The 54,864-nt window shown below is 69.2% G+C and carries 64 protein-coding genes, 1 tRNA gene and 1 pseudogene (1 of these 66 only partly in view); 37 read left to right on the top strand and 29 right to left on the bottom strand.

Annotated elements, in window-relative coordinates:
• From WFI52_RS00330 to WFI52_RS00320, 3 genes are all read left to right on the top strand, one after another.
• A protein-coding gene (locus WFI52_RS00330; RefSeq protein ID WP_336625559.1) for an alpha-amylase family protein crosses the window boundary here: on the top strand, positions 1-852 show its 3' end. The gene continues 1,038 nt to the left of window position 1, outside the view; only the last 852 of its 1,890 coding nucleotides appear in the window; its start codon lies off the left edge, out of view; its stop codon occupies positions 850-852.
• A 218-nt stretch (positions 853-1,070) separates the two neighbouring features.
• Positions 1,071-2,507, top strand: coding sequence for an NAD(P)/FAD-dependent oxidoreductase (locus WFI52_RS00325; protein WP_336625560.1), 1,437 nt, complete (start codon positions 1,071-1,073; stop codon positions 2,505-2,507).
• Entirely contained in the window at positions 2,504-2,860 is a 357-nt protein-coding gene (locus WFI52_RS00320; protein ID WP_336625561.1) for a cupin domain-containing protein, read from the top strand. Before WFI52_RS00325 ends, WFI52_RS00320 begins: the two co-directional genes overlap by 4 nt.
• 13 nt (positions 2,861-2,873) lie before the next feature.
• On the opposite strand, the gene WFI52_RS00315 is transcribed toward WFI52_RS00320, so the two are convergent.
• Entirely contained in the window at positions 2,874-3,281 is a 408-nt protein-coding gene (locus WFI52_RS00315) for a hypothetical protein (protein ID WP_336625562.1), read from the bottom strand.
• A gap of 174 nt (positions 3,282-3,455) precedes the next feature.
• Between WFI52_RS00315 and WFI52_RS00310 the strand changes: the two genes are divergently transcribed.
• A complete protein-coding gene (locus tag WFI52_RS00310) occupies positions 3,456-4,880 on the top strand; it encodes an APC family permease (protein ID WP_336625563.1) in 1,425 nt (474 codons plus the stop codon).
• 6 nt (positions 4,881-4,886) lie between these two features.
• Here WFI52_RS00310 and WFI52_RS00305 read toward each other — a convergent pair whose 3' ends face one another.
• Complete coding sequence (locus WFI52_RS00305) at positions 4,887-6,521, bottom strand: PucR family transcriptional regulator (RefSeq protein WP_336625564.1); 1,635 nt, start codon at positions 6,519-6,521, stop codon at positions 4,887-4,889.
• Between the two features lie 191 nt (positions 6,522-6,712).
• On the opposite strand from WFI52_RS00305, the gene WFI52_RS00300 reads away from it, so the two are divergent.
• Both WFI52_RS00300 and WFI52_RS00295 read left to right on the top strand, forming a co-directional pair.
• Positions 6,713-8,230, top strand: a complete 1,518-nt coding sequence (locus WFI52_RS00300; protein WP_336625565.1) for a CoA-acylating methylmalonate-semialdehyde dehydrogenase — start codon at positions 6,713-6,715, stop codon at positions 8,228-8,230.
• An 11-nt stretch (positions 8,231-8,241) separates the two neighbouring features.
• Positions 8,242-9,603, top strand: coding sequence for an aspartate aminotransferase family protein (locus tag WFI52_RS00295; RefSeq protein ID WP_336625566.1), 1,362 nt, complete (start codon positions 8,242-8,244; stop codon positions 9,601-9,603).
• Between the two features lie 106 nt (positions 9,604-9,709).
• Here WFI52_RS00295 and WFI52_RS00290 read toward each other — a convergent pair whose 3' ends face one another.
• Complete coding sequence (locus WFI52_RS00290) at positions 9,710-10,189, bottom strand: Lrp/AsnC family transcriptional regulator (protein ID WP_336625567.1); 480 nt, start codon at positions 10,187-10,189, stop codon at positions 9,710-9,712.
• A 113-nt stretch (positions 10,190-10,302) separates the two neighbouring features.
• Here WFI52_RS00290 and WFI52_RS00285 point away from each other — a divergent pair, with 113 nt between their 5' ends.
• Positions 10,303-11,541, top strand: coding sequence for a trans-sulfuration enzyme family protein (locus WFI52_RS00285; RefSeq protein WP_336625568.1), 1,239 nt, complete (start codon positions 10,303-10,305; stop codon positions 11,539-11,541).
• A 25-nt stretch (positions 11,542-11,566) separates the two neighbouring features.
• Here the strand turns inward: WFI52_RS00285 and WFI52_RS00280 are convergent, their stop codons facing one another.
• The 6 genes and pseudogenes from WFI52_RS00280 to WFI52_RS00255 form a co-directional block, all read right to left on the bottom strand.
• Positions 11,567-12,697 (bottom strand): Gfo/Idh/MocA family protein, encoded by a 1,131-nt coding sequence (locus WFI52_RS00280; protein ID WP_336625569.1) that lies wholly within the window; start codon positions 12,695-12,697, stop codon positions 11,567-11,569.
• 17 nt (positions 12,698-12,714) lie between these two features.
• Positions 12,715-13,539 carry a sugar phosphate isomerase/epimerase family protein gene (locus WFI52_RS00275; protein WP_336625570.1) on the bottom strand — a complete coding sequence of 275 codons (825 nt, stop codon included), beginning with the start codon at positions 13,537-13,539 and terminating at the stop codon, positions 12,715-12,717.
• A 110-nt stretch (positions 13,540-13,649) separates the two neighbouring features.
• Positions 13,650-13,991, bottom strand: a complete 342-nt coding sequence (locus tag WFI52_RS00270) for a DUF202 domain-containing protein (protein ID WP_336625571.1) — start codon at positions 13,989-13,991, stop codon at positions 13,650-13,652.
• Positions 13,988-14,353, bottom strand: coding sequence for a YidH family protein (locus tag WFI52_RS00265; protein WP_336625572.1), 366 nt, complete (start codon positions 14,351-14,353; stop codon positions 13,988-13,990). The genes WFI52_RS00270 and WFI52_RS00265 overlap by 4 nt, the downstream gene beginning before the upstream one ends.
• A pseudogene (locus WFI52_RS00260) lies at positions 14,350-15,170 on the bottom strand (formylglycine-generating enzyme family protein). The gene WFI52_RS00265 and the pseudogene WFI52_RS00260 overlap by 4 nt, the downstream one beginning before the upstream one ends.
• A gap of 102 nt (positions 15,171-15,272) precedes the next feature.
• Positions 15,273-15,509 carry a helix-turn-helix domain-containing protein gene (locus WFI52_RS00255; protein WP_336625574.1) on the bottom strand — a complete coding sequence of 79 codons (237 nt, stop codon included), beginning with the start codon at positions 15,507-15,509 and terminating at the stop codon, positions 15,273-15,275.
• Between the two features lie 620 nt (positions 15,510-16,129).
• Here WFI52_RS00255 and WFI52_RS00250 point away from each other — a divergent pair.
• The 19 genes from WFI52_RS00250 to WFI52_RS00160 all read left to right on the top strand — a co-directional run bounded on the left by WFI52_RS00250 (position 16,130) and on the right by WFI52_RS00160 (position 28,680).
• Entirely contained in the window at positions 16,130-16,348 is a 219-nt protein-coding gene (locus WFI52_RS00250) for a hypothetical protein (RefSeq protein ID WP_336625575.1), read from the top strand.
• Positions 16,345-16,623: a hypothetical protein gene (locus WFI52_RS00245; RefSeq protein WP_336625576.1), complete on the top strand. Its 279-nt coding sequence runs from the start codon at positions 16,345-16,347 to the stop codon at positions 16,621-16,623. Before WFI52_RS00250 ends, WFI52_RS00245 begins: the two co-directional genes overlap by 4 nt.
• A gap of 88 nt (positions 16,624-16,711) precedes the next feature.
• Complete coding sequence (locus tag WFI52_RS00240) at positions 16,712-17,017, top strand: hypothetical protein (RefSeq protein WP_336625577.1); 306 nt, start codon at positions 16,712-16,714, stop codon at positions 17,015-17,017.
• A gap of 116 nt (positions 17,018-17,133) precedes the next feature.
• On the top strand, positions 17,134-17,454 hold the full coding sequence (locus WFI52_RS00235) for a hypothetical protein (RefSeq protein WP_336625578.1): 321 nt from the start codon (positions 17,134-17,136) through the stop codon (positions 17,452-17,454).
• 75 nt (positions 17,455-17,529) lie between these two features.
• Positions 17,530-19,167 (top strand): hypothetical protein, encoded by a 1,638-nt coding sequence (locus WFI52_RS00230; protein WP_336625579.1) that lies wholly within the window; start codon positions 17,530-17,532, stop codon positions 19,165-19,167.
• Positions 19,168-19,226: 59 nt separating this feature from the next.
• The gene (locus WFI52_RS00225) at positions 19,227-20,324 is read left to right on the top strand and encodes a hypothetical protein (protein ID WP_336625580.1); all 1,098 of its coding nucleotides are present in this window, start codon (positions 19,227-19,229) and stop codon (positions 20,322-20,324) included.
• A complete protein-coding gene (locus WFI52_RS00220) occupies positions 20,321-21,907 on the top strand; it encodes a phage major capsid protein (RefSeq protein WP_336625581.1) in 1,587 nt (528 codons plus the stop codon). The genes WFI52_RS00225 and WFI52_RS00220 overlap by 4 nt, the downstream gene beginning before the upstream one ends.
• A gap of 21 nt (positions 21,908-21,928) precedes the next feature.
• The gene (locus tag WFI52_RS00215; RefSeq protein ID WP_336625582.1) at positions 21,929-22,258 is read left to right on the top strand and encodes a hypothetical protein; all 330 of its coding nucleotides are present in this window, start codon (positions 21,929-21,931) and stop codon (positions 22,256-22,258) included.
• Positions 22,255-22,629, top strand: coding sequence for a hypothetical protein (locus WFI52_RS00210; protein ID WP_336625583.1), 375 nt, complete (start codon positions 22,255-22,257; stop codon positions 22,627-22,629). The genes WFI52_RS00215 and WFI52_RS00210 overlap by 4 nt, the downstream gene beginning before the upstream one ends.
• A 5-nt stretch (positions 22,630-22,634) precedes the next feature.
• On the top strand, positions 22,635-23,048 hold the full coding sequence (locus WFI52_RS00205; RefSeq protein WP_336625584.1) for a hypothetical protein: 414 nt from the start codon (positions 22,635-22,637) through the stop codon (positions 23,046-23,048).
• A 3-nt stretch (positions 23,049-23,051) separates the two neighbouring features.
• Positions 23,052-23,558 (top strand): hypothetical protein, encoded by a 507-nt coding sequence (locus WFI52_RS00200; RefSeq protein WP_336625585.1) that lies wholly within the window; start codon positions 23,052-23,054, stop codon positions 23,556-23,558.
• Positions 23,558-24,631 (top strand): hypothetical protein, encoded by a 1,074-nt coding sequence (locus WFI52_RS00195; RefSeq protein WP_336625586.1) that lies wholly within the window; start codon positions 23,558-23,560, stop codon positions 24,629-24,631. Before WFI52_RS00200 ends, WFI52_RS00195 begins: the two co-directional genes overlap by 1 nt.
• A gap of 6 nt (positions 24,632-24,637) precedes the next feature.
• On the top strand, positions 24,638-25,012 hold the full coding sequence (locus WFI52_RS00190; RefSeq protein WP_336625587.1) for a hypothetical protein: 375 nt from the start codon (positions 24,638-24,640) through the stop codon (positions 25,010-25,012).
• The gene (locus tag WFI52_RS00185) at positions 25,009-26,676 is read left to right on the top strand and encodes a hypothetical protein (protein ID WP_336625588.1); all 1,668 of its coding nucleotides are present in this window, start codon (positions 25,009-25,011) and stop codon (positions 26,674-26,676) included. The genes WFI52_RS00190 and WFI52_RS00185 overlap by 4 nt, the downstream gene beginning before the upstream one ends.
• A gap of 9 nt (positions 26,677-26,685) precedes the next feature.
• Positions 26,686-27,471, top strand: coding sequence for a tail fiber domain-containing protein (locus WFI52_RS00180; protein WP_336625589.1), 786 nt, complete (start codon positions 26,686-26,688; stop codon positions 27,469-27,471).
• The gene (locus tag WFI52_RS00175; RefSeq protein WP_336625590.1) at positions 27,455-28,126 is read left to right on the top strand and encodes a M23 family metallopeptidase; all 672 of its coding nucleotides are present in this window, start codon (positions 27,455-27,457) and stop codon (positions 28,124-28,126) included. Before WFI52_RS00180 ends, WFI52_RS00175 begins: the two co-directional genes overlap by 17 nt.
• Positions 28,126-28,296, top strand: a complete 171-nt coding sequence (locus WFI52_RS00170; RefSeq protein ID WP_336625591.1) for a hypothetical protein — start codon at positions 28,126-28,128, stop codon at positions 28,294-28,296. The genes WFI52_RS00175 and WFI52_RS00170 overlap by 1 nt, the downstream gene beginning before the upstream one ends.
• A complete protein-coding gene (locus tag WFI52_RS00165; protein WP_336625592.1) occupies positions 28,293-28,490 on the top strand; it encodes a hypothetical protein in 198 nt (65 codons plus the stop codon). Before WFI52_RS00170 ends, WFI52_RS00165 begins: the two co-directional genes overlap by 4 nt.
• 7 nt (positions 28,491-28,497) lie before the next feature.
• Positions 28,498-28,680 (top strand): hypothetical protein, encoded by a 183-nt coding sequence (locus WFI52_RS00160; RefSeq protein ID WP_336625593.1) that lies wholly within the window; start codon positions 28,498-28,500, stop codon positions 28,678-28,680.
• Here the strand turns inward: WFI52_RS00160 and WFI52_RS00155 are convergent.
• The 4 genes from WFI52_RS00155 to WFI52_RS00140 form a co-directional block, all read right to left on the bottom strand.
• Positions 28,667-28,882, bottom strand: a complete 216-nt coding sequence (locus WFI52_RS00155; RefSeq protein ID WP_336625594.1) for a hypothetical protein — start codon at positions 28,880-28,882, stop codon at positions 28,667-28,669. The two genes, WFI52_RS00160 and WFI52_RS00155, sit on opposite strands and share 14 nt — an antisense overlap.
• Before the next feature lie 4 nt (positions 28,883-28,886).
• Positions 28,887-29,573, bottom strand: coding sequence for a tyrosine-type recombinase/integrase (locus WFI52_RS00150; protein WP_336625595.1), 687 nt, complete (start codon positions 29,571-29,573; stop codon positions 28,887-28,889).
• Positions 29,574-30,262: 689 nt separating this feature from the next.
• A tRNA-Arg gene (locus WFI52_RS00145) sits at positions 30,263-30,335 on the bottom strand.
• 66 nt (positions 30,336-30,401) lie between these two features.
• Positions 30,402-31,052, bottom strand: a complete 651-nt coding sequence (locus tag WFI52_RS00140; protein ID WP_336625597.1) for an asparagine synthase — start codon at positions 31,050-31,052, stop codon at positions 30,402-30,404.
• Between the two features lie 106 nt (positions 31,053-31,158).
• Between WFI52_RS00140 and WFI52_RS00135 the strand changes: the two genes are divergently transcribed.
• Positions 31,159-31,998, top strand: a complete 840-nt coding sequence (locus WFI52_RS00135; protein ID WP_336625598.1) for an SDR family NAD(P)-dependent oxidoreductase — start codon at positions 31,159-31,161, stop codon at positions 31,996-31,998.
• Between the two features lie 10 nt (positions 31,999-32,008).
• On the opposite strand, the gene WFI52_RS00130 is transcribed toward WFI52_RS00135, so the two are convergent.
• Positions 32,009-32,392 carry a DUF5684 domain-containing protein gene (locus WFI52_RS00130; protein WP_336625599.1) on the bottom strand — a complete coding sequence of 128 codons (384 nt, stop codon included), beginning with the start codon at positions 32,390-32,392 and terminating at the stop codon, positions 32,009-32,011.
• 210 nt (positions 32,393-32,602) lie between these two features.
• Here WFI52_RS00130 and WFI52_RS00125 point away from each other — a divergent pair, with 210 nt between their 5' ends.
• A complete protein-coding gene (locus tag WFI52_RS00125; protein WP_336625600.1) occupies positions 32,603-32,806 on the top strand; it encodes a hypothetical protein in 204 nt (67 codons plus the stop codon).
• 99 nt (positions 32,807-32,905) lie between these two features.
• On the opposite strand, the gene WFI52_RS00120 is transcribed toward WFI52_RS00125, so the two are convergent.
• From WFI52_RS00120 to WFI52_RS00105, 4 genes are all read right to left on the bottom strand, one after another.
• Positions 32,906-33,865, bottom strand: a complete 960-nt coding sequence (locus WFI52_RS00120; protein WP_336625601.1) for an aldose 1-epimerase family protein — start codon at positions 33,863-33,865, stop codon at positions 32,906-32,908.
• A 19-nt stretch (positions 33,866-33,884) separates the two neighbouring features.
• On the bottom strand, positions 33,885-34,733 hold the full coding sequence (locus WFI52_RS00115) for a sulfurtransferase (RefSeq protein WP_336625602.1): 849 nt from the start codon (positions 34,731-34,733) through the stop codon (positions 33,885-33,887).
• 9 nt (positions 34,734-34,742) lie between these two features.
• A complete protein-coding gene (locus WFI52_RS00110) occupies positions 34,743-35,363 on the bottom strand; it encodes a PadR family transcriptional regulator (protein ID WP_336625603.1) in 621 nt (206 codons plus the stop codon).
• 75 nt (positions 35,364-35,438) lie between these two features.
• Positions 35,439-36,506, bottom strand: coding sequence for an FUSC family protein (locus tag WFI52_RS00105; protein WP_336625604.1), 1,068 nt, complete (start codon positions 36,504-36,506; stop codon positions 35,439-35,441).
• Positions 36,507-36,712: 206 nt separating this feature from the next.
• Here WFI52_RS00105 and WFI52_RS00100 point away from each other — a divergent pair, with 206 nt between their 5' ends.
• On the top strand, positions 36,713-37,336 hold the full coding sequence (locus tag WFI52_RS00100) for a GTP pyrophosphokinase (protein WP_336625651.1): 624 nt from the start codon (positions 36,713-36,715) through the stop codon (positions 37,334-37,336).
• Here WFI52_RS00100 and WFI52_RS00095 read toward each other — a convergent pair whose 3' ends face one another.
• The 3 genes from WFI52_RS00095 to WFI52_RS00085 are packed head-to-tail and all read right to left on the bottom strand — an operon-like array spanning position 37,337 to position 40,504.
• Entirely contained in the window at positions 37,337-38,338 is a 1,002-nt protein-coding gene (locus WFI52_RS00095; protein WP_336625605.1) for a Gfo/Idh/MocA family protein, read from the bottom strand.
• A 22-nt stretch (positions 38,339-38,360) separates the two neighbouring features.
• Complete coding sequence (locus WFI52_RS00090) at positions 38,361-39,515, bottom strand: cystathionine gamma-synthase (protein ID WP_336625606.1); 1,155 nt, start codon at positions 39,513-39,515, stop codon at positions 38,361-38,363.
• On the bottom strand, positions 39,512-40,504 hold the full coding sequence (locus WFI52_RS00085) for a PLP-dependent cysteine synthase family protein (protein WP_336625607.1): 993 nt from the start codon (positions 40,502-40,504) through the stop codon (positions 39,512-39,514). Before WFI52_RS00085 ends, WFI52_RS00090 begins: the two co-directional genes overlap by 4 nt.
• A 222-nt stretch (positions 40,505-40,726) precedes the next feature.
• Here WFI52_RS00085 and WFI52_RS00080 point away from each other — a divergent pair, with 222 nt between their 5' ends.
• From WFI52_RS00080 to WFI52_RS00070, 3 genes are all read left to right on the top strand, one after another.
• Positions 40,727-42,031, top strand: coding sequence for an O-acetylhomoserine aminocarboxypropyltransferase/cysteine synthase family protein (locus tag WFI52_RS00080; protein WP_336625608.1), 1,305 nt, complete (start codon positions 40,727-40,729; stop codon positions 42,029-42,031).
• 136 nt (positions 42,032-42,167) lie between these two features.
• Positions 42,168-43,550, top strand: coding sequence for an aspartate aminotransferase family protein (locus WFI52_RS00075; RefSeq protein ID WP_336625609.1), 1,383 nt, complete (start codon positions 42,168-42,170; stop codon positions 43,548-43,550).
• A 187-nt stretch (positions 43,551-43,737) separates the two neighbouring features.
• The gene (locus WFI52_RS00070; protein WP_336625610.1) at positions 43,738-44,088 is read left to right on the top strand and encodes a DUF7882 family protein; all 351 of its coding nucleotides are present in this window, start codon (positions 43,738-43,740) and stop codon (positions 44,086-44,088) included.
• Positions 44,089-44,109: 21 nt separating this feature from the next.
• Here WFI52_RS00070 and WFI52_RS00065 read toward each other — a convergent pair whose 3' ends face one another.
• Complete coding sequence (locus tag WFI52_RS00065) at positions 44,110-44,436, bottom strand: DUF7882 family protein (RefSeq protein ID WP_336625611.1); 327 nt, start codon at positions 44,434-44,436, stop codon at positions 44,110-44,112.
• A 4-nt stretch (positions 44,437-44,440) separates the two neighbouring features.
• Positions 44,441-44,716 (bottom strand): hypothetical protein, encoded by a 276-nt coding sequence (locus tag WFI52_RS00060; protein ID WP_336625612.1) that lies wholly within the window; start codon positions 44,714-44,716, stop codon positions 44,441-44,443.
• Between the two features lie 139 nt (positions 44,717-44,855).
• On the opposite strand from WFI52_RS00060, the gene WFI52_RS00055 reads away from it, so the two are divergent.
• The gene (locus tag WFI52_RS00055) at positions 44,856-45,011 is read left to right on the top strand and encodes a hypothetical protein (RefSeq protein ID WP_170214286.1); all 156 of its coding nucleotides are present in this window, start codon (positions 44,856-44,858) and stop codon (positions 45,009-45,011) included.
• 33 nt (positions 45,012-45,044) lie between these two features.
• Here the strand turns inward: WFI52_RS00055 and WFI52_RS00050 are convergent, their stop codons facing one another.
• On the bottom strand, positions 45,045-46,154 hold the full coding sequence (locus WFI52_RS00050) for a fatty acid desaturase family protein (protein WP_336625613.1): 1,110 nt from the start codon (positions 46,152-46,154) through the stop codon (positions 45,045-45,047).
• Between the two features lie 137 nt (positions 46,155-46,291).
• Here WFI52_RS00050 and WFI52_RS00045 point away from each other — a divergent pair, with 137 nt between their 5' ends.
• The 3 genes from WFI52_RS00045 (at position 46,292) to istB (ending at position 49,092) form a co-directional block, all read left to right on the top strand.
• Positions 46,292-47,209: an ROK family protein gene (locus WFI52_RS00045; protein WP_336625614.1), complete on the top strand. Its 918-nt coding sequence runs from the start codon at positions 46,292-46,294 to the stop codon at positions 47,207-47,209.
• Between the two features lie 252 nt (positions 47,210-47,461).
• Entirely contained in the window at positions 47,462-48,283 is an 822-nt protein-coding gene (locus tag WFI52_RS00040; protein ID WP_336625615.1) for a Mu transposase domain-containing protein, read from the top strand.
• A complete protein-coding gene (gene istB, locus WFI52_RS00035) occupies positions 48,280-49,092 on the top strand; it encodes an IS21-like element helper ATPase IstB (protein WP_336625616.1) in 813 nt (270 codons plus the stop codon). Before WFI52_RS00040 ends, istB begins: the two co-directional genes overlap by 4 nt.
• Positions 49,093-49,269: 177 nt before the next feature.
• Here the strand turns inward: istB and WFI52_RS00030 are convergent, their stop codons facing one another.
• The 5 genes from WFI52_RS00030 to WFI52_RS00010 form a co-directional block, all read right to left on the bottom strand.
• Entirely contained in the window at positions 49,270-50,031 is a 762-nt protein-coding gene (locus WFI52_RS00030; RefSeq protein ID WP_336625617.1) for a LamB/YcsF family protein, read from the bottom strand.
• A 7-nt stretch (positions 50,032-50,038) separates the two neighbouring features.
• Positions 50,039-51,523 carry an amidase gene (locus tag WFI52_RS00025; protein WP_336625618.1) on the bottom strand — a complete coding sequence of 495 codons (1,485 nt, stop codon included), beginning with the start codon at positions 51,521-51,523 and terminating at the stop codon, positions 50,039-50,041.
• A gap of 32 nt (positions 51,524-51,555) precedes the next feature.
• On the bottom strand, positions 51,556-52,839 hold the full coding sequence (locus WFI52_RS00020; RefSeq protein ID WP_336625619.1) for a cytosine permease: 1,284 nt from the start codon (positions 52,837-52,839) through the stop codon (positions 51,556-51,558).
• 116 nt (positions 52,840-52,955) lie between these two features.
• Positions 52,956-53,618 carry a GntR family transcriptional regulator gene (locus WFI52_RS00015; protein ID WP_336625620.1) on the bottom strand — a complete coding sequence of 221 codons (663 nt, stop codon included), beginning with the start codon at positions 53,616-53,618 and terminating at the stop codon, positions 52,956-52,958.
• Positions 53,619-54,018: 400 nt separating this feature from the next.
• Positions 54,019-54,333 (bottom strand): hypothetical protein, encoded by a 315-nt coding sequence (locus WFI52_RS00010; protein WP_336625621.1) that lies wholly within the window; start codon positions 54,331-54,333, stop codon positions 54,019-54,021.
• A 70-nt stretch (positions 54,334-54,403) separates the two neighbouring features.
• On the opposite strand from WFI52_RS00010, the gene WFI52_RS00005 reads away from it, so the two are divergent.
• Positions 54,404-54,673: a hypothetical protein gene (locus WFI52_RS00005; RefSeq protein ID WP_336625622.1), complete on the top strand. Its 270-nt coding sequence runs from the start codon at positions 54,404-54,406 to the stop codon at positions 54,671-54,673.
• Positions 54,674-54,864: the final 191 nt, after the last annotated feature.

Raw genomic sequence — 54,864 nt, 5'->3', positions numbered from 1 at the left:
CCGCTGCAGATGGCGCTCACGTGGGAGGCGCTCGCGACGCGCGACGGGCGGCTCCTGCAGGACGCCCTCGAGGAGCGCCACGCCCTGCCCACCGGCACGGCGTGGGTCAACTACGTGCGCAGCCACGACGACATCGGGTGGACCTTCGCCGACGAGGATGCCGCGCGCTACGGCATCGACGGCTACGCGCACCGGCAGTTCCTCAACCGCTTCTACACGGGGCGGCACGACGGCACGTTCGCGCGCGGCGTCGCCTTCCAAGAGAATCCGACCACCGGGGACGCGCGTGTCACGGGAACGACGGCGTCGCTCGCCGGAATCGAAGCGGGCGACGCGGGCGGCGAGGACCGGGTGGTGCTCGCTCACGCGTTGGCGCTGTCGACCGGCGGCATCCCGCTCCTGTACTTGGGCGACGAGGTCGCCCAGCTCAACGACTACTCCTATCGTGACGACCCGGTGCGCCGGGGCGACAGCCGCTGGGTCCACCGCGGCAATCGACCGCGCGATCGATACGCCGAGCGGACCGACGTGAACACCCCCGCCGGGCGCGTCTTCCGCCGGCTGACGAAGCTCATCGCCGTGCGGCAGCAGGCGAGCGAGTTTGCGGGCGGCGAGCTCATCGGGTTCCGCACGCCGCACCCCTCGGTCATCGGCTACCAGCGGCCGGGCGCGCAGACGCGCGTGCTGGCGCTCGCCAACGTCGGGGATGCCGAGGTGCAGATCGATCCGCTGACGCTGTCGGGCTTCGCCCGCGACGCGTACGACCTCGTCCACGACGCGGAGGTCGACCTCGACGAGGGGCTCACCCTCCCGCCGCACGGCTTCGTCTGGGTGCGGGTCACTCCGCTCTGATCGGTCACCCGATCGGACGGGGTGTGCGCCGCGGGGCGGGCTCCGCACACGCGCGGGCGGACGGTCCGTCTGGTGAACGTCTGCGGGGCGGATGATCGTCCGAGGTGTGCGGCTCCTCTTGATCCGACTCGATCCGGCGTATTGAATGGCCGACGACAGCCGCGCGGCGCTCCCGCCGCACGGCGAGCCGTCCAGAGCCATGACAGGAAGTGATCCCCGTGGGAACCACCGTCTTCGAAAGAAGCGCACCCTCGGCATCCGTCGTCGACCACAGTCTCGACCAGACCCGCGAGGGCGTCTTCTGGATCGACGATCTGCCCGCAGCGCTCCGCCCCGACCGGCCGCCGCTGCGCGGAACGGTGCGCGCCGACCTCGTCGTCGTGGGCGCGGGGTACACGGGGCTGTGGACGGCCCTTCTCGCGAAGCTCCGCGATCCGCACAGACGCGTCGTGATCGTCGAGGCGCAGCGGGTGGGCTGGGCGGCGTCCGGCCGCAACGGCGGCTTCTGCGAGGCGAGCCTCACGCACGGGCACGAGAACGGCGCGAGCCGGTGGCCGAAAGAGATCGACACGCTCGAGCGACTCGGGCGGCAGAACCTCGACGAGATCGAGCGGACGGTCGCCGACCTCGGCCTGGACGTGCAGTTCGAGCGGACGGGGGAACTCGCCCCCGCGATCGAGGAGCACCAGCTCGCGTGGCTCGATGACTGGCGCGCCGAAGCGGCGGACGATCCCGATGTCGTCTATCTCGACGAGGAGGCGGTGCGCGCCTCGGTGAACTCGCCGACCTACCTCGCGGCGATCTGGGAGAAGCGGTCGAGCGCGCTCGTGCACCCCGCGCGGCTCGCCGCAGAGCTCGCGCGGGCCTGCGAGGAGCGCGGCGTCGAGATCTTCGAGCGCTCGCACGTGACGTCGCTCGATTCGTCGTCCGCCGGCGTGACGGTGATCACGTCGGGTGGGTGGGTGCGCGCGGCACAGGCGGTGCTCGCGACGAACGTCTTCCCGTCGCTGCTGGCGCGCAACAAGCTGATGACGGTGCCGGTCTACGACTACGCGCTGATGACCGAGCCGCTCACCTCGGAGCAGTGGGATGCCATCGGATGGCGTGATCGCCAGGGCATCGGCGATATGGCCAATCAGTTCCACTACTACCGGCCGACGCAGGACGGGCGGATCCTCTTCGGAGGCTACGACGCGCTGTACCACTACGGGCGTCGCGTAGACCCGCGGTACGAGCACCGTCCCGACGTGTGGCGAAAGCTCGCCTCCCACTTCTTCACGACGTTCCCGCAGCTGGAGGGGCTGCGCTTCTCGCACGAATGGGCGGGAGCGATCGATTCGTCGACTCAGTTCACAGCGTTCTTCGGCACGGCGCGCGGTGGCCGCGTGGCCTATGCCGCCGGCTTCACTGGGCTCGGAGTGGGGTCGACGCGGTTCGCGGGCGAGGTGATGCTCGACCTCCTGGCAGGTGAAGACACCGAGCGCACGCGACTGGAGATGGTGCGGAAGCGCCCGCTGCCGTTCCCGCCCGAACCGGCGGCGGCGGTGGGAATCAACCTGACGCGATGGTCGATGAACCGCGCCGATCACAACGAGGGCAAGCGGAATCTGCTGCTGAAGACCCTCGACGCGCTCGGGCTCGGGTTCGACTCGTGAGCGGCTCTGACCTGGGCGAACTGGAAGCCGGCGTCGTCGTCTCCGCTCTCACCGTGCCCGTGCCGCTCGCCGCGGTCCCTGCGGAACAGATCGTCTCGGGCTCGCCGTCGACGGGCGCGGTCGACCTCGACGAGGACATGGGCATCGGCGTCTGGGAGATGACCGTCGGCGCGATGCGCGACACCGAGATCGACGAGGTCTTCGTCGTGATCGCCGGCGATGCGACGGTGGAGTTCGTCTCGCCCGCACTGGACGCCGTCGAACTCGCGCCGGGCGCGGTGGTGCGACTGAGCGCCGGCATGCAGACCGTCTGGACGGTGCGCGAAACGCTGCGCAAGATCTACTTGGCGTAGCGACAGACTCGGGTCAGCGCTTGGCGGTGACCTCGACCTCGAACTCCACCTTCTGTCCCGTCGAGCTGTTCGTGAGGGTCACGGCGGAGTCTCCCTCCGACAGCGCCGTGAGACCGGGGTTGAAGCTGGCTGAGGCATCCTTCTTGCCGGGCGTGAACGACACCACCTCGGGATCGTCGATGTCCGCCGTCCAGTCGGTGAAGGTTTCGTCGTCGCCGACGAGGTCCACTGCGCCGCCCACGGGCACCGTGACGGTCGTGCCGTCGATCTCCGTGAGATCCGCGATGACAGGAGCGGGCAGTTGCGCCGACGCGCTCGTCGTCGCCGGCGTCGAGCTCGCACCCGAGCAGCCGGCGAGCGCGACGAGCAGAGCGAGGGATGCCGCGGCGAGGGCCGTGCGGACAGGGCGAGTTGCAGTCATGTGGGTTCCTCCGGTCTGCGCCGACGCGCGTCAGGGGCACCCTATCACCCGACCGAGAAACGGAGCACCCGACAGTCCGTCTCGCGGAGCCCGGAGAACCCCTCAGATCGTCGCCGGAGATCCGCCACGTGGGAACGCAGAATCGTTTCGGACCGCGATGGAGAGGACCTCGGGATGACCCGCAAGAAGCTGCGCACGATGACGCTCGTCGGCATCATCTACTTCTCCGTCTCGGGCGGCCCCTTCGGCCTCGAGGAGCTGATCTCGACGTCCGGGGCGGGCATCGCCCTGCTCGCCCTCGTCGTCGTGCCGATCGTGTTCAGCGTGCCGACGGCGCTCATGTCGGCGGAGCTCGGCAGCGCGATCCCCGTCGAGGGCGGCTACTACTACTGGGTGAAGTCTGCGCTGGGGCCCTTCGCCGGCTTCACAGTGGGCATCTGGCAGTGGCTCAACGCGTTCCTCGACACCGCCCTGTACCCCGTGATCGCCGTCGACTACCTCGCGCAGTGGTTTCCCGCGCTCGAACGCGGCAACGGCGCCATCCTCTCCCTCTTCGACGGGAGGGTGAGCCTCGACTGGCATTGGCTCACCGCGATCGCCTTCATGGTGCCGCTCGCCTGGCTCAACATCCGCGGCTCGCGCCTCGTCGGCGACTTCTCGGTGCTGCTGATGGTCCTGATCCTCCTCCCGTTCTTCGTCATGACGGTGCTCGGACTCCTGCGCATCCTCGGCGGCTCCGCCGCGCTCGATGCCATCCCCTTCACGGCTCCCGAACAGACGCCGATGGCCGCCTTCGGCGCGGGTCTCGGCATCGTCATCTGGAACTACATCGGGTGGGACCAGCCGTCGACCGTTCTCGGCGAGGTCGATCGACCGGGTCGCACCTACCTCAAGGCTCTCGCGATCTCCCTGCCGCTCATCGCGATCGCCTACATCCTGCCGACGATCGCGGCCCTCGCGTCCGGACTGCACGCGGACGACGTCACCGCGTGGGAGGACGGTGATTTCGCCGCGGCGGGTGGCCTGCTCGGTGGGCCGTGGCTCATGCTCGCCATCACGGTCGGCGCACTGGTCAGCCAGATCGGCCTCTTCTCGTCGCTGCTCATGTCGGGCTCGCGCGTGCCGAAAGTGCTCGCCGCCGACGGGTATCTGCCGCAGGCGCTCGCGCGCGACGGACGCTACGGCACGCCGACCGCCGCGATCCTCGTCAGCTGCGCGATCTTCGCCGTGTTCTGCGCGCTCGACTTCGCGACTCTCGTCAACGCCGACATCATCACGAACCTCGCCGCGCTCATGCTCGAGTTCGCCGCCTTCATCGTGCTGCGCCGCCGCTACCCGAACCTCGTGCGCCCGTTCGTCGTCCGCGGCGGGTGGGTCGCGGTCGGTCTCGTTGTCGCCCTCCCCGCCGCACTCACCGTGTACATGGTCATCTCGACCTTCCACGAGGAGCCGGGCGCACTCTGGGTGGGCCTCGGCATCCTCGCTTTCGGCGTGCTCCTCTACCCGGTCCTCACGCGCTTCGTGAAGCGCGGCCGACCTGACGCCCCGGTCGATATCGATCTCGGCGCACCGGCGCGGACGGCGACGACCGCTCGCTGATGCCGGTCACGCCCGCACGGCGGACCGCCGCACGAGCAGGGCGAAGTGCAGCGCGGTGAGGACCTCACCGTCGTCGAGGTCGACTCCCAGCAGATCCTGGATGAGCGCGATGCGCTGATAGAACACCGATCGCGACAGGTGCGACGCGGACGCGGCAGCCGTGCGGTTGCCCGGGTGCGCGAGCATCGCGCCCAGCACATCGAGGAGGTCGCCGCCTCGGTGCAGGTCGTACTCGATGAGCGGTGTGAGCATCCGCTCGCCGTGCTCCAGCGCCCGGTGGTCGTCGCGCAGGCTCGCGACGAGGCGCGCGAGGGGTCGGTCGTCGCTGCGCCGGATCTCCAGCGTGCCGCCGGTCACCCCACCCTCGCCCGCGGGCCGACCGCCACGCAGCCCGCGCCCGCTCGGCGACCGCGACAGATCGATGGCCTCGCCGAGCGACGCGAGGCCGCCCTCGAGGTCGTTCGCCACCGGTCCGACCGAGACGACGAGGCGTGCGGGTACGCCCGGCGGCAGCGGCAGCTCTCGCACGAATCTCGTGACGAGCGCGTCGTCGACGGCGAGGCGCGGAGGCAGGGAGAGCAGCAGGCGGATGCCGTCGCGCCCCTCCGCTCCGGGGGCCGGCCGTCCCGACGACAGCGCACGACCGCCGAGTGCCTGCGCCGCGGCATCCACCCCGCCGACGATCGCCTCGGCAATCGCGCTTCCTCCTCCGGCGAGCACGAGACCGACGAGGCACGCGCCATCGACGGGAACGCCGGATGCCTCGACACGCGCCGTCGCGGCGCCGAACGCGCCGAAGCGGCCCGACAGCAGGTCCTCGAGCAGCGCGCGGCGCCCGATCCGGGCCCACTCCTCGCCGACACCATCCGTGAGCCGCCCGAGCGCGAGCGCGATCGCGCCCTGTTCGAGCACCCCGACGCGTCCCGCGGGGTGCGGCGGCCCGGGCAGCGCGACGAGGTGCCCCCAGCGCGTGCCGCGCGCCTCCACCGGGATGATGAGCCAGCCGTCGGCGTCATCCGCGGCCGGGGGCGACGCCTCGGCCGCGCGGTGCGCGGCACGCGAGCGCGCCTCCCAGCCGGTGAGAAGCTCGCGCTCCCGCGCGGGCGGCACGCTGCCGACGACGACTTCGTGTGCGAGATTCTCGAGGATCACCGGCGCCCCGAGCGTCGCCGCAAGCTGGTGCACGATGAAGTCGGCGGGTGACCCGCGCAGTGCGAGCGCGGTGAAGCGCGAACGCACCTCGTCACGGGCCTGCAAGGCCGCCGACTGATCGGCGATGATGCGCCGGTGCACGGCCTCGGTCAGCTGGACGAACTTCACCTCGTTGTGCAGAGCGACGAGGGCCAGCCCCTGCGCGCGCGCCGCGTCGATGACGACGGCGGGGACGTAGCGGTAGTGCGTACCGAGCTCGAGCACGAGGCACGCGAGTCCTGCGGCGGCCAGGCGCCCGATGAAGGCACCCAGCTCAGCCGGGTCGGCCGGCCACCCCTGCCCCGTCGACAGCAGCAGCTCGCCGCCGTCGAGGAGCCGGGCGACGCCGGCACTGTCGGACACGTGCACCCAGCGCACGCGCTCCTGCAGCGCCGCCTCGTCGGCGAGGACCTCCGGACGCCCGGCCGCGAACACGTCCAGGGCGAGCACCTCTCGCACGGTGGGCAAGCTCTCCGGCGGCGCGCTCGGACGGATTGTCCGATCGTTGGGTTCTTCGCGACGCTCAGGCATCCGTGATCACGTTCTCTCGCTGTCAGACTGGATGCTGACAACGATAGACCACGCCGGTCGGTCTGTCCGGAGCCACGGCTCCACCGGCTCGCCACCCTCGAGGGAGACCCATGACCCCCGTCATCGCGCACTGGATCGACGGCGCCGACGTCGCGTCGCACAGCGGACGTACCGCCCCCGTCTACAACCCGGCCACGGGCGCCGTCACCGCTGAGGTGGCTCTCGCCGATCAGGCGGAGATCGACGCGGCGATCGCCTCAGCAGTGCGCGGGTTCCAGACGTGGAGCGCCTTCTCGGTCGCGAAGCGGCAGCAGGTCCTCTTCGCCTTCCGCGAGCTGCTCAACGCCCGCAAGGGTGAGCTGGCGGCGATCATCACCGCGGAGCACGGCAAGGTGCTCTCCGACGCCATGGGCGAGATCGCTCGCGGGCAGGAGGTCGTGGAGCTCGCGACGGGCTTTCCGCACCTCATCAAAGGGGCCTACTCGGAGAACGCGTCGAGCGGCATCGACGTCTACTCGCTCAAGCAGCCGCTCGGAGTCGTCGGCATCATCTCGCCGTTCAACTTCCCGGCGATGGTGCCCATGTGGTTCTTCCCGATCGCTCTGGCCGCGGGGAACGCGGTCGTGCTGAAGCCGAGCGAGAAAGACCCCTCGGCGGCGCTCTGGATGGCCCGGCTGTGGCAGGAGGCGGGCCTTCCCGACGGAGCGTTCACGGTGCTGCAGGGCGACAAACTCGCCGTCGACGGGCTGCTCGAAAGCCCTGACGTGCAGTCGATCTCGTTCGTCGGATCGACTCCGATCGCGCAGTACATCTACGAGACGGCGTCTCGGCACGGCAAGCGCGTGCAGGCGCTGGGCGGGGCGAAGAATCACATGCTGGTGCTCCCCGACGCAGATCTCGATCTCGTCGCCGACCAGGCCGTGAGCGCCGGGTACGGCGCCGCCGGGGAGCGCTGCATGGCGATCTCTGTCGTTCTCGCCGTCGACCCTGTCGCCGACGCCCTCGTCGATAAGATCGCCGAGCGCATCGCGACCCTGACGATCGGCAACGGCGCGGATGCCACCGAGCCCGACATGGGCCCGCTGATCACGGGCATCCACCGCGACAAGGTCTCCTCCTACGTCGACATCGCCGAGGCGGACGGTGCGCACGTCGTCGTCGACGGACGCGACTTCACCGTCGAGGGCGCCGAGGACGGGTTCTTCTTCGGCCCGACGCTCCTCGACCACGTGCCGACGAGCAGCCGCGCGTACACGGAGGAGATCTTCGGTCCCGTCCTCTCCGTCGTCCGCGTCGCGAGCTACGACGAGGGCGTTGACCTCATCAACTCGGGGCAGTTCGGCAACGGAACCGCGATCTTCACGAACGATGGCGGCGCGGCGCGGCGCTTCCAGAACGAGGTTCAGGTCGGCATGATCGGCATCAACGTGCCGATCCCCGTTCCGGTCGCGTACCACTCGTTCGGCGGGTGGAAGCAGTCGCTCTTCGGGGATGCCAAGGCATACGGCGTGCACGGGTTCGACTTCTTCACGCGCGAGAAGGCGGTCACAGCCCGCTGGATCGACCCGGCCGCGCGCGCCGACGGGGCATCCGCCGGCATCAACCTCGGCTTCCCCCAGAACCACTGATTGGACCGCTCATGACCGACTCGTCGATCGACCTCGAAGCGAACGCCCGCGTGCGCGCGGACGACCGCGGCCACGTCTTCCACTCCTGGAGCGCACAGGCTCTCATCGACCCGCACCCCGTCGCCGGCGGCGAGGGCGCGAGCTTCTGGGATTACGAGGGGAACACGTTCCTCGATTTCTCGAGCCAGCTGGTGAATCTCAACCTCGGACACCAGCACCCCGATCTCGTCGCGGCGATCCAGGAGCAGGCGGGCCGGCTCGCGACGATCCAGCCATCGATGGCGAACGACGTGCGCGGAGAGCTCGCGCGGCGCATCTCGGAGATCGCGCCCGACGGGTTCTCGAAGGTGTTCTTCACGAACGGCGGCGCGGATGCCAACGAGAACGCCGTCCGTATGGCGCGTCTGGTCACGGGCAAGCGCAAGGTGCTCTCGGCGTACCGCAGCTACCACGGCAACACCTCGACGGCGATCACGCTGACCGGCGACCCACGGCGTTGGCCGAACGAGCCCGCCGACGGTTCGGTCGCGCACTTCTTCGGTCCGTACGCGTATCGGTCGCCGTTCCACTCGGCATCCCCCGAGGAGGAGACCGCGCGCGCGCTCGAGCACCTCGAGCAGACGATCATCCTGGAGGGGGCGTCGACGATCGGCGCGATCATCCTCGAGACGATCGTCGGCACGAACGGCGTGCTCGTGCCGCCGCCCGGCTACCTTCCCGGCGTGCGCGCCCTCTGCGACAAGTACGGCATCCTCTACATCGCCGACGAGGTCATGGTGGGCTTCGGCCGCGTCGGCGAGTGGTTCGCCTTCCAGGCGTTCGATGTCGTCCCCGACCTCATCACCTTCGCGAAGGGCGTCAACTCGGGGTACGTGCCGCTCGGCGGCGTGGTCATCTCCGATGCCATCGCGAGCCGTTTCGACACGGTGGCCTTCCCGGGCGGGCTCACGTACTCGGGGCATCCACTGGCCTGCGCCGCGGGCGTCGCGACGTTCAAGGTGTTCGCACGCGACGGCATCCTCCCTCGCGTGAAGGATCTCGGCGAACGTGTCGTCGCGCCGCGACTGCGGGCGATAGCCGAGAAGCATCCGTCGGTCGGAGAGGTGCGCGGCCGGGGCCTGTTCTGGGCGATCGAGCTGGTCCGTGACCGTGCGACGCGCGAGCCGCTCGTGCCCTTCAACGCGTCGGGTGCGGATGCGGCGCCGATGGCGGCGATCACCGCAGCGTGCAAGAAGGCGGGCCTGTGGCCCTTCACGCATTACAACCGCGTCCACGTCGCACCGCCGCTCGTCATCTCGGAGGACGACCTCGTGCGTGGCCTCGACATCATCGATCGCGCGCTGGACGTCGCCGACGAGTACGTGACCGGCTGACGCCGCGCCGCTCCCCCGACTCGTCGGCGCGAAATGTCGCTACCGCCCTGGATAGCGACCATATGCGCCGACGATTCCGGCCGACGCGACCATCTGCGCCGACGATCTAGAGCAGACCCCGCCCGTCGCGCAGGTCGAAGATCAGCTGGGTCTCGGTCGCCCGCACGACCGGGTGCACCGTGATGTGCTCGAGAACGATGTCGCGCAACGCCGCCGTGTCTGCCGCGGCGACGTGCACGAGGAAGTCGTCCGCGCCCGCGACATGGAACACCTGCAGCACGCGGGGCGTGTCGGCGAGGGCATCGGCGAGGGCGTGCACACCCTCGGGCGTGTGGTTGGTCAGCCGCACGCGGATCATCGCCTGCAGCGGATAGCCGAGGGCGTCGGGCTCGACGCGCACCCGCGTATCTCGGATCACCCCGCGCGACTTCAGCGACCGGACGCGATGGGCGCACGTCGACTCCGCGATGTCGAGTCGCTGCGCGAGTGCCTTGTTGGTGATGTCGCCGTGCTGCGTGAGGATGCGGAGGATCGCGACGTCGAGTTCGTCGAGTCCACCCGCGTCGGGTGCTTGCGTTCTCGCCAAGGAGGCCCCCGTTCACATGTCGCTCATCGTCGAGAAGTGCTGAAGAGAGCTCCATTCTTGCGCATTCTTCGGAATCAGAGCGCGAATGCCGATTGCATCGCAAGATGGACGCCATGCGCGATGATCTCTGGCACCTCGACACGCTCGCCGTCCATGCCGGACGCGACGACCTGGCGGCCCTCGGCGTGCATGCCCCGCCGATCGATCTGTCGACGACGAATCCGCTCCCCGACATCGACCTCGGCGGCGACTCCTACGAGGCCATGGCGACCGGCGGTCGCCCGGTCGCTGAGGGCGGCATGGTCTATGCGCGCCTGTGGAACCCGACGGTGGCCCGCTTCGAGGACGCGCTCGCGGCGCTCGAGCACGCCGAAGCGGCGGCCGCCTTCGCGTCGGGCATGGCGGCGATGACGGCCGTCGTGATCGCGCACACCGTCTCCATCGGAAAGCCCCACGTCGTCGCGGTGCGGCCGCTCTACGGGGGCACCGATCACTTGCTCGGATCGGCCATGCTCGGTACCGAGGTCACCTTCTGTCATGAGGACGAGGTCGCCGCGAGCATCCGCCCCGATACCGGGCTCGTCGTGCTGGAGACGCCCGCCAATCCGACCCTCGAGCTGGTCGACATCGCCGCCGTCGTCGCGCAAGCCGGAGAAGTCCCCGTCGTCGTGGACAACACGTTCGCGACGCCCGTGCTGCAGAACCCGATCGATCTGGGCGCGACGATGGCACTGCACAGCGCGACGAAGTACCTCGGCGGACACGGTGACGTGATCGCCGGCGTCGTCGCCGGGTCCGAACAGTCGATCGAGGCGCTGCGGCGCGTGCGGGCCATCACGGGCGGACTCCTCCACCCGCTCGGGGCGTACCTGCTGCACCGAGGACTTCCCACCCTCCCGCTGCGGATGGAGCGCCAGCAGCAGAGCGCCGGGCGCGTCGCCGCGTGGCTCGCGGACCACCCCGCCGTCACCGAGGTGTTCTACCCCGGCCTGGACGGTGACCCGCGGGGTCTTCTCGGTCGCCAGCTGCGCGGCCCCGGTGCGATGATCGCGGTGCGCCTGCGGGGAGGCTACGACGCCGCCGCGGCCGTCACGACGCGCGTGCGCCTGTTCACCCACGCCGTCTCGCTCGGCGGTGTCGACTCGCTCATCCAGCACCCTGCGGCCCTCACGCACCGGCCGGTTCCCGCCGAAGCGAGGCCGGGCGCCGACATTGTGCGCCTCTCGATCGGGCTCGAGGATGCCGCGGACCTCATCGACGACCTCGATGCGGCCCTCGCCGCGGCCGACCGCGATTCCGGTGACGCGTACGCCGGCAACCGCGCCGAGGTTCCCGGCGTGCGCGCCCACTGAACGGCGGTCGCGGGCCGAAGGCCCGTCAGAGCGTGCGGGCGAAGGGGTCGAACCCGTCCTCGAGGAGCGGGACCGGCGCCACTGTCGAGGCGATCCGGACGGTCTCGCCGGAGGCGGCGGCATCCTGAGCCGACAGCATCACGTCGAGGACGTGATAGCCGAGCTCGCCCGTTGCGATGTGCGGCCGATCCGCGGCGATCGCGCGCGCCATGTCGAGGACGCCGAGACCACGACCCGTGACGGTGCCCTGCTCGGGGATCTCGATCCATTCCTGGGCACCCCGATTGGCGTCGGTGATGGTACCCACGGGCTTCACGTACGCAATGCGGCCCGAGAACATGTTGGGGTCGGGGATGACGATCGACCCCTCCGAGCCGTGGATCTCGACGACGCCGGCCCGTTCGAGCGCGGAGTCGAAGCTCAGCAGGTGGGTGCCGTGTTGCCCACCCGTGAAGGAGGTCAGCACCTGCACGGTCGAGGGGACCTCGACGGGGAAGGTCTCTCCCGCACGCGGGCCCGTGCGGATCGTCCGCTCGAGCTGCGGGCGTGATCCGCGCGCGGCGACGGCCTCGATCGGGCCGAGCAGGCTCACGAGCGCCGAGAAGTAGTACGGCCCCATGTCGAGGAGCGGGCCCGCGCCGTTCGCGAACAGGAATGCGGGCTCGGGATGCCAGGCATCCGGGCCCTGCGTCTGGAAGATCGTCTGCACGAACAGCGGCGTACCGATGACGCCGTCGGCGATCGCGCGCTTCGCGGTCTGGAAGCCGGGCCCGAGGAGCGTGTCGGGCGCCGAGCCGATGCGCACGCCCTTCTGCGCGGCGAGCGCGAGGAGCTCACGCGTCGAGTCGCGGTCGAGACCGATCGGCTTCTCGGTCCAGACGTGCTTGCCCGCCTCGACCGCCGCGCGCGACACCTCGACGTGCACCGCGGGGATCGTGAGGTTCACGACGAGGTCGACATCGGGGTTTGCGAGCACGTCCGTCGCGGTTCCCCAGGCGGCGATGCCGAACTCCTCGGCCTTCGCCTGCGCACGCTCCGGGATCACGTCGCCCACCGCCACGACCGCGACGTCGGGGAAGGACGTCAGGTTCTCGAGGTAGGTCTGGCTGATGACGCCCGTGCCGATGATGCCGACGCCGAACGGACGCGTTGCCACGGTGCTGCTCGTACCGCTCACGCGACGAACCCGCCGTCCTTCAGGAAGGCCAGCGAGGCCGCGACGTCGGCGAACACGTCGCCGGGCGCCTTGTCGTACTCGATGACCGCGTAGCGGATTCCGGTTCCCGCCTGGAGCGCGGCGACCAGCGGCACCTCGCCTTCGCCGGCGCGACGCTGGTCGAGCGCGTCCGAGCCGAACTCCGCGGCGCCGGGAGCCCACGGGTTGGATGCCGAGACGACGCCGTCCTTCACGTGCACCGCGGTGAGCCGTTCCCCCAGGCGCGCGACGAGGGCGGGCAGGTCCTGACCGCCGGTCACCGCCCAGAACAAGTCGAGTTCGAGCTGCACGCGCTCATCGGTGAGAGCGACGAACCGCTCGTACGCCGAGACTCCGTCGAACGACGCCACGAACTCCTGCGCGTGGTTGTGGTAACCGACCGACAGGCCGAATCCGGCGGCTGTCTCGACGAGCGCGTTGAGGCGCTCCGCGATGTCGGTCACGCCCTCCTCGGTGAGCCAGCGGTCGGGCGCGACGAACGGATCGATGACGGTCTGGATGCCGATCTCCGCGGCCGCGGCGAAGACGACCTCCGGGGCGGGAGTCGGGATGGAGCCGTCCGGCGTCCACAGTTCGTCGGTCAGGAGCGGGGCATGCCCCGTGGGCGCAGCCAGTCCTGCGGCATCCAGCGCCGCCCGGATCTCCGCCGGACGCGACACGAAGTCGAACGCTTCGACGTTTCGCAGCCCGATCTCGGCGAGCCGATCGAGCGATCCCTGCAGATCGGCGGAGAACTCCTCGCGCAGCGTATAGAGCTGGACCGAAGCGTCGGGAAGGGTCATGGCACGTCCTTCTGGGTACGTCATTGTGGGATGCCGTGCGGATGCCGGCGGCGGCGAGACCGACGATACCGCAGAAAACCTCCAAGTGGAAGTTTTTCTGATCGCCTCCGTCAGCGCAGCGCCGCCAGGATGACCACAACGAGTCCGAACACCCCGATCAGCGCCGTGAAAGCGGCGACTGCGCCAAGCAGCGCACCCCCGGGGAGCACGCGCCCCGCCGCGCGCTCGAGGAGCACGTCGTTGACGCGAGCGGTGCGGTGCCGGGCGGCCTGCCACAGCGCACCCGCGCAGACGAGGCCGACGAGACCCGGCACGACCCAGCCCACGCCGCCGAGGGTCGCCGGGAGCATCCGCATCGCGACGAGCGAGCCCACGGCGAGCGCGAGAGAGGTGCGCCGCCAGGCGAGCTCGGTGCGCTCGGGCTGAAGTCCGGGATCGTACAGCGCGCTCATCGCAGAAGGACGGCGAGCAGCACGAGAACACCCGAGACGCTCACCGCGAGGGCCAGCACGGGGCCGAGCGGCGACGCCGGCAGCGGAGCGCCGAGGCGCATCGCCCGCTCGGCGCGGATCCAGCCGAACCATGCGATCGCGGGGGTCGCGATGCCCACCGCGAGAAGGACGAGGGATGCCGCGAGACGCAGGCCCGCATGCAGGTCGAGTCCCAGCACCTCGAGCGCGACGCCGCCCGCGACGAGCGCGAGCGCCGTGCGGATCCACGCGAGGAATGTGCGCTCGTTCGCGAGCGTGAAGCGGGGGTCGGGCTCGTCACCGTGGCGGTAGACGGCGGAGGGGAATCGGGGACGATCGCTCATAGCGCCACCGTACGGAACCCGGCGTTGCCCATCGAGGAGTCAGGGGTGTTCTGCGACCGCGCCGAGTTGCGATAGCGGTTGCAGTAGGAGATGTGGCAGAGATAGCTGCCACCGCGCAGGACGCGGGTCGCGCCGGGCCCGGGGTCGCTCGGGCCGCGCGGATCGGACGCGGGCGACGCGCCGTAGAACGCCGGCGAGAACCAGTCTCTGCACCACTCCCAGACGTTCCCGACCATCTGCCACAGGCCGTAGCCGTTCGGGGTGAACGTGCGCACCGGAGCGGTCGTGAGCCAGCCGTCCTCGCGGGTGTTCTCGTGCGGGAACACACCCTGCCAGATGTTGGCGCGCCAGCCCCCGGCATCCACCTCCTCATCTCCCCACGGGTACTTCGCGCCTGAGATGCCGCCGCGCGCGGCATACTCCCACTCGGCTTCGGTGGGCAGGCGTCGCCCCGCCCATGCGCAGTAGGCGACGGCGTCGTTCCAGCTGATGTGCACGGCGGGGAAGCCGAACACCTCCGCTTCGGTGCGATATCCGGTCGCGTCGACGAAGGCCGCGAACGCTTCGTTGGTCACCGACGACTCATCGATCTCGAACGCACTCAGCGTGACGTCGTGCAGCGGCACCTCGCCGTCGCCCGGGTTGCGATCACCCGAAGAGTCGCCCATCGTGAACGTCCCGGCGGGGATGCGCACCTGGGGGACGAGGTGACGGCCGTCCCGGCGACGGCCGCCGGTCGAGGCGGCGCGGCGAGGGTGAAGAGCTCACGCGCCGGCGCTCCGCACCCGCATGCAGGGCCGCAGGACTCGCTGGACACGTCGCCGCCACCTCCCCGGTCGTGGGAAGAAGAAGACCCCCGGTCTCCCGGAGGTCTTCGTCACTGTCTCAACACAGTGTGCGCCCGAAGGGACTCGAACCCCTAACCTTCTGATCCGTGTACGCGCACACCCTCCGCGAGCCAGTCTAATGTGACGCCCGTCAGCCGCGCCCAGCGAACAAACGCCGTGGCGGTCGGCTCACTGCGGCCCGTCTCCCAGTTGCTCACAGTGTTGCGAGCGATTCCCAACGCCTCGGCCACTTCGGCCTGCTCCATGCCCGTGAGCGCGCGGGAGGCCCGGAGCCTTGCCGCAACGCCCGTGTCCTGAATGAGTGTCATGGGACACACACTAGCGACCTAGCGCCCAATATTGCGACACGCCGCGCTCAATTCGCGGTTCTGCGTGTCGTGCCTGTCAGCGTGTGCGTCATGCACAAATCTGCGACACGGGCGAGGGCGCTCGCTCTGAGAAGGCATCTCAGGCCACGGGCGAACCGTGGCCTAACGAGGGGATGACCCAGGCCGATTCTAGGCCGCACACCCGCCGCCACGAGACGGACCGGGAGACACGCGGGATGCGCTCCGCGAAACAAGATGCAACCCGAGAGACGACGGGGCCGCGGTAAAGGCATGACCGGGCGCGGCAAGTCCCCTCACACTCATCCCGTCGTCTCGCATCCCGTCCGTGTCGGCCTCACCCGCCGAGCACTCCAAGGCTCCAGCCTGGCTCCGTCAAGCAGCCCCGAGTGTCCCCTCCCGCGCTCTCACGCGTAGGGGGGGGCACCCACCTCACCAACCTTCACCATCAAGCAGGAACGACGGGACATGCCCCACTCGCACCACTTCGACCCGGTGAGCGGGTGGTGTGCCTGCGGATACCGAGACGACGGCCGCCTCATCATCCAAGCCACCATTGTCCGCCCAGGCACCCAGACCGACCACGAGAAAGACACGACGACATGACCACCACCATCACCCGCGACGACGCGGCATCCGTCCTCGCTGACCTCGTGGCCGGAACCATCGACGCCCACGAACACCTCGAGGCAGGCGACCTCGAGACGGCAGGCGCTCTCGCGCTCAGCGTCGCCATGCGCCTGTTCTCCATGGACCCGAGCGCCGCCCGCATCATCCTCGCCGCAGCTCTCGAACACCTCGCCGCCGAAATCCTGTCATGACACCGCGACCCACCCACGCCACGCTCTCGGCCATCACCGACCTTTCAGCCCTCATCGACTCGACGCGCAACCTGGCCGACCGTGCCCGAGCGCTCCGCATGACCGACACAGCCCGCGAACTCCGAGCACTCGCCACCGACCTCGACGGCTCCCGCACCGCACTCATCACAGACGGCGAAGCGGCACTAGACGACGCCCTCGACGCGCTCGAGTACGCCGCCGACGAACTCACCGAATACGCCGCCCGCATCGGCCGCGCGCGAGGCCGCGCATGAACCCTGACACCATCCCCATGCCCATCGCCCTCGCCCTCGGCGCAGCACTCACCATCATCTACCTCGCCCAGACCTGGAAGGCCCGCCGATGACCACCATCACCCGCGAATACCTCGCGTCCACGGACGGCATCATCCTCGCCGTGGAACTCGACCTCGAGCCGCACGGATGCCGAAGCGGGCGCATCGACCTCGCACCGACCGCGCCGCGCATCCGCGTCGAACGATGCATCGCGGACGCGGGCCCCGGCTGGATCACATACGCTCCCGGATGGCTCGTCATCTACGGCGACGCCGGAGGCGACTGGTGCCACCACGACGAATGGGACACCGCTCTCGCCTGCGCCACCGACCGCGCGCGCGCTCGAGCACTCGGCCTCCTCGGACGGTGGTGAGCCATGCGCATCTGCGCCGTCGCCGGATGCCGACGCCGTGCCCTGCGTCGCGAGGTGCTGTGCGCCTGGCACACCATCCGTATCTGGTGGTCGCTCTGGCTCGATGAGCGCAGCCGATGAGCGCCAAGCATCAAGACCCGGAGTACCGGCGCAACGCCGCCACCATCCGTAAGCGCGTGGCATCCGCGCACCGCCGAGGCGAGGCCGTGCCGTGCTGGCGATGCCGACGCGCCATCACCACCCGCACACCCTACGACGTGGGCCACGTCCGAGGCCCGAGCCACGCCCTCGACAACCTGGCACCCGAGCACCGCCACGAGATACCCGGCATCTGCCCAGGCAACCGAGCCAAGGGCGGCAAGGTCGGCGCGCAGATCACCAACGCCCGACACACACCGACCATCCCGGCCGACCGCGTCACCGTCTGGCCCATCTGACCGCGAGTCTTTGAGGCGCGCCGCCATCACTACCGCCACCGGCAGCAAAATCCCCCCCCTGATCAGGACATCAACATGACCGAACACGACCCATTGGCCCCGACCGACTGGGACGACGCACCCCTCCCCGACGAGGTCGCCGCCCACCCTCTCCTCGCCATGGACTCGTTCGGCATCGCCCACGCCTGGAACGCGCTCCGCGACTCCGGCCGATCCCCGCTCGACGTGTCCCCGATCCGCTCGACTCACCAGTCCCGCGCCGAGTTCCTGGTTGGCGCATGGGCGCTCGACAAACTCGTCCCGCCCCGCCTCGGCGGATCGCTCCTGGGCAACCTCCAACCCCAGATGCTCCACACCGCCGACGTGCTCGCAGCGGAACGGTTTGTCAACGCGATCCTCGAGCCGCGCCGATCCGCCAAGACCACGAGCGTCTGGTGTGTCCTCATCGGCCGGTGCTGGATGCGCCCCGTCTACATGGCCGGGTACACCATGCTCACGACGGCGAAGAAGGCCAACGAGCGGTTCAAACTCGACGTGCGCGATCCCATCTTGCGCAAGTGGCGCGACAAGCGCGACCGCCCCCTCAAGGTCAACGAGTCGAACGGCTCCATGGGCCTCGAGTTCGCGAACGGCTCCAAACTCGCGATCCTCTCGCCCAACGGTGACGACGTGCGCTCCGGCGCGTACGACATCCTCGTCATGGACGAGGGCGGCGAGGCCGAACCAGACATGTGGGATGACATCGTCGGGGCCGTCGTCCCCTCGTTCGACACCCGCGGCGACGGCGCGCAACTCGTCTACGCCGGGACCGGTGGCCACTACCGCGAAGGCTCCCACTTCTGGGCCGCGCTCCACGACCCCGACGCGGGCCGCATCCGCTACGGCGTACCCGACGACTTCAACGACGACGCCCTCGCCTCCTGGGACAGCATCGGCCCCCTCATCGACGCAATACACCCCGGCCTCGACGGCCTCACCACGCTCGAACAGATCAAGCGCAACTACCACCTCCTCGGCCCCGCCCGATTCGGCCTCGAGTATTGCGGGCACTTCGGCCGCGCAGCAGGCAACGACACCGCCGTCTCGCTCACCGCCTGGGAACGCACACGCCTCGACGCCGCCGTCCCCACCGGCATCACGCCCATGTCTCTCGCATTCGCCGTGCACCCTGGCGGCGCGTGGGCATCCATCGCCGTCGCGTGGCTCCTCGACGCCGCACCCGGCGACCTCGTCGCCGCCGCCAACGCGCTCGAGGGCGACGACGCGCCGCCCCGCATGGCCGTCAAGATCGTGCACCACCAGCAGGGCAACGCACGCCTCGAGTACACCCTCCGCGACCTCGCCCGCACCTACCGGCTCCCCGTCACCTACGACAACGCCCCGCAAGAGCGCGCCATCGTGGAACGCCTCCAACGCATCGCCCGCCCCCGCCCCCGCGTCAACGCCATGACCATGGCCGATAAGTCCGTCGCCACCGCGGCACTCCTCAACGGCATCGAACACGGCACCATCGACCACTGGGCACAAGCCGAACTCGACGCCGCCGCCGCCCTCGCCGTGTACCGCCCCGGCAAGATGCGCCTCCTCGGCGTACCCGACGACTCCGACCCGACCCAGGAAATCACGCCGCTCGAGGCCGCAGCCGCCGCCGTACACGCCCTCCCGACCGCCGCCCCGGCCGCGCCATTCTCCGCCATCGTTGTAGCTAACTGACAACAGTTATCCACAACCTCGTTGCGAATCCTACAAACCCACGCCTAACGTTCTCACCGATGTCACGCCTCACAAACGCCGTCTCGGCCCTGCTCCCCGGATTCATGTTCCCGTGGTCCGTGCCCACGTCGCACCTTCAGGCGCTCGTGCACAAGGACATCGCGGGCACCGACGACGCCGACATCGTGACGCGCGCCGTCGCCATGCGCGTCGCGCCCATCAAGCGGGGCCGCGCCGTCATCATCGGTCGCCTCGCTGACCTCCCCATGGAACTCGGCAAGGTCATCGACGGCGAGTTCGTGGCCGACACGACGCAGCCCGAGTGGCTCACCCGAACCGAGAGCGTCGCCACCACCCCGTGGTATCGGTTCGCGTCCGCTCTCGATGACGTGCTATTCACCGGCTGGGCGCTCTGGTCCATCACCCGCGCTGACGGCGCGATCACGGATGCCGACTACATCGAGCGCAGCCGGTGGAAGTTCGACCAGGCCTCACCCACAGGTGTCGCCATCGCGTACGGCACCGAGGCCACCGGCCTCGTCTGGGTGCCCGTCACCGACCCCACCACCGTCATCCTGTTCGCCGGTCCCGACGATGGCCTCCTCGAATCCGCCCAGGACTCCATCCGCGGATGGCGGCACATGGAACGCGCCTGGGTCGGCCGCGTCCGCAACCCCATCCCCCTCATCGTCATCGAAGAGAAGGAACTCAACGGGGCCACCGAAGCCGAGGCCAAGAACGTGGTCAACACGTTCGCAGCCGCACGAACCGCACCCAACGGGGCCGTGGGTTTCGTCTCCGCGAAGTTCAACGTACGGGCGATGGGCGAAGCCAAAGCGGACCTCTTCAACGAGGGCCGCAACGCCGCGCGCATCGACATCGCTAACCACATGAATCTCCCGGTCTCCTACCTCGACGGCTCCACCGCCACCTCGTCCCTCACCTACGTCACGCAGGAGGGCGACCGAAACGCGCTCGTGGATGACCTCGAATACTGGCTCACCCCGTTCGAGGCGCGCCTCTCCGAGGCCGACGTGGCGGGCGACGGCAAGGTCATCCGGTTCAACCGCTCCAACCTCACCGCCACCCCCAACGACCCATACGGGGCCGGTTCCCCACGGGATGCCGCGCCCGCACCCCAGGAGGCCACCGCATGACCAACCACCTGTTCGCCGTGGACACCGAGGCCCGCACCATCGAAGGCCTCCTGATCCCGTTCAACGAACTCAGCCGCCCGAGCATCACCGCCGAACCGGTCATGTTCACCGCCGCATCCGCCCTCACGCTCCCCGCGGACCCGTCCGTCGCCACCCTCTACGACAACGACCACGACCGTTTCGAACCTCGCGGCCGTGGTGTGGAGTTCACCACCACGACCGCGGGCGTCACCGCCAAATTCTCCGTCGCGCGCACCCCTGACGGTGACGCACTCCTGGCTCGAGCGGCGAAGGCCAAGGAGGACGGCAAGCCGCTCCGCCTGTCCGCCGAAATCAAGGGCCTGATCCGAAAGGGTCGCGATGCCGTCGCCGGGGCGATCACCGGGGCATCCATCGCCACCGAAGGCGCGTTCGCGTCCGCCGCCCTGTTCTCCGCCGAAACGAGCGAACACGACGAGAGCCGGTACACCGACGAACACGGCGTCACCTGGCAGCGCGTCCGCGACACCGCCACCATCACCGACGACGACGGCACCACGACCACCACCACCACCGTCGTGGAATCCACCACCACCGCAACCGAGGCCGACGAGGCCGAACCCCAGGAGAAGGAAACCGCCCTCATGACCGCCACCACCATCGTCCCCGGCCAGCCCGCCCCCGCCCCCAACCGCTCCCTCAACGGCCTGTTCTCCGCCATCGCCCGCAACGACGACGACGCGCTCCGCAACTACTCCGACGCGGGCGAACTGTTCGCCCTCGCCCAGGTCCAGCAGTCCGGCCCCACCACGGTCACCATCGGAGACGACACCGCGCAGCGCGGCTACCTGGGCGAACTCTGGAAGCGCGCCCCCTACAACCGCCGTTACGTGCCACTCATGCAGCAGGAGACGCTGACCTCGTGGTCGATGTACGGCTGGCAGTGGGACGACGGCAAGGAGCCGACCGTGGGCGACTACACGGGCAACGCGGCCGAAGTCCCGAGCAACGCCGTGGACACGCGACCCGTCACCATCAACGCATCCCGCCTCGCCGGTGGCCACCGCCTCGACCGCCGATTCCGCGACTTCAACGACCAGTCCGTCATCGCCTCCTACCTCAACTTGCAGACCGAGGACTACAAGCGCAAGACGGACCAGAAGGCCGTGACCGCTGTCCTCGCCGCCGCGACCGTCACGGCCCCCGGCGCGGTCCCCGCGGGCATCGCCAAGGGCCTCGCCGCCATCGTGGACGGTGCCCTCGGCGTCATCGCCACCGAGAACAGCCCGTCCTACGCCCTCGTGGACCCGGCCCTCTGGCGCGACATCCTCCTCACACCGAAGGACGACATCCTCGCCTACCTCGAAACCGGCTTCGGCTTCGAACAGGGCACCGGCCCCGGCTTCACCATCCGGCCCGCCGCGACCTCCGGCAAAGTCGTCGTCGCGGCCAAGGAGGCGCTCACGTTCTACGAACTGGGCGAAACGCCGATCCGCGTGGACGGACTCGTCCCCGGCAACGGCGCGGAGGACGTGGCCGTGTTCGGCTACTGGGCCACGCTCACCAACAACGCCGCCGCCATCCGGTCCGTCACCCCGGCCTGACCGAGAACGGGAGCGAACACGATGCCCTGGCTCAACCCCGCCGACGAGTCCGACGTTGAACTCCTCGCCGTCGTCTGGCCCTCGATGCCCGACGACCCGACGCTCACCGTCTACCTCACCGCCGCCAAAGCCGCATGCATCGCGTTCGCTCCCGCGCTCCCCGAGGGCGGGGCGGTCCCCGACGAGTACCGGCTCGCCCAGGCGATGCAGGCCGCGAACATCTACAACGCGGCCCTCGCCGCCCCCGGTGGCGACCTCGACGGCGGATCATTCGGCCTCGTCGCGCACCCCCTCGACTGGCAGATCAAGCAGTTGCTCCGCCCCCAGTCAGGCGTGGGAGTGATCCTGTGAGCATCCGCGCCGACCTCGCCACCACCCTCCGCAACGCCTGGCGAACCCACCCCGTCCTCAAGAGCCTCCGCGTGGTGTCCACCGAGCGCAACGTTGGCACGATCACCGAGCCGACACTCCTGATCCGCCAGAAGTCCATCGGGAAGGCACCCGCCGCCCCCAACTCCCACTGGGCCGTGGGGATGCTCCTCACCGTCATCACCCGCCACACCGACCCCGAGAAAGGCGCGGCGGAACTCGACACCCTCGTCCCCGCCGTCCTCGCCTACCTCGACCGCACGTTCATGCACGAGGACGCCGACGCCGTCGCATACGGCACCGAGCGCCTCGCCTACGACATCCCCACCACCGTCCTCGCGCCCAAGGAGTAGCCGCCATGGCAGCCATCGCCATCGTCCCCATCGTCCTCAACGACATCGACCTCAAGATCGCCGCCGACAACTACGAGGCATCCGTCTCCAAAGTGGAACTCGTGCCGACGACGCCCACGACCGTCTGGCGCGGCATGACCCCCGCCGCCAACATCCCCCTCGCCGGAACGCCCGTCTGGGCGATGAACGTGTCCGGCGCGCAGGACCACGCCACCGCCTCGAGCCTGTCGCAGTACACGCAGGCCAACGCGGGCACCGTCAAGACCGTGACGCTCAAGCCCAAGAAGGGCACCACCGTTCCCACGTACAGCATCGACGTGCTGATCCTCGCCACCAAGATCGGCGGCGACGTGGACGCCGTGGCCACGTTCGACGCCACGTTCCCCTGCCAGGGCCAGCCCGTCCGCACCGTCGCCTGACCCGTGCTCGACGTTCGCAAGTCCCGCGAACTTCAGGCCACCATCCTGGCCATCGCCAACGTGGACAAGCCCATCCGCAAGATGATCCGGCAATTCACCAAAGCGATGGCCGCGCCGGAGTTCCGCAAAGCGCTCGAGGCCAACGCCACAACCAGCCTCGAGCGGCGGGCACTTGTGGACACGTCCGTCGTCACGGTCACCGATCGCAACGTGCGGATGCAGTCAGCCTCCAAAGGTCGCCCGCTCTCAGGCGGGTTCAACCCCAAGACGAACTACCCGGCCGCGGAATGGGGAGTCGACAAGTCCCGACGCACCACCAGCACACGACGCACCAAGGGCGGAACAGCCCACAAGGTCACCGAGCCGATGCCCTCCAACCTCAAGGGCCGCACCCGCACCGGCTGGGTATTCCGCCCCGCCTCCCGCTCCATGGTCCCCCGCCTCGCATCCCTATGGGTGCAAACCACCGTCCGCACCATCGCCACCGCCCTCGAAGGAAAGCAAGAGTAATGGCCGGTCTGACCCTCGACATCGCCGCGAATACGCGGTCCGCCGTGTCCGGCGTCAAGGACGTGGGCGAGGCGCTCGAGAAGGTAGCCGATTCTCTCGATGACCTTGCCCGCAACGCGCAGCGCCCCGAGAACGCCCTCGAGCGCATCGGAGACGCGGGGAAGGATGCCGCGCGCGACATCGACCAGGCGGGCGACAAAGTCGAACGCACCTTCCGCGACATGGTGCAAGACGCGAAGAAGGCCGACCGCGCCGTCTCCGACGTGGGCGACAGCGCCAAAAAGGGAATGGGCAAGGCCTCCGAATCGGTCACCGAGTTCAAGGCCGAAGCGCTCTCGAACTTCTCCGAGGTCACCTCGTCTTTTGACGGCTCAATGTCGTCTATCGCGGACCTTGCCCAGGGAACCCTCGGCGGCATCGCCGGGTCACTCCCCGGCATCGGCCTCGCGGGCGGCATCGCCGCCCTCGGCATCGGCGCGATCACCTCCGCACTTCAGGAGGCCGCAGACCGCTCCAAGGAAATCAAAGACGGCATCGTCCAAGACTTCCTCGACCTCGGCAGCGCCCTCGACGCCGAGGCCGTCAAAGCCCGCGCGCGCGACATCCTCGGCACCGACGAGACGCGCAAGCAGGCCGACATGCTGGCCGATCTCCTCCACATCACCGTGGGCCAAGCAGCCCTCGCGATGGCGGGCGACTTCGACGCCGCGGGCGTCACCGCTCAACAGGCTCTCGACGGCATCAACAACGCCTCGAGCAACGTCGATTACGACACCCTCATCAAACTCCGCGACACGATGACATCCACCGTGGACGGCTTCCAACTCGGACAGCAGGCAGCCGACGACCTGGCCGACGCCATGCGCCGCAAAAAGGCAGCCGACGACGACGCCGCGAAATCCGCCAAGGAGGCGGGCGACCGGGTGCGTGAGTTCTTCGACCAGGCCCGCAACCCTCCGCCGCTCGAGCAAACCGTCCGTTTCCGCGTGGACGACTCCGAGGTCCGCGCGTACCGCGTACCGCAGAAGGTCGGCATCGCGACCTACAAGGCCGCTCAGACCGCATGGGATTGACCGAACATGGCTGACATCATCACCTCCGGCGCGTCCGTGATCGCGCCCACCATCATCCTCGGCTACGAGTCCTCGCGAGAAACACGCACCGTCGTGCACCCGATCCTCGGACGCCCCGCACCGGATGCCACACTCCGCCCCGCTGGCCTCCGCACGGGACGCCTCGAACTCGGATTCTCCGCGCCCACCGCCGAGGCCGACAGCGCCGCCGCCGAAACGATCCTCTCCACCGCGTCCACGTTCACGCTCGTATCCGCCGACCGCACCACCGCGCAAATGGCGTTCGTTCTCCCCGAAGGCGGGCGACTCGCCCGCGCTCTCGAGGACGCCACCCGCAACGCCTGGGTTGTCTCGTTCGGCTGGGCGGAGGTCAGCCCGTGACCACCGCCATCCACACTTACGCCGCATCTATCGGCACGACGCCCCTGTCCGTGCGGTCCGACTCTGGCGGGTCTATCACCCTCGACGCGGCCAGCGCTCCGCACGTCAAAGGTGCCCTCGTCATCGCGCGGCCGTCCGCCGCGACCCTCGCCGCTCTCGACCCCCGCAACAGCATCGTCCCGCGTGTCGTCGTCACGGCATCCGCTGGCATCCCTCGCACCTTCAATCTGCATGTGCGCGACCTCGGCATCACCCATCTGGGCGCGCTCGTGTCGCTCACGCTCGCTTCCGACGAGGGCCTCCTCGATGACTACGCGCCGCTCGAGGACGACCGCACCCCACGCCAGTACGAGGCATCACTCCGCGCCGTCGTCGGGTACGTGCTCAACAAAGCCATCCCCGGCGCGACGCTCGAGGCATCCCCCGCCAACGACGCCAACGTCACGGCGTACTGGGCGGTAACCAACCTCCTCGCCAACCCCACCGTGGAAACCGCCCTCGCACCGTGGACGAACGGCGGCAACTGTTCCCTCTTCCATGCGTCCGTGGGTCGGACCGGCACCACCTCATGCGGCTTCAACTCGTCCGCGGCGGGCCTGCTCGCCGTCATGCCGCACGCGCTCAACAGCGGCCCGAACGTCACCCCCGGCAAATCCTATGTACTCGCCGCGCACGCGCAGCAGTACCAGGCATCCCCGGCGCGCAGCATCCGCGCGGGCATCCGGTGGCTCAATGCCGCCAACATGCCGGTAGGCCCCGACGTGGAAGGCGCGTGGGTGCCGATGACCTCCACCGACTGGGCGGCGCGGCCCTACGTCATCGCGACCGCGCCTCCGGGCGCGTCCAAAGCGGAAACGTTCTGGCGGGTCACCGGCTCCACCGCGGCCGGCCAAATCGGGTACGTGGACGACGCCATGTTCTACGAGGGCAACGAACTCATCCCCGCGTTCAACGGCTCCACCGTGGCATCTGCCACCTACACGTACGGCTGGGCGGGCACCGCTCACGCGAGCGCATCCACCCGAACGCCCGTGCTTGAGCGCAGCCCCGACGCGCTCATCTGGCGGGCAGGCCAGACCGCCATGGCGTTCCTCCACTCACTCATCCAGGCCAACGGCCTCCGGCTCGTGTGCGACGAACAGCGAAAGTGGACACTCCGCGGCGAGCTCTACCAGGCCCCCGGTGCGCTCACCCTCCGCCACGCGGTCAACGTGATCGACGCCGACGAGAAGATCAGCCGCGGGGCCGGATTCTGGTACGACGCCCGCGTCACCCGCTACAAGTGGGTAGACCTCGATGGCATCCCCCAAGAGCGCGTGGACGCCTACGCCCTCACCACCCCGTACACCCGCCTCACCCTCGTAGACGTGGATGCCGCCTACCCCGGCCCCGGGCGCTCCGAGTACGCAGTGCGCCGCGCGCAGGGCGTCGGCCGCGAGGTCACCGTGGAAACGGTGAGCGACTGGACCGCCCGCGCGGAACAGCCCGCCTCGATCCTGCTCGAGGGCGCACCGCTTCAGGCCGCGAACACCCAGTCCGTGACATTCGACTTCACTACCGACCGCATGACCATCAGCGCCCGCACCGTAGAAATCGGTGCGCGATCCATCAACGCCCTGACCGGCACCATCAACGCCCTGACCGGCACCATCAACAACCTTTAGGAGGCACCCGTGGCAATCGGAGACGACGCCCTCGCGGCGGGCATGACTCTCGTCAACGGCAACACCCCCAACAGCGCGCCCGCCATCGACGATTACATCAACGAGACGCGCGACCTCATCGCGCAACGCACCAGCGCAATCATGCCCATCGCGAAGGGCGGCACCGGACAGACGACCGCCGCCGCCGCGCGCGGCGCTCTCGGCGCAGCGCCGACCACCCACACGCACCGCATCGGAGACATCCTCACCTCGGACGGCTCTGGTTCCTACGCCGACGCGCTCCAAACCCAACTCACCGGCATCAGCAACGCGCTCCAAACCCAACTCACCGGCATCAGCAACACCGCCACCACCGCCAACAGCGTGGCGGCGAACGTGGCCGAGGGCATCCTCAACGCCACCTCTTACAACCGAGGACTCACCGGTTCCTACCGCGTCGCCTACCTCGGCTCCACCGGCCTCCTCGGCTGGGTGTCGTCCAGCCGCCGCTACAAGCAGGACATCGCAAGCGCGCCCATCGACGTGCAAGCAGTCCTCGCCATGGACGTGGTGACGTTCCGCTACATCGAGGGCGACGGGACCATCCAACACGGCCTCATCGCCGAGGACCTCGAGGCCCTCGGCCTCACCTGGCTCGTGGACTACGGCGAGGACGGCGACACCCCGCAGGGCGTGCGCTACGACCTCCTCGCCCTTGCCCTGCTCCCCGCCATCCAGTCCGCCCACACGCGCCTCGACGCCATCGAGACGCACCTCGACGCGATAGGAGCATCTCTCGATGCGCCGACCGATTGACCCGCCCATCAACATCACGGGCGACCGCGCCTCACACGCCGAATACGGCGTCGGCCCCGCCACGGACTACGGATGCAACGTGGGCACGCCCGTCTACGCGCCGTTCGCTGGGCGGCTCAGTACCTACGTCACCGACGCGGGAGGCCTCGGCGTCATCCTCTGGGGAGCGGATGCCGCGTTCTACGGTCAGCACCTCTGGGTGCGCATGAGTCCCGGCGACTACTCCGAGGGCGACCGCATCGCGCTCAGCGGCAACACCGGCGCCCAAACCACCGGCCCTCACCTTCACTGTTACGTCATCATCCACGCGACCGGTGAGCGGCTCTCCATGGAGGAATACCTCGGCCGCTCGAGCGCCGCAGCAGGAACCGCACGCCCCTTCCCCGCCACACCCCCACAGACAGGAATGCCTGACATGCTCCTCTTCAACGGCGTATCCGCCCCGCAGGACTTCTACCTCGCCACTTACGACGGGCGACGCCTCAAGATCCGGCCCACACTCGGCACCGAGCGGCGGCTCCTGCTCAACGCCGTCCCCGCGATCCCGCGCGCGCAGCTCACCGATGACGAGGTCGTGGACCTGTGCGCCCAGGGCGGCTACGTCTGGGACGCCGCGAACGCCCGCGCGCTCTACGACGGCGCGGTGACGTACTAGTGACGCTCACCACCACCACCCCGACGCGCGTCTATCGCACCGAGCGCGCCGCGCGCCGGGACCGCGGCGGAGTCCCCGCCCTCGTCCCCGGCACCTACACCGCGCTCGAGCAGCGAGGCCGCACGGTCCGCATCCCGGCCGGATGGATCAACACGAAAGGCATTACGTGACCACCACAGACCCCATCGAGATTCTGTACGCCCGCCTGGACGAACGGCTCAAGACCATCGAGCGTGAGATGGGTTCCATCCGCGCCTCGCAGCTCGCCAACGCCGCGCCCCCGCCGCGACCGTCCTGGCCCACCATCGTCGCCGCAGTCACCGCCGTCGCGGCCCTCGTCATCACCCTCGCCACCAAGCTCTAGGAGAGTCATGCGAAACATCAAGTGGTACATCGTCCGCCGCTACGTCTACGGCGTCGCCGTCGCCGCCCTCGGCATCCTGACCTACCACAAGGTCATCCCGCTCGAGGCCGTGCCGGTCTACCTGCCGCTCGTGCTCGCCCTGCTGAACACGCGGCCCCCGGCGACACCCGACGAGGTCAGCGGCCCTTAGTCAGCCGCCAGTCCACACCGGCCAGGACCAGGCCGCCCGCCAGGGCAGGCCCGCCGATGGCCAGCAACAACGCCCCGACGTACACCAACGCCGGGGCGAACGCATACCCACCTGTCAGCGACATGACTGTCAGGAGAACGCCGACGAGGGCCAGGACGGCCCCGCCGCCGATAAGCGGGATCATAAACGGGTTGGACTTCATGCGCTCAACCTACCGCGACCGACAGACGCGCCCCGCCACGGCTCGCACCCTCGACTATCCGGCGCTTGCGGTCATCCGGCTGACGGACGTACACCCGAACCATGTTCAGGTTCGCCCACCCCATCAGGTCAGCAACGACATACGGGTCGCCCTCGGCCTGCATCCAGAACCGCGTGGCCGCACGGTGTCGCAACTTGTGCATGGTCCAGATGCCGCCCAGCAGCCGCGCGACGCGCTTACCGACCCACTGCGCCGAAACGTGGCCGTGGTCGTCGCCGGGGAATAGGTAGCCCATGCCGTGCGACTCGACGCGCTCGAGCAACGCCTCCGCCATCGCGCGCGTCAACGGGACGTAGCGAATCTTGCCACCCTTGCCATGCACCCGCAGATCGTGGCCGAGAAGCGTCTCCACGATGTCGCGGCCCTGAATCACCGACACCTCGGCGCGGCGGAGTCCATGCTCCGCCGCCAGGTCAATCCATAGCGCCTCGTCCGCGTCGGCGCGGATCAACGCCTCGAGGTAGACCCGATCCGGCACCGGCTGGGGGTCAGGGTCAGCGGGCGAGATTCGCACCACCACGGCCGTAGGGTCGGCCGTGGTGAGGCCCGCGGCGCGGCCCCACCGGTAGAACTCCACGAATGTGTTGCGGCGGCCTCGGCGCGTCTCTCGTGCCCACTGCTGGGCGTCCATGTACGCGACGAGGCCAGCACCGTCTAGCTCCCACGGGCCGACACTCACCCGCACGGCCATGTGCGTGAGGTGCTGACGACGCGAGGCAACCGACGTGGACGCGATCCCAGCTGACCTTTGCGCCGCTAGGAACCCCTCTATCGCCCTATCCCAATCCGGTGACATTAGAACGCTCTCACAATCCCAAGCATAAGAAACGTTCAGCGGACCTTCAGACTCGCGTAACGAGCCTGTGCAGCTTGCCGTGTTGTACCGACCGCATCGCCTATGTATGCCCACGAGCGGCCCACCGAACGCTGGCCCTGAACGGCCACGCGGATCGCCTGCTCCAGGTCATCCCGGAGGGAAACGAGTTCGGCTAGCTCGAACTCGTCGGAGTCCGCTACACGCTCACCAGCGCGGCGGATGATGCGGCGCGCGAAACCGAGCCAGCGGGCCGTTTCCACCTCTTGACGGGCCATCACACCGCCCGCGATCCGGTCGCGGATTCGGTGTCAACCGAAAATTGACGCACCCATTCGGCCGGTGCGGGAGCCACGATGCTCCAGAACGCGTCATGAAGCTCGGGCGCGCACCATCCGCAGGAGCACCCGAGGGGGCAGTCGCCGCGGTCATGCAAGTCGCGGCATGGACAGCGAGACGACAAAGGCCCGCCGTAGCGGGCCGAGCCGTACTGTCTCAACACAGTGTGCGCCCGGAGAGACTCGAACTCCCAACCTTCTGATCCGTAGTCAGATGCTCTATCCATTGAGCTACGGGCGCATGCCTTCCTCGCGGAGGGCCGTGGAATAGCTTAGCGCACGGTGACGCGTGCGCCGAATCGAGGCCCTACTCGAGTTCTGCCGGGTCGAATCCGCCCTTCGAGGTCGTGCCGTCGGGGGCGACCTCGGGCACCTCGCCGGCCTCACGCAGGGCACGCTGCGCCTTCGCGCTGCGGCGCTGCGCGCGCAGTTTCGGCAGATCGACGAGGCGCAGCGCCTGCATGCGCGCGGTCCGCATGCGCTCGTAATCCGGGTCGAGATCGGGGCGGGATGCCTCGATGCGGAGCGTCCGATCGATGTTCTTGGCGACCTCCGCCCACGCGGCATCCCGTGCGTCAGCGATGAGCAGGCGCAGCTCGGCATCGTCTGCGGCACGCAGACGCAGCTGCTCGGCGACGTGCAGCGATTGCTTCTCTCGCCGGCGGAGGTTCCGCACGTCGCGGGCGCGATAGTCGTGCGTGCCGTCCGAGTCGTAGTGACGCCCGCGCGCACGTCGACGTTCGGTGGCCGTCCGTGCGGCATCCGCCTCAGCTTCGGCTGCGAGCCCCTCGAGCGCGGCGCGAGCCTCGGGCAGATACCGCTCGAGGTCGAAGTCCTCACCCTCCGCGAGGATGTGCACGAGGATCGTGTTCTTGAGACTCAGACGCGTCGCGGCCGAGGCGATGTAGAGCCCCTCGGCGACGATGTCGCGTGTGCGCTGTCGCTTCTTCTTCGCCACGGCACCCCCTCCCCTCGATCCTACGAGGCGCTGTCGGCGAGAATCGAGACAGCGACGGATTCCCCTGCCGGATTCCGTCGAGGGCGTCAAGCGAGAAGAGGCGAGGATGCCACGGTTGGATGTCTCAGGCGCGACGAGCGTCATCACGGGCGCCGCGAGCGGCATGGGCGCCGAGGTCGCGCGACAGCTGGCCGCGCGGGGCGCGCGCATCGCGCTCCTGGATCGCAATGCCGACGGCCTCGCCGCGACCTCCGCCGCGCTCGCCGGCTCCGGCCATACGACGCATCTCATCGATCTCAGCGACGATGCGGCGGTCGCCGCTCTCGCGACGCAGATCGCGGCAGCGCACCCGCACGTGCAGACGCTCGTCACGTGCGCGGGCTCGTCGATGCTCGGCAACATCGATCAGCTGACGATGGAGGAGATGCGCTGGCTGATGGACGTGAACCTCTGGGGCACGGTCAACATCACGAAGGCGCTCCTGCCGGCGCTGCGCCGCTCCCCCGCGGCGCACATCACGCACCTCGTCTCGATCTACGGACTCGCGGCGCCCGCAGGTCGGATCCCCTACGCGATGAGCAAGTACGCCGTGCGGGGCTTCACCGAGGCCCTCCGGCACGAACTGGAGGGGTCGAGCGTCTCGGTGGGCGCGATCTACCCTGCCGGCGTCAAGACGGGCATCATCCTGCACGGGCGGTACGCCGCGGCGATCGATCCCGCCATCGCGCAGCGGGCCGCGCAAGCGCAGGCCGCGATGTACCACACCGAGCCGGCGGATGCCGCGGAGAAGATCGTCGATGCGACAGTGCGCCGTCGGGCGCGCACGATGGTCGGCCGCGAGGCAGGTCTGGTCGACGTGCTGACCCGCCTCGCCCCGGTGCGCTACTGGGCGGCGATGCGCCGACCGTTGCGCGACGCCATCGACACCACGACCCCGATCCGCTGATCAGGCCCGATCAGGCGGGCTTGCTGTACCGGTCGGCGCTGAAGCCGATGATGAAGTAGCCGATCGGCGCGATCAGGAACAGCAGGAAGAAGGAGAACACCGCTCCATGATCGAACGCCCGACCGACTCGGACGGCGACGATGATCGCGAAGATGATGTTCACGAACGGGATCAGGGCGAGAAGACCCCACCAGGCCGAGTAGCCGGCGATCTTCACGAGGAAGAACCAGTTGACGATCGGGATGAGCGCGAGAATGCCCGGGTAGCCGGCCTTCGTGAAGACCTTCCACATCGCGATTGCGAGAAGGATGTAGTACGCGAGGCCGATGATCGTTCCGGCGGTGCCGCCGAAGACGTTCTGCCAGTCGCCCATCGAGGTGTTGTCAACGTCCATGGCGCTCATGCTAGGGGGTGTCCTGCAACGCGCGCACGCGGATCGCCATCCGACACGCCGCAAGAGAGGAGCACGGCGCGTCGGGGATCGGCGCGCGCCGTCCGCCGTCAGCTATCACGCTCGTGACTCGTGAGCAACCCCCTGCCAGCGAGCCGTCGCGTTCCGTAGCCTCAGGGTCGAACCACCCCCCTCTGACGAAAGGAGCGCCTCATGGGATTCCTGGACGACGCGAAGGAGACCGCCGAGACGGCGGGTCGCAAGATCAAAGAAGGCTTCGAGGACGCCAAAGACCGCATCGGCGACAAGCTCGACGAAGTGAAAGCCGATGCCGAGGTGAAGAAGGCCGAGGCCGAGCGCGACTCTGTCGAGAAGCGCAACGAGGTCAAGGCGGATCTGCGCGGGGACGCCGACTGACATCGTCTCGCGCCGGCTTTCCTCCTTTGCCGGCGCTTCGCAAAGGGCCTCGGAGAATACTCCGGGGCCTTTCTGCTGCCCGGCTCCGCTGCCGCGCCCTCAGAATGCGGTGATCCGCCAGGATGCGGTGGTCTCGGCACCCGGCGCAAGAACGATCAGTCCGGCGTCGAAGTCGTAGCGGTCTGCGTTGAAGGCATCCGGCGCGCACGTCATGGGCTCGACGGCGAGACCCGCGCGATGGAACGGCTGCGCCGCGCCGCCGGGAAGATCCGCGGTGTGCACCTGCACCCAGGGGCAGGTGGAATCCCATGTCATCTCGACGCCGGTGCCCGAGGGGTCGCCGAGTCGCACCGTCGCAAATCCGTCCGGTGTGCGCGTGAGACCCGTGTAGGCGTGGTCGATCTCGACGGCGCCCAGCACGCGCGACGGATCCGACGCACGCCAGTCGAAGCGCTCCGGGTCGAACGTGGCCACGTCGCGGAGCGCCACCGGCGAGAGACGATCGGGCGTGACCTCGAGCACGTCGGCGGCGGGGAGCGTCAGCGTCCACGTGTCGAGCGCTCCGGGGCCGGCGACGAGGTAGGGGTGGGGGCCGGTGCCGAAGGGCGCGGCATCCTCGCTCTGGTTCACCGCATGGACGGTCTGCGTGAGACCGGTCTCGTCGAGGGCATACGTCGTCTCGACCCGAACGCGCCACGGGTAGGCCGTTCGGGGCTCGATCACCGCGGCGAGGGTGACGGACGCATCCGTCTGCGCGGTCACGGCGAAGTCGAGCCAGGTGACGAGGCCGTGCAGAGCGTGCCCGCGCTTGGGCTCCGTGAGTGCGAGCTGGAACTCCCCGCCCGTGAACGCGTAGCGCCCGTCGACGACGCGGTTCGGCCACGGGGCCAGGAGCGCGCCCCGGTAGCCCGGCCGCACCTCGTCGACGCCGAACGGCACGACGAGGTCGCGTCCCGCGAAGCGCAGGGCGCGCAGCGACGCGCCGATGCTCGCGATCTCGGCCTCGTATGCGCCTGCGCGCAGGGTGTACGGAGTGCCGGAGCGGGGGGTGGAGGTCATCCCCCCATTCTTATGGACGTCAGGGCGTGGGACCTGTCGCGACCGGCCGCTCGGGCTGGTTCGACCACGCGCTCCACGAGCCGGGGTAGAGGGCCGCATCGTAGCCGGCGACGGCGAGCGCAAGCACTTGCTGGGCGGCGCTCACGCCGGAACCGCAATAGACGCCGACAGGGCCGTCACCGAGGCCCATCCCCTCGAATCGCGCGCGCAGCTCCGCGGGTGAGCGCAGAGTGCCGTCGGGGTTCAGATTGTCCATGGTGGGCGCACTGAGCGCGCCGGGGATGTGTCCCGCGCGCGGATCGAGCGGCTCGACGTCTCCGCGATAGCGCTCACCGGCGCGCGCGTCGAGCAGGGCACCGTCGGGGCGAGCGGCGAGCGCGGCGGCCTCGTCGGTCGTGAGCTGCCCCAGCGTGCCCGACCGCAGCGTCACCGCGCCCGACTCGGGCTCGACCTCGCCGGTCTCGAGGGCAAGTCCCGCGGCGCGCCACGCGGCGAGTCCGCCGTCGAGCACGCGGGCGTCGACGCCGGCATCCGTGAGCATCCACCACGCGCGCGCGGCAGCCCAACCCTTGTCGTCGTCGTACACGACCACGACATCGCCGTCGTCGACGCCCCAGCTCCGCACGGATGCCTGGAATGCCGCTGCGGAGGGCAACGGATGCCGGCCCTCGGTCGGATCGCCGTGCGCCGCGAGTTCGCGGTCGAGAGCGACGTACACCGCACCGGGAACGTGTCCGTCGAGATAGAGGGGGTGACCGTCGGGGCCACCGAGGCGCCAGCGCACGTCGAGGACGACGGGCGGGCGCTCTGCGCCGTTGCCCTGGAGAAGCGCGTCGAGGCGGTGCGGGTCGATCAGATGACCTGTCATGATCCGAGGCTACGCCGCACGTGGACGCCCGCGCCGCGGTTTCTCGGTCGCGAGCTCGAGGGCGAGCGCGTGACGCGGCCTCGCGGCGAGGCGCTCGGCGACGTGGCCGAGCCAGCGCACTTCGGCCTCGGCCGCGAAGACCATCGCATCGAGGATGAGCGCACCGGCGAGTTCCTCGGGGGTCTCGGGGGTCTCGGGACCCTCGGGGGTCTCGGGGCCTTGGGAGCCGTCTGCGAAATGCCGGCGCGCCCGCAGCTCGTCGAGCCCGGCACGCGACGCCGACTCCTGCGCGCGGACGACCGCGACGGCATCCACCCCCGGCAGCGTCGCGGCGATCGCAAGTTTGATCGCGAGCTCGTCGCGCGCGCCGGCTCGTCCGACGGGGGCGGCCCACCACGCACGGACCTCCGCCCTGCCGGCATCCGTGATCCGCCAGTACACATGACCCTGCTCATCGACGTCGTCCTTCACAACGAGCCCGTCGCGTTCGAGGCGTTCGAGCGTGTTGTAGATCTGACCGACGTTGAGCGGCCACGTCGCGCCGGTGCGCCGGTCGAACTCGGCACGCAGCTGATAGCCGTAGCAGGGCCCCTGATCGAGGATCGCCAAGAGGCTCTGGCGTACCGACATCCGCGTCTCCCGTCCGCCCGGCGAACGCGCCGGGTATCTAGTTTCCGAGTATATGCATACACGGAAACCTCGCGGCTACTCGTCGCGCAGACGCACCGCGAGAGCGGCGATGGTCCCGACGGCCGCGCCCACGATCGTGTCGACGACGCGCTCCAGCGCGAGCGTGATGTTCGCGCCCTCCCCTGACGCCGCCCCGATGAGCAGCAGCACGAGCGGGGTGATGAACACGAGCGCGAGCGCGTAGTGCCGCACCACGGTCAGTTCGATGGTGACCTGCAGCGCACCGAACACCAGCCCGAGCGCCCAGACGGGCAATGCCAGCAGCGCGAGGCCGAGATATACGACAGCGCCGAAGACCGTTCCGACGGTGCGATGGATGCCGCGTGCCGCCGCCGCACGGCGCCCCACCGGCATCCCGACGACGGCGAGTCCCGCGCAGATGATCCAGTACGAGCGCTCCGGGTCGATGAACACCGCCGCGCCGACGCCGACGATCGCGACGATCGCCGCGCGGACGGCGAGTGTCTGGGCGACCCCGCCCCAGCGGCGCGGGAAGAGCGTGCGCACGGGGCGCACCTGCTCGCGACGGTACCGCGGCAGCAGCAGTGGCAGAACGACGAGGAGGCACGCGAAAGCCGAGGATGCCGCGACGACGCCGAGGTACACCCCAGGATCGACGATGCGGACGCCGTCGCGGATCGCCGTGACCTGCGTGGACAGGCCGTAGACGAGCACGAAGAAGACGGGGCCGGGCGGCCCCAGCGAGAACCATCCGGCGAGGCTCGCCGCAACGACGGTGAGCACGAGCACGCCGACGAGGACGACGATCGTGCCGCCACCCGCCGCGAGGACGCCCGCGGCAGCGCACGCCAACAGCGCGAGCGCCATGACCGGCGCGAACCGGGCCCGCTGGCGCGGGCGCAGCCAGCCGCCGTAGATGACCGTGAACGCGCCGCTCGCGGTGAGCAGGGCGATGTCGGAGCGACCCGCGAGGGCGAGCACGACGATCGGCACGGCCATCGCCAGCCCGGCCTGGACGGCGAGGGGCCAGCGCCGGCCTGTCGACGGCCCGAATGTCGTGAGACTCGTGACGAGGTGCGCCGTCTCCGCGCGCAGGCGCACGAGGAAGGGCGAGGGGGTCACGTCTCCATTGTCCCCCGCCCGCGTCATCGCCAGCCCGCCCACGGAGCCTGGCCGACTCGCCGGAAGTGCATCACGCGCTGTACACGACACACAGCAATCGCGTAGCCGACGGCGGTAGCGTCGGGCGGGTGAGCACCGATGCGCGAGGACTCCTGGTCACCACCGACGAGGGTGTCGCGAGCTTCTCCCCCGACCAGCTGCGCGCGATGCGCGACGAGTTCCAGCGGTTCCTGCTGGAGTACCAATTCGGGTTGCGCGAAGTCGAGACGAAGCTCGGCATCCTCCGCGACGAATTCCTGCAGATGCACGACTACAACCCCATCGAGCACGTCTCGAGCCGGGTGAAGACGGCCGACAGCCTCGTCGAGAAGGTCATCCGCAAGGGCGTGGAGCCGAACTTCGACGCGATCCGCGGCGCGATCACGGACATCGCCGGCATCCGTGTCACAACGAGCTTCTCGAAGGATGCCTACCGTCTCTTCGACCTTCTGACGGCGCAGGACGACATCACCGTCCGCGCGGTCAAGGACTACATCGCCGAACCGAAGGAGAACGGCTACAAGAGCCTGCACGTCATCGTCGAGGTACCCGTCTTCCTCTCGACGGGACGCGTCGATGTCGCCGTCGAAGTGCAGTTCCGCACGATCGCGATGGACTTCTGGGCGAGCCTCGAGCACAAGATCTACTACAAGTACGCCGGTGTCGTCCCCGACGGGCTCCTCACCGAGCTGAAGGATGCCGCGGACTCGGCAGCTCTGCTCGACGCCCGCATGGAACGTCTGCACGGGCAGCTGCACGGTCCGGCGGCCGGCGCGATGCGCCGGGTCTGATCAACCGAGCGCCGCGCGCCAGTCGGCGAGCAGCTGCGCAGTCGCGCGGGTCTGCACCCACGGCATCTCGGGCGCTTCGGTGCGCCCGGCTCGCAGCGCTGCGATCGTCGCGTCCGCCTCATCTGCCATGGGGCTCGACGTCGGGACCGAGATGCGCTCCTCACCGCCGTTCCGCCGCAGCACCGCCTCCGCTGTCGACGAGACGCGGCTGCCCCAAACGTTCGGGATCTCGATCTCACCGCGCGTCCCTCGAATCGTCGCGGTACGCGGGAGGGCGCGCGTGACCGACGTCGAGACGAGGGCGCGGATGCCGCCGAGATCGATTTCCGCCCGGGCGTCCTCGTCGACTCCGGTCTCGCCGATGACGCCCTCTGCGGCGGTGATCGAGAAGCCGTCGTCGAGGCGTCCCGCCCACGCCGCGACGCCCACGACGAGGGAGACGGGGTAGCACCCGACGTCCAAAAGGGCTCCGCCGGCCAGCGCGGGGTCGAACAGACGTCGGATGCCGCGGTCCGCCGGCCCGCCGAGAGCAGTCTCCACCTCGACGATCTCTCCGACGGCGCCGCTGGAGACGAGGGTGCGCAGGAGATCGGCGAACGGTCCGAACCGGTACTTGAAAGCCTCGACGAGGGGAAGACCGGCGGCCGCGGCCGCGGCGAGCACGCGCTCGGTCTCGGCGACGTCGACGCCGAGCGGCTTCTCGCACAGGACGGCCTTTCCCGCGGCGAACGCGGCGAGGGCGAGCTCAGCGTGCGTCGTGTGCACGGTTCCGATGTAGACGGCATCCACGTCCTCACGCGCCAAGACGTCGTCGTAGGATCCGGCGACAGCGTCCGGGAACACGTCCGCGAACCCGTCGGCGAACACGCGCGCCCGTCGTTCGTCTCGCGCCCCGACCGCACGCAGCGTGCCCAGCTGCGCATGCGGGAGTGCGCGCAGGAAGTCCCCGGTGATCACACCGGCTCCGAGAACCGCCCAGCCCGCCGCGCCCGTGTCGCTCATGGCTCCACGGTACTGCGACGAGTCAGGCCGAGAGCGCCTGCTCGACGTCGGCGAGCAGGTCGTCCACGTCCTCGATCCCCACCGATAGCCGCACGACCTCGACGGGCACGGCCGCCTCGGTCCCGCGGACAGACGCATGGGTCATCGCGTCGGGGTAGTTCACGAGCGACTCGACACCCCCGAGAGACTCCGCCAGTGTGAAGAGCCGGGTCGACTCGGCGAACCGCCGGGCGGCCTCACCCGTCTCGAGTGCGACCGACACGATGCCGCCGAATGCCGACATCTGCCGGGCGGCCAGCTCATGTCCCGGGTGTTCTTCGAGGCCGGGGTAGTAAACACGCGCGACGCGTTCATGCCCCGCGAGGAATGCTGCGACGGACGCCGCGTTCTCACTGTGCCGCTGCATGCGGACGGCGAGCGTCTTAATGCCCCGCGTCGTCAGCCACGCGTCGAGCGGGCCCGAGACAGCGCCGACGGCGTACTGCAGGAAGCCGATCTGCTCGGCGAGCGCATCGTCGTTCAAGACGAGCGCTCCTCCGACGACGTCCGAGTGCCCGCCGAGATACTTCGTCGTCGAGTGGACGACGACATCGGCTCCGTGCGCGAGCGGCCGTTGGAGCGCCGGGGTCGCGAACGTGTTGTCCACGACGACGAGCGATCCTGCTTCGCGCCCGATCTCCGCGAGGCCGGCGATGTCGGTGATGCGCAGGAGCGGGTTGGACGGCGTCTCCACCCAGAGGATCCGGGGCGTCCGATCCGCAACGGCCGCACGCACGGCATCCGCATCGCTCATGTCGACGACGCGCAGGCTCACACCCCACGGGCCGAGGACGCGCGCGAGCAGCCGGTACGTCCCGCCGTAGACGTCGCTTCCGAGGAGCACGTCGTCGCCGGGCGCGAGCGCCGCTCGCAGCAGGGCGTCCTCAGCGGCGAGTCCCGACGCGAAGGAGAACGCGTGCGCGCCGCCTTCGAGTGCTGCCAACTGCTGCTGCAGAGCGGTGCGCGTCGGATTGCCGCTGCGCCCGTACTCGTACCCCTGACGAAGGCCCCCGATGCCGTCCTGGGCATATGTCGTCGAGAAGTGGACCGGCGGGATGACGGCGCCGGTGTCGGCATCGGGCTCCTGCCCGGCGTGGACGGCGAGGCTCGCGAATCCGCGGGCGGCGGGGGTGGTCATGCGCGTGCTCCTTCGGTGAGGGTGGAATCGGCGTCGAGCTGGATGCCGCGGGCGTCGAGCCATGCGTCGTCGTAGAGCTTGGTCAGGTATCCGCGTCCGTGGTCGGGCAGCACGACGACGACGACGGCATCCGCCGACAGATCCCGTGCGGTGCGGAGCGCCGCGACGACCGCCATGCCGGAGGAGCCGCCGACGAGAAGCCCCTCCTCACGGGCGAGGCGGCGCGTCATGGCGAAGCTCTCGGCATCCGACACGCGTTCGTATCGGTCGACGACGGACGCGTCGAATGTGTCGGGGAAGAAGTCCTCCCCGACGCCCTCGACGGCGTAGCCGTGGATCGGGCCGCCCGAGTAGATCGACCCTTCCGGATCGGCGCCGACGACCGTGACCTCGCCGGCCGTCGCGCGCTTGAGGAAGCGCCCCGTCCCGCTGATCGTGCCGCCCGTGCCGATGCCGGCGACGAGGTGCGTCACGCGACCGTCGCTGTCGCGCCAGATCTCGGGACCGGTCGTCTCCTCATGGGCGCGCGGCCCGTTCGGGTTGGCGAACTGGTTCGGCTTGAACGCGCCGGGGATCTCACGCGCCAGCCGGTCGGACACGGAGTAGTAGGAGTCGGGGTGCTCCGGCGGCACGTGCGTCGGCACTTCGACGACTTCGGCGCCGTACGCCCGCAGCACGGCGGTCTTCTCGCCCGTGAACTTGTCGGGCACGACGAAGATCATCCGGTACCCGCGCTGGAGCGCCACGAGCGCGAGCCCGACGCCGGTGTTGCCGCTCGTCGGCTCGACGATCGTGCCGCCCGGTTGCAGCAGCCCGTCACGCTCGGCGGCGTCGATGATGCGTGAGGCGATACGGTCCTTCGCCGAGCCGCCGGGGTTGAAGTACTCGACCTTCGCGAGCACGGTGGCGTCGATGCCGGCGGTGACACGGTCGAGGCGGACGAGAGGGGTGTTTCCGACGAGGTCGGCGACGTGCGAGGCGTAGCGCATGAGAGGTCCTGAGGGTGGGGCCGCGAGCGCCGCGCCGGTGAAGGCGGGGAGTCGGCGCGCAGAAGGCGGCGGGCTGTCGGGGTCGTCGAAGGAGCCGAGAACGGCTCAGCGACAACAGCGACAGGTCAAGGACACGCCTCGAAGATACCCCGCCGCAGAGGGATGCCACGAAGTGTTACGACGGCGCCGTCACAATCGCGACCTCACCCCTACGCTGAGCGCGTGAGTACGAACGACGACTGGAGAGGGTTCGGCTTCGACACCCGGCAGGTGCACGCGGGCGAGGCCCCCGACGCGACGCATGGTGCGCGCATCACGCCGATCTACCTGAGCGCGGCGTACCTGTTCGATGACTTCGCCGAGGCGGAGGCGCGGTTCACGGGCGCCGATGAGGGGCAGCTCTACTCGCGCAACGCGAACCCGACGCATCACGTCGCCGAGCGTCGCCTCGCGTCCCTGGAGGGTGGCACCGGCGCGATCGTCGTCGGCTCGGGCCAGGCCGCGATCACGGGCCTTCTGCTCGGTCTCGCAGCCAGCGGCGAACGTCTCGTCTCCGCCGCGAGCATCTACAGCGGCACACGCATCCTCTTCGACCGCACGTTCGCGCGCCTCGGCGTCGGCGTCGACTACGTGCGGGACCCCACCGACCGCGCCGAGTGGGATCGGACCATCACGCCCGGAACGAAGGCGATCTTCGTCGAGACGATCCCGAACCCGAAGAACGACCTCGTCGATGTCGCCGCCGTTGCGGAGGTCGCACGCGCCCACGGCATCCCGCTCATCGTCGACAACACCGTCGCGACGCCGTACGTCATTCGCCCCTTCGAGCTCGGGGCGGATGTGGTCGTCCACTCGTCGACGAAGTTCCTCACCGGTCACGGCGCCGCCCTCTCCGGGGCCATCGTCGACGGCGGCTCGTTCGACTGGTCCGGCGCGGCACGCGCGTACCCCGGGATCACGGCACCGCCGGCCGCCGGCGCGCCCTCGTTCGCCGAGAAGTACGGTGCGCGCGCGCTCGAGGCTTACCTGCGCTTCGGGATCGTGAACGATCTCGGCGCAGCACTCTCCCCCGTGCACTCCTTCCTGCTGCAGCAGGGAATGGAGACGCTGTCGCTGCGGATGGCGAAGCACCTCGCCAACGCCGACGAGATCGCGCGCTGGCTCGCCGGGCACCCGCGCGTCGAGAGCGTCGACTACGCCGGCCTCGAGTCGAGCCCCTACCACCGGATCTCGCAGGAACGCTTCGGCGGTCACGCGGGATCGGTGTTCGCGTTCACCGTTCGAGGCGGCCGCGCGGGAGCGCAGCGGTTCTTCGACGCGCTGCGCGTCGTCAGCCGCATGACCAACATCGGCGATGTGCGATCGATGGCGCTGCACCCCGCGACGACGACGCACGCCTCGTTCTCCGCCGAGGAACGTGCCCGACTCGGCATCTCGGACGGCCTGATACGCCTCTCGATCGGCATAGAGACGGCATCCGACCTCATCGCCGACCTCGATCAGGCGCTACGCGCGACGATCGACTGACCCCGCGCGCGGATCGACCGCACGGATCGCGTGCCGGGCGGGCCAGCGCCGGACACGGCGTCCGACGTTGCCGCCGAGTGGATGCCGCGCGCCGATCCTGCGCAGTAGCGTGAGAGCACGTCGATCGGAGGACCGGATGACCCGTAGCGATGCCGACCTGCAGCAGATGGCCCGAGACCACCTGTGGATGCACTTCGCCCGCCAATCCGTCATGACCGAGGGCCCCGGGGTCCCGATCATCGTGAAGGGGCAGGGCCACCACATCTGGGACAGCCGCGGCCGCAAGTACATCGACGGGCTCGCGGGGCTCTTCGTCGTCAACGCCGGCCACGGGCGCGCCCGCCTCGCGCAGGCCGCCGCGAAGCAGGCCGAGGAACTCGCGTTCTTTCCGATCTGGTCCTACGCCCACCCTGCGGCGATCGAGCTGGCCGACCGGATCGCGGGCCTGGCCCCCGGCGACCTGAACCACGTCTTCTTCTCCACCGGCGGCGGCGAAGCGGTCGAGACCGCGTTCAAGCTCGCGAAGCACTACTTCAAGCTCACGGGCAAGCCGACCAAGCACAAGGTCATCTCGCGTGCGATCGCGTACCACGGCACGCCCCAGGGCGCGCTCGCGATCACCGGCCTGCCGGGGATGAAGGCGATGTTCGAGCCGGTGACGCCGGGCGGCTTCCGCGTGCCGAACACGAACTACTACCGCTCCGCCGAGATGGGGTTCGCAGGCTCCACCGAGGAGGAGTTCGGTGTCTGGGCCGCGGACCGCATCGAGGAGATGATCCTCTTCGAAGGCCCCGACACCGTCGCCGCCGTCTTCCTCGAACCGGTGCAGAACTCCGGCGGATGCTTCCCGCCGCCCCCGGGCTACTTCCAGCGCGTGCGCGAGATCTGCGACCGCTACGACGTGCTCCTCGTCTCGGACGAGGTCATCTGCGCCTTCGGTCGACTCGGCACGTATTTCGGGGCGGATGCCTACGGCTATCAGCCCGACATGATCACCTTCGCGAAGGCGGTGACGAGCGGGTATTCGCCGCTCGGCGGCACGATCGTGAGCGACCGCGTGTACGAGCCGTTCAGCCGTGGCGACGCGTCCTTCCCGCACGGCTACACCTTCGGCGGGCACCCGGTGTCGGCGGCCGTCGCGATGGAGAACCTCGACATCTTCGAAGAGGAGCAGCTGCTCCAGAACGTGCGCGAAAACTCGCCCGTCTTCCGCCGCACTCTCGAGAAGCTCACAGACCTGCCGATCGTGGGCGACGTGCGCGGCGACGGGTACTTCTTCGGCATCGAGCTCGTGAAGGACAAGGCCACGAAGACGACCTTCGACGACGCCGAGTCCGAGCGACTGCTGCGCGGCTTCCTCTCCGGCGCCCTCTTCGAGGCGGGGCTCTACTGTCGCGCCGACGATCGCGGCGACCCCGTCATCCAGCTCGCCCCGCCGCTCACCATCGGGCCGAGCGAATTCGACGAGATCGAGCAGATCCTCCGGAGCGTGCTGACCGAGGCCTGGTCGCGGCTCTGAAGCCCGCCATCCGCGCCGCGCGAAGCCACGTACTCCGCAAGCTGTCACCTACTCCGCATCGTGCGAGCGCTTTCGGTGCGAAGTACGTGACATTCTGCGGACTCGGTGCGGGCGCGGGGCATGTGCTCCCCGATCGACCGCTCTCGGCATACCGCAGAACACGGCATCCCGACCTACAATCTCTCCCGTGGGAACCATCTACTACGGCGGGTCCGCGACCCCGATCCACATCGAGGACCGGGCCCTTGCACACCTGAAGGTCGTGATCGCGACGAAGCTGCGCCGCGGCGAGAGCTTCACGGTCTCGTGGCGGCACCTCGAGGACGAGCCGCGCGGGCGCAGCACGATCTGGCTGCACCCCTCGATCCCGCTGCGGTTCGTGTTCAACGACCCCGAGCCGGCGGAACTCAGCCGGGAATGGATCGAGCATCTCGCACAGTCGGCGAACTCCTCCGGGGGCATCAACCTGATCGCGGAGCACATCGAAGACGAAAGCGCCCCCGACGATGCCCCGCAGACCGTAGAGGTCGCTGAGTAGAGCGGCAGCGAGCGGGCCGGCTCAGCCGGTCATGACCTCGCCGGCGTACGCGCCCTCGGGTTCGGGCACCACGTGCAGCCCGGCCGTCGAGTTGGCGGCATGCGTCAGCGCCTCGAGCCACGCGCGATTCAGCGCGGGCTGCCGACTGCCGTTGAACTTGTAGACGAGCGAGGCATTGGGATGCAGCCACACCGTGGTGCGCCCATCCCCGAGGCTCGGCTCGTTGCGCCACGTGAACGGGAAGGGTTCCCCACGGCGCAGTTTCTGGGTGATGACGACCTGGAGGTGCGCCAGCAGCCGGTCATCGAAATCGACCTTGACGTTGCCGTCGTAATTGAACCTACCCACGCCCCTACCGTAACGCCTCGGCGCGACGGGTGATCTCGTCGTAGGCGAGGTCGGCCCCGCCGACGGGCGCCGAGAGGGCGAGCGGCGCGTCGACGACAGCCATGACGCCCGAACCGCCGAGCAGGAGCGAGCACAGCGTCGGGTTGCCGTCGTGAATGCTCGGGAACTCGACGATGTCGCTGCCGCCGCAATCGCGCAGGACGAGTGCGTACGAGAGCACCGCGTCTGCGATGTCGTCGGTGGTCAGGATGCGATGCCCCTCGATCAGGATGTCCTTCATTACTACGCCTCGCGATGTCGATGCCGGTCCGTGGCATCAAGACAAGCGGATGCGGCGCGCGCAACGCAGGGGGTTGACAGACCCGACCACGACTGTCAAGCCCCGCGCATCAGTGTGAGGTCGGGAGCATGATCGACGCATGACACTCGCGATCATCCTCCTCGTCGTCGCCATCGTCCTGATCCTCCTCGGCGTCTTCGTCGAAGCGGCGAAGTTCCTTCTCTGGATCGGACTGGTGATCCTCATCATCGCGATCATCGCGTGGCTCATGCGCGTTGTGAAGCGGAACGCGTGAGCTCACGCGTTCCGCACACTCGGCCCCCTGCGCTCAGGCGCGTCGGTACTGCCCGACCATGGGGCAGTCGAACGGGTCGCGTGCCGCGAGACCGACGCGGTTGAGATACTCGATCACGATCGCGTACGAGCGCAGCAGGCTCGTCTCGGTGTACGGAACGTCGTGGGTGGCGCAGAAATCGCGCACGACGAGCCGTGCGCGCGACAGGTGCGGGCGCGCCATGCTCGGGAACAGGTGGTGCTCCACCTGGTAGTTCAGGCCGCCCATGAGCCACGTCGCCCACCACCCGCCGCGGATGTTGCGCGACGTGCGCACCTGCTTGCTGAAGAAGTCGAGGCGCGCTCCTTCGGCGATGACCGGCATGCCCTTGTGGTTCGGCGCAAACGACGCACCCATGTACACGCCGAAGACGGCGAGCTGCACGCCCACGAATGCGAACGCCATGCCGAGCGGCAGCAGCAGGAAGACCGGCACGAGCACGAGAGCGATGCGGGCGGCGATGAGAGCGAGCTCGATCCAGCGCCCCCGCACCGGCTGCCGCGAGAGAAGATGCCGGATGCCGAGGACATGGAGGTTCAGTCCCTCGAGCGTCAGCAGCGGGAAGAACAGCCAGCCCTGACGCCGGGTGATCATCCGGCGCAGGCCGCGCGCCTGCGCCGCGTCCTCCGAGAGGAACGAGATCGTGTCGACCTCGATGTCGGGGTCCTTCCCCACACGGTTCGGATTGGCGTGATGGCGGGAGTGCTTCGAATCCCACCACGAGTAACTGATGCCGACGGCACCTGCCGCGAGCACGCGCGCGAGACGGTCGTTCGCGGGCCCCGAGCCGAGGATCTGGCGGTGCGCGGCCTCGTGCGCGAGGAAGGCCACCTGCGTGAAGACGATGCCCAGTGCCGCGGCGATCAACAGCTGCAACCAGCTCTCGCCGAGCAGCACGAAGCCCGCGACGCAGCCGGCGAAGGCGACGGCGATCAGGGCGCCGACGCCCGCATAGAAGCCCGTCGCCCGCTGCAGGAGTCCGAGCTCCTTCACGACCTGTGACACCTGGGTGTAGGCCCGAGCGACGGGTGGGAACGTCTCCGCGGTCGCGTATGTGCGGCGGATAGGGCCGAGGGTGGACGGGGGTGAGACGGTGGCACTCATGCGGCGGCTCCGGTCAGGTGACGGGTCAGAGCGACCCGATCGGGGAAGCCACAGGCGGATGCCGATCGCTGGACCCGACACTACGCTGAAAGACATGCCCCGCTAGGCATGTCGGCACACATTCGGAGGACTCTCACATGCCCCTCGCTCTCGCGATCGATCTCGGCGGCACCAAGGTCGAAGCCGCTCTCGTCGACGAGACCGGCGCCCTCGTTGAAGGATCACGTCGCCGTCACCCGACCGGTGCGGCCGCGGCCACCGACGTCGCCGTTCTGCGGCACGCCCTGGAGACCGTCATCGCCGGTTGCCGCACGCACCCGCGTTGGAGGGAGGTCAGTGCGGCGGGCATCGGATCTGCCGGGCCCGTCGACGTCGCAGCCGGAACGATCGCACCGATCAACCTGCCCGCAGCGCACGGCTTCGACATCGTCTCGGCGGTGCGGGCGGCCAGCGGTGTGGATGCCGCGCACCTGCGCCTCGACGGCACCTGCATCGCGCTCGCCGAAGCGTGGCTGGGGGCGGCGCGCGGCGTCCGGAACGCGATCGTCTTCGTGGTTTCGACGGGCGTGGGCGGCGGCATCGTCTCGGACGGCCGGCTCGTGGCCGGAGGCACGGGCAACGCCGGTCACCTGGGCCAGATCGTCGTCGCAGACATCGAGGGCGATGCCGCGGCAGCCACGGTCGAACAGCGTGCCTCGGGTCCGCACATCGTCGCGTGGGCGCGAGAGCAGGGCTGGTCGGGCACGACCGGCGAGGAGCTCGCCGCCGCGTATCGGGAGGGCGACGCCATCGCCGTCGCCGCCGTCGCCCGATCCGCGCACGCGATCGGCGTCGGCCTCGCGAACGCGGCGACCCTCCTCGACCTCGAACTCGCCGTCGTCGGCGGCGGATTCTCGTTCGTCGCGGACGATTTTCCGGAGCTCATCGCGGCGGGCGTCCGGGCGGCGTCGGTCAACACGTATGCGGCTCGGCTCCGCGTCGAGCGCGCCGCGCTCGGAGGCGACGCGCCGCTCATCGGCGCCGCCGCGCTGGTCCACCGCGCCGACCTCCTCTGAGAGAACGCGTCAGCACTCAGGCGGCGGGGCTCCCGAACCACGCGATTGCGTCGTCGAAGTCGAGGGTCTGCCGTACCTCGGTCGATACCGAGTACCACGCACCCTGCAGGCAGACGAAAACGTTGCCGACGTGGTCGACGTAGCCCAGGACGGTGCCGTCGCGGGTGATCTCGAATCGATCGACGCCGGACGGGGTCCACGTTCGGGTCGCTCGCGCACTCCGGGGTCTGGCGGGCGGTGATCTCCTCGTCGATGGACGTCCCGCACCTGCTGGCCGCGATGACGACTCTCCTGGCGTTGCTGGGCGGTCTGACCAGGGTCTGGCGGTTCGACCGGATGCGGACGGTGTTGGACCACCGCCCGGGCGATCTCATGCCGATGTTCGCGGCGTTCGCGAAGCACCACGGTGTCCAGGCGATCGTCTGCCGGCCCCGCAGCGGGAACCGGAAGGGCGTGGTCGAGAAGAACAACCACACCGCCGCGCAGCGCTGGTGGCGGAACCTGGCGGACGAGCTCACCCTCGAGCAGGCGCAGGCCAGCGTCGAGGCGTTCGCCCGACGGCAGGACGACCGGCCCCGGGAAGACCTCGACGGGCGCACCACCGCGGCGGTGATGTTCGCCGCAGAGCGGCTTCGCCCGCTCCCGCCGGTCCTGTTCCCGGTGATCGTCACCGAGGAGCGCACCGCGACCCGGCAGGCGTTGATCGACTGGCGCGGGAACCGGTACTCCGTTCCACCGGAGCTGGCCGCAGCGAAAGTGATCGTCCAGCAGCGGCTCGGCGCCACCAGCATCGACATCGCCACCGTCTCAGGAACGGTCGTTGCCAGGCATCGGGTCGCCGAGTCTGGGCTTGGGGTCACGATCCGCGACGCCGGCCACGTCACCGCCCTCGAAGCCATCGCGTTGGCGTCGGCGCCTCCCGGGCGCCCGCACCGCCGCAAGGAACGCATCCCACCCGGACCTGCCGCGCTGCGCGCCGCGGCCGTCCTCACAGGCACCGCCGCGGCGCCGTCGACCGTGATTGACCTGGCCGCCTACGAGCAGGCCGCGAAGAACAGGAACACCCTCCTATGACCACCACCACGACCAAGACCACCGCCGCGGCCGTATACCAGCAGCTGCGCGGACACCTTCAAGATCTGAAGCTCGCCGACGCCGCCGAAGCCCTCCCGAAGGTTCTCGACCAGGCGACGGCGGAGGGTTGGACCCTCACACACGCGCTCGAGCACCTGCTGCGCGTCGAGGTCACCGCGACCGACGCCCGTCGGCTCGCGGGCCGGTTCCGGTTCGCGAACCTGCCCACCGGCGCCACTCTCGGCGACTTTGACCTCGACCACGCCTCCGGCATCGACCGATCCCTTCTCGCCGAGCTGGGCACCTGCAGGTTCATCGACACCGCGACCAACGTGCTCCTGATCGGCCCGCCCGGGGTCGGGAAGACACACATCGCGACCGGGCTCGGACACGCCGCAGTGAAGGCCGGATACCGCACCTACTTCACCTCCGCCGCAGACCTTGCCGCCCGCTGCCACCGCGCCGCGATCGAGGGGAAGTGGTCGACGATGATGCGGTTCTTCGCCGGTCCGACCTTGCTGATCATCGACGAGCTCGGATACCTGCCGCTGCCCGGCGAGGCCGCGTCAGCCCTGTTCCAGGTCATCAACCAGCGCTACCTGAAGACCTCGATCGTGATCACAACGAACCGGCCCGTCGGAGCCTGGGGCGAGATCCTCGGCGACACCACCGTCGCCGCCGCGATGCTCGACCGACTCCTGCACCGATCCGTCGTCGTCACCCTCGACGGCGCCTCCTACCGGCTCCGCCACCACGCCACCGCAGCCGACGAACTCCGCCGCGTCACGACCGGCACGAACCTGCGCTAGCGTTACCCCGCGACCTGGGGAACTTCGGCTAGCAACTCTGGGGAGATTCGCTGAGCGCCGTCACCGCGTCGGGCATGTGGGGCGACGAGCCGCCGTTTCCGGACTGACGCTACCCGGGTGTCATGATCCCGGCGCCGTTCAGTGATCCGCGTCGAGTTCGTGTAGAGGCGGTGCCGGTCACGTCTGCCCGCAATCCACTCCCCGCTCACGCAGGGCCGATCGAACGGCGCGCACCAGTTCGGGAGCGTTGTCGGTGTCGCTGTGCACGCAGATGGTTTCGATGGGATCGAAGGTACTGTCGCCGAGCATGTCGGTAACGCGCGCGGCGGCTCCCCGTGGACCGCCGAGTTGCTCGTACGTCCACCCGAACATGACCACGTCGGCACCCACGTACGGGCGGTCAGCGAAGAACTCCCGTCGAACGGCGAGCCCAGCCTCGCGGGCGGCCCGCTCGGCTTCCGAGCCCGGTAGAACGTACAGCGCTAGCGAGGGGTCGAAGTCGCGGACGGCTGAACTGATTGCCGCCGCGAGGTCGGGGCGTTTAGATGCCATCATGTAGAGCGCGCCGTGCGGCTTGACGTGTCGGATCCGTGTTCCGGAGGCCCGCACGAACCCGTCGAGGGCGGCCAGCTGGTAGAGGCTGTAGTCGTATGCGTCGGCAGCGCTGATATCGATCTCGCGGCGGCCGAAGCCGAGCCGGTCCGGAAGGCCCACATGGGCACCGATCGCGACGCCGTGCTCGACGGCGCTTTGCACGGCCTTGCGCATGCTCGCCGGATCGCCGGCGTGAAAGCCGCACGCCACGTTCGCCGAGGTGATGAGCGGCATCAGTTCGTCATCGCTGCCGTACCGGTACGGGCCAAAGCTCTCACCGAGATCCGCGTTGATGTCCATCGTCCGGGTGGCCGGCCAATCGACCCGCGCCGTCCCCGCTTCCATGCCCGGCTCAGTCAAGGATCGGTGCCCGACGTGCGTTGACGAGAGGTGCAACGACTGCGGCGAACTGCAGCAGGCGCCGCTCGGTGAACGGCGTGCCCAGCACTTCGAGCCCGACCGCGAGCCCGCCTTCTGTGAATCCGACGGGGATCGAGATTGCGGGGAAGCCCGCCTGGGAGGCGATGACCGTGTTCGTGGGGAAGGTCAGCGCGGTGTACTGGCCCGCGCGCAGCCCGTCGTGTGTGGGCGCCGGAACCTGAACGGTTGGAGAGACGAGCAGGTCGGCGCCCGCATCGGCGAACAGGGTGCGCAGCAGGCGGCGGAAGTGCTCCTGGTTGAGTCGCAGACGCGTCACCTCGGCGTCGCCGTCGACATGCGCGGGGCCTTCGGCGATCGCGGGGATGAGGTCGTTGAGCTCGTTGTACGTTCCGGCCGCGGTCAGTTCGTCGAAGGAGGAGACCGAGCCTGTCCGGGAACTGAGGAAGCGGTTGAGATCGCTCCGCGATTGCCGCACGTAGACGGACGTGTCGGAGATCCATTCCGTCAGCCCCTCGATCTGCACCCCTTCAACGATCGCGGCGCCAGCATTCGCCATGGCGGCGATCGCGCCACGGACCACGCGATTTACCTCCTCGGCGTCGCCTCCGCTGCCGAACGCCGTCTCGAGCACGCCGACACGCCAGTGCGACATGGGCGGCGCGTCGGCGAGTGCGGCGATGTATCCGCCGACCGACGATTCCGTGGCGGCCACGGCCGTGTATTCGTCGGCGGGGTCGTAGCCGACCATCACCTCGAGTAGGGCCGCGAGATCGTCGACCGTACGCGCCATCGGGCCCGGGGTGTCCTGGAAGTGCACGAGCGGCGAGAACCCGGTGCGGCTGATCAAACCGGTGGTGACCCGCAGGCCGTAGATGTTGTTGAACGATGCGGGGATGCGGATGGATCCGCCCGTGTCTTCACCGACGCCCACGAGGCCGAAACCGACCGATACCCCCGCGCCGGTGCCGGCGCTCGACCCGCCGGAATCACGTGTCGGGTCGTACGCGTTGAGGGTGTGTCCTGTACGCGACGAGGACGAGAACCAACCGGCCGCGAAATCGCACATGGCGGTCTTCGCGAGGATGACCGCTCCTGCGTCCCGGAGCAGCTCGATCACGCGCGCGTCAGCCTGGGGGATGTAGTCGGCAAAGGCGGCCGAGCCGAAGGACGTCGGAATGCCCGCGGTCTCGGCCTGGTCTTTCACCAGCACCGGCACGCCATGGAGCGGGCCGGTGAGCTGCCCCGAGGCGGAGAACGCGGCGTCCCGCGCCTCCGCCTCGGCGAGCGCCGACGGGTTGACCGTGACCACGGCGTTGATCGCGGCCCCGTCGACGTTGTGTGCCGCGATGCGGTCGAGGTACCACTGGGTGAGCTCGCGTGAGGTCAATTGCCCCGCGCGCACCTCCTCGTGGAAGCGAGCGATGGTGAGCTCTTCGACGTCGTGGTTCTCTGGCATTTGCGGAATCCTTTCGGGGGAGCGGGAATGGTTCAGGCGGCGGTCTTGATGGCCGGGGTGCGGGAGGCCGTGCGTGCCGGCATGCCGAGCGCCAGGTACGCGACCGCCGAGACGACGAGGCCGACGACAACGGTCGACCACGACGGAGCGGCGAAGTTGATGGCGAGCGCCGCACCCGAGCCGATCGCCCAGGCCGCGAAAGGCTGCCAGCGGAAGCCGACGACGTCGTCCGTGAGTGTTCCGCGGCGCACGACGAGCTGGTCGACGATAATGATCGCGCCGATGGGGGGCACGATGACGCCCAGGAGGTTCAACCAGTCGATGAAGAAGCTCCATACGCCCAGGGTGGCGACCAGGATTCCGATGGCGCCGAGAACGACCGTCAGCACGCGCATCTTCCCCTTGACGATCGCCGACCAGCCCACGGCGCCGTTGTAGAGACAGTGGGTGCAGACCGAGCCGAGGTTGACGACGAGGAAGGCGATCGCCAGGATCGGGAAGATTCCGCCCTGGCCGGCGATGATGCCGAACAGGTCGCCGGTTCCTGCGGTCGCGGCGGCGATGATCCCGCCGACGATCATGGCGAAGAGATTGCCGACCGGGAACGCGGTCGAGGTGGCGATCCAGGCCTGGCGCGGGGTTTTCGCCCAACGGGTGAAGTCGGCCGTCATGGTGCCCGAATCGGCGAAAAGTGCGAAGACGAGCGTAACGCCGACCCCGAGCGCCAGGGAGCTTGCCCCGTCGCCCTCGTAACCCCAGACATCCACTCCGCCGGAGGTGGCCTGAATAGCGGCGTAGACGCCGAGTGCCAGGAACAGGGGCACGGAGATGGCACCGATGATGGCGAGCGCCCGGATGCCGAGCAGTGTGAATAGCGTGAACAGGATGCCCGCGACCAGCGCGACGATGGCCGCATTCAGGCCGAACGCGCTCTCCATGCTCGCTCCGACCAGACCGGTCTGTACCGCGAACCATCCGATCACCAAGGTCGACAGGAGAGCGGAGCAGACGATGTATCCGGTGCGCCCGAACGTCCGCGAAGCCTGGAGTGAGAAGTTGAAGCCCGTCTTGGCGCCGAGGCCGCTCAGCATACCGACGTACACGAAGAGCAGGGCGTTGCCGATGACCATCGCGGCCAGTCCGCCGCCGAAGCCGAGGCCGTGGACCAGCGTCGCGCCGGTCATCGCCCCCGTGATGATCATGGGAAAGCCGGCCCACACCGACGAGACGGACAGCAGCGATCGCCGCTTGTCTGCGGGGACCGGTGTCGACTCGAACTCCTGTTGGAGCACTTCCTTTTCGAGGGTCTGAGACATGGTTACGTAAACCTCCAGAGGGCAGGACAAAACCTGCGTAGGGGTGGATCCGCTCACCTGCGGGCGCGGGCGCAGCGGTGGTGCTCGTGCCGGGTACGCCGCACCGGCACGTCGGGTCAGGAGGAAGCCAGACGCTCCTCCAGGGCGGAGACGACCGTCTTCGCCGTGTAATCCAGGTGATGGGCCGTCGCAACGAGAAGACCTGAGAGGTCCCCTCGACGAATGAGATCGAGCATGAATCGGTGTTGCTGCTGCGACTCGGAGAAGTCGTCCACGCGCGAGGCGTAGATCGCCATGTAGGGCTCGACCTTGCTCCAGACATCGCGGATGAGTCTCAGCAAGTGGTCGCTCTCCGACGCCTCGTAGAAGCGCAGATGGAACCGCTGGTTGAGCGCACGCCACTGGTCAGCCGACAAGCCGGGTTCGTCCATGTCGGCAAGGATCCGCTCGAGCTCGTCAAGATCGTGAGGGCCGACGCGCGCGATGGCCCACTCGGCCGCAAGCTGCTCGAGCCGGAGCCGGATCTGGAAGACCTGCTCAACCTCGTCAGGTGAGAGCAGAGTGACGGTCACACTCCGTCGGCCGAACACGACGAGGCCGCAGGCCTCGAGCCGACGCAGCGCATCGCGCACCGGCATCGTGCTGACCTGGAACGAATCGGCGATCGATCGGATCGTCAGCTTCATCCCCGGCAAGAGCGCACCGCTGGTGATCGCCTTGTGCAGACGGGCGTACACCTCGTCGTTCACCGTGGCGACCCGAATCGGCTGCGCTTCCATCTACCCTCCTTGAGTGCACCAGGTGTGATTTGTGATCACATACAGCGTCGCTCACATCGAAGTCGGTGAAGTGGCAGTTCCGTTACGTTCATGTAAATCTGCCTGGCAGCGCACCCGCGTTTGGCCCGTGCGCCTACTTGTTCAGCGGTCTCGTGCGGAGATGTCGCAAGACGCCCGCACCAGGCGACGGTTTCGACGTCCTATGGTGACTCAGCCAGCGCGAGCGCTCGTCGCGTCCAGCGTGACCTCGCCGACTTCACCTCCGAGGTCAGGTGGAAGGGACTGCTGCACCACGTTAAGGGGCACTACTGCTGCCGCTGGTCACGACGTCGACCGGCGAAAACTGGACAGGGCTACGCGTCGACAAGATCGTAGAGCTGCGCCACGCGAACCTCAGCGCCTAAGCGGGTGGACTCTCGGACCGTCTGTGGGCAACGGCGTTGCGCCAGACGACGCAGTCGACCTGCCCGCGAGGTCCGTACCAGGCGACGATGACCACCCGATCATTCCAGCCGCGTGCGTACGCCGCGATGCGCTCGGCCGCGCGATCCGGCCAGCTCACCCACACCCACACGGGCGGGAGTGACCCCTTGACCCACTCGATGCGCTGCGGCCCGTACGCCTGCTGAGGGAGCGTGCACGGCGGGGGAGGCGCATCGAGCAGCGACTGAGCGTGCTTGGCTGCGAAGTGCTCTTCCCGGCGGTTGGTGGTCACCGCGGCCACTCCTTCCTCCGGCCAAGATTCCGATAGCCACACTAGAACATCTGTTCTATTCTCAGTAACCATGACGGCGATTGAATTAGAACAGGAGGCTACTATCTGGCTGGTCGACGAGCAGCCGGCACGCATGTTCTACGCCGGCCGATGCTGGACCGTCACCGACGAGCCCACACGGCTGCGAGACAGCGTGTGGAGCATCGACCCCGACGACACCCACCGCGGCCGCGGCATGTACGGGTGGCGATTCCAAGGCACCGACCCGGCCGGCGAATCGTTCGTCTTCGACGTCTACGGCGGTGCCGGCAGTTGGCACGTGCACCGCGCCTACTCCTGACGGGAGCCGATGTCGGCCGCACTCATAGGCTTCAACCATGCGGACGCCTTCTGCGATCGACGATCAACTTCGAGCCACGGTGGGCCGCCCCCTTCATTCGGTCCGGTCGCTGTGCGAGTCGTCGGTTTCCAGTTGATGGGTGCATTGCCGAGCGTAGTCGACCGGTGCGAGGTATCCGAGCGATGAGTGCC

Origin of the sequence: Microbacterium sp. MMO-20 (assembly GCF_037147735.1) — a bacterium.
Taxonomy (GTDB): Bacteria; Actinomycetota; Actinomycetes; order Actinomycetales; family Microbacteriaceae; genus Microbacterium.
The sequence above is the reverse complement of the archived record's forward strand: the minus strand, read 5'-3'. Positions and strand labels throughout refer to the sequence as shown.

Excerpts from the sequence above, each read along its gene's own strand:
- WFI52_RS00315 (WP_336625562.1), bottom strand. The coding sequence starts at position 3,281 with ATGACTGCAACTCGCCCTGTCCGCACGGCCCTCGCCGCGGCATCCCTC.
- WFI52_RS00310 (WP_336625563.1), top strand. The coding sequence starts at position 3,456 with ATGACCCGCAAGAAGCTGCGCACGATGACGCTCGTCGGCATCATCTAC.
- WFI52_RS00300 (WP_336625565.1), top strand. The coding sequence starts at position 6,713 with ATGACCCCCGTCATCGCGCACTGGATCGACGGCGCCGACGTCGCGTCG.
- WFI52_RS00295 (WP_336625566.1), top strand. The coding sequence starts at position 8,242 with ATGACCGACTCGTCGATCGACCTCGAAGCGAACGCCCGCGTGCGCGCG.
- WFI52_RS00285 (WP_336625568.1), top strand. The coding sequence starts at position 10,303 with ATGCGCGATGATCTCTGGCACCTCGACACGCTCGCCGTCCATGCCGGA.
- WFI52_RS00275 (WP_336625570.1), bottom strand. The coding sequence starts at position 13,539 with ATGACCCTTCCCGACGCTTCGGTCCAGCTCTATACGCTGCGCGAGGAG.
- WFI52_RS00270 (WP_336625571.1), bottom strand. The coding sequence starts at position 13,991 with ATGAGCGCGCTGTACGATCCCGGACTTCAGCCCGAGCGCACCGAGCTC.
- WFI52_RS00265 (WP_336625572.1), bottom strand. The coding sequence starts at position 14,353 with ATGAGCGATCGTCCCCGATTCCCCTCCGCCGTCTACCGCCACGGTGAC.
- WFI52_RS00255 (WP_336625574.1), bottom strand. The coding sequence starts at position 15,509 with ATGACACTCATTCAGGACACGGGCGTTGCGGCAAGGCTCCGGGCCTCC.
- WFI52_RS00250 (WP_336625575.1), top strand. The coding sequence starts at position 16,130 with ATGACCACCACCATCACCCGCGACGACGCGGCATCCGTCCTCGCTGAC.
- WFI52_RS00245 (WP_336625576.1), top strand. The coding sequence starts at position 16,345 with ATGACACCGCGACCCACCCACGCCACGCTCTCGGCCATCACCGACCTT.
- WFI52_RS00240 (WP_336625577.1), top strand. The coding sequence starts at position 16,712 with ATGACCACCATCACCCGCGAATACCTCGCGTCCACGGACGGCATCATC.
- WFI52_RS00235 (WP_336625578.1), top strand. The coding sequence starts at position 17,134 with ATGAGCGCCAAGCATCAAGACCCGGAGTACCGGCGCAACGCCGCCACC.
- WFI52_RS00230 (WP_336625579.1), top strand. The coding sequence starts at position 17,530 with ATGACCGAACACGACCCATTGGCCCCGACCGACTGGGACGACGCACCC.
- WFI52_RS00225 (WP_336625580.1), top strand. The coding sequence starts at position 19,227 with ATGTCACGCCTCACAAACGCCGTCTCGGCCCTGCTCCCCGGATTCATG.
- WFI52_RS00220 (WP_336625581.1), top strand. The coding sequence starts at position 20,321 with ATGACCAACCACCTGTTCGCCGTGGACACCGAGGCCCGCACCATCGAA.
- WFI52_RS00215 (WP_336625582.1), top strand. The coding sequence starts at position 21,929 with ATGCCCTGGCTCAACCCCGCCGACGAGTCCGACGTTGAACTCCTCGCC.
- WFI52_RS00205 (WP_336625584.1), top strand. The coding sequence starts at position 22,635 with ATGGCAGCCATCGCCATCGTCCCCATCGTCCTCAACGACATCGACCTC.
- WFI52_RS00195 (WP_336625586.1), top strand. The coding sequence starts at position 23,558 with ATGGCCGGTCTGACCCTCGACATCGCCGCGAATACGCGGTCCGCCGTG.
- WFI52_RS00190 (WP_336625587.1), top strand. The coding sequence starts at position 24,638 with ATGGCTGACATCATCACCTCCGGCGCGTCCGTGATCGCGCCCACCATC.
- WFI52_RS00175 (WP_336625590.1), top strand. The coding sequence starts at position 27,455 with ATGCGCCGACCGATTGACCCGCCCATCAACATCACGGGCGACCGCGCC.
- WFI52_RS00160 (WP_336625593.1), top strand. The coding sequence starts at position 28,498 with ATGCGAAACATCAAGTGGTACATCGTCCGCCGCTACGTCTACGGCGTC.
- WFI52_RS00155 (WP_336625594.1), bottom strand. The coding sequence starts at position 28,882 with ATGAAGTCCAACCCGTTTATGATCCCGCTTATCGGCGGCGGGGCCGTC.
- WFI52_RS00150 (WP_336625595.1), bottom strand. The coding sequence starts at position 29,573 with ATGGACGCCCAGCAGTGGGCACGAGAGACGCGCCGAGGCCGCCGCAAC.
- WFI52_RS00135 (WP_336625598.1), top strand. The coding sequence starts at position 31,159 with ATGCCACGGTTGGATGTCTCAGGCGCGACGAGCGTCATCACGGGCGCC.
- WFI52_RS00130 (WP_336625599.1), bottom strand. The coding sequence starts at position 32,392 with ATGGACGTTGACAACACCTCGATGGGCGACTGGCAGAACGTCTTCGGC.
- WFI52_RS00125 (WP_336625600.1), top strand. The coding sequence starts at position 32,603 with ATGGGATTCCTGGACGACGCGAAGGAGACCGCCGAGACGGCGGGTCGC.
- WFI52_RS00120 (WP_336625601.1), bottom strand. The coding sequence starts at position 33,865 with ATGACCTCCACCCCCCGCTCCGGCACTCCGTACACCCTGCGCGCAGGC.
- WFI52_RS00115 (WP_336625602.1), bottom strand. The coding sequence starts at position 34,733 with ATGACAGGTCATCTGATCGACCCGCACCGCCTCGACGCGCTTCTCCAG.
- WFI52_RS00110 (WP_336625603.1), bottom strand. The coding sequence starts at position 35,363 with ATGTCGGTACGCCAGAGCCTCTTGGCGATCCTCGATCAGGGGCCCTGC.
- WFI52_RS00100 (WP_336625651.1), top strand. The coding sequence starts at position 36,713 with ATGCGCGACGAGTTCCAGCGGTTCCTGCTGGAGTACCAATTCGGGTTG.
- WFI52_RS00095 (WP_336625605.1), bottom strand. The coding sequence starts at position 38,338 with ATGAGCGACACGGGCGCGGCGGGCTGGGCGGTTCTCGGAGCCGGTGTG.
- WFI52_RS00090 (WP_336625606.1), bottom strand. The coding sequence starts at position 39,515 with ATGACCACCCCCGCCGCCCGCGGATTCGCGAGCCTCGCCGTCCACGCC.
- WFI52_RS00085 (WP_336625607.1), bottom strand. The coding sequence starts at position 40,504 with ATGCGCTACGCCTCGCACGTCGCCGACCTCGTCGGAAACACCCCTCTC.
- WFI52_RS00075 (WP_336625609.1), top strand. The coding sequence starts at position 42,168 with ATGACCCGTAGCGATGCCGACCTGCAGCAGATGGCCCGAGACCACCTG.
- WFI52_RS00060 (WP_336625612.1), bottom strand. The coding sequence starts at position 44,716 with ATGAAGGACATCCTGATCGAGGGGCATCGCATCCTGACCACCGACGAC.
- WFI52_RS00055 (WP_170214286.1), top strand. The coding sequence starts at position 44,856 with ATGACACTCGCGATCATCCTCCTCGTCGTCGCCATCGTCCTGATCCTC.
- WFI52_RS00050 (WP_336625613.1), bottom strand. The coding sequence starts at position 46,154 with ATGAGTGCCACCGTCTCACCCCCGTCCACCCTCGGCCCTATCCGCCGC.
- WFI52_RS00045 (WP_336625614.1), top strand. The coding sequence starts at position 46,292 with ATGCCCCTCGCTCTCGCGATCGATCTCGGCGGCACCAAGGTCGAAGCC.
- WFI52_RS00040 (WP_336625615.1), top strand. The coding sequence starts at position 47,462 with ATGGACGTCCCGCACCTGCTGGCCGCGATGACGACTCTCCTGGCGTTG.
- istB (WP_336625616.1), top strand. The coding sequence starts at position 48,280 with ATGACCACCACCACGACCAAGACCACCGCCGCGGCCGTATACCAGCAG.
- WFI52_RS00030 (WP_336625617.1), bottom strand. The coding sequence starts at position 50,031 with ATGGAAGCGGGGACGGCGCGGGTCGATTGGCCGGCCACCCGGACGATG.
- WFI52_RS00025 (WP_336625618.1), bottom strand. The coding sequence starts at position 51,523 with ATGCCAGAGAACCACGACGTCGAAGAGCTCACCATCGCTCGCTTCCAC.
- WFI52_RS00020 (WP_336625619.1), bottom strand. The coding sequence starts at position 52,839 with ATGTCTCAGACCCTCGAAAAGGAAGTGCTCCAACAGGAGTTCGAGTCG.
- WFI52_RS00015 (WP_336625620.1), bottom strand. The coding sequence starts at position 53,618 with ATGGAAGCGCAGCCGATTCGGGTCGCCACGGTGAACGACGAGGTGTAC.
- WFI52_RS00005 (WP_336625622.1), top strand. The coding sequence starts at position 54,404 with ATGACGGCGATTGAATTAGAACAGGAGGCTACTATCTGGCTGGTCGAC.